The sequence below is a fragment of the Pseudomaricurvus alcaniphilus genome (genome assembly GCF_011440395.1).
GTDB lineage: Bacteria > Pseudomonadota > Gammaproteobacteria > Pseudomonadales > Cellvibrionaceae > Pseudomaricurvus > Pseudomaricurvus alcaniphilus.
This window is the reverse complement of record NZ_JAAOIX010000008.1, coordinates 228,658-286,328: the sequence shown is the minus strand read 5'-3', so window position 1 is coordinate 286,328 and position 57,671 is coordinate 228,658. Positions and strand designations below refer to the sequence as shown.

The following is a 57,671-nucleotide window of genomic DNA, read 5'->3' as shown; positions in this document are numbered from 1 at the left end:
CCACGCTCGGCGAAAACTGGTTGAGGCTCAAAAAGTTACCTCCGGAAAAACCGGCAAAGCCAACATGATCTTGTCCATGATTGCCAAACTCTACGCCATCGAGAAACGGGCAAGAGACCTGAACCCTGCTGATCGCTACTCTCTTCGCCAGCAAGAATCCGTGCCGCAACTCGACAAGATTCGAAAGTGGCTTGATAACACCTTGCACTCGACATTACCCAAAGGAGTGCTGGGTAAAGCATTGGCTTACCTGGACAAAAACTGGCGGAAGCTGACAGTCTATACAGAGGATGGCCGCCTGAACATAGACAACAATCCTGCAGAAAACGCGATACGGCCCTTCGTTCTTGGCCGCAAGAACTGGCTCTTTTCTGTCAGCGTAAATGGCGCCAAAGCCAGTGCCAACCTTTACTCTCTCATTGAAACTGCAAGGGCCAACAAGCTGGAGCCCTACAACTATCTACGATACGTTTTTAAAGAGCTTCCGCTCGCGCAAGGCGTTGAGAATATCGAGGCCTTACTGCCTTGGAATGTTTCTGCAGAGGCCCTAACAGTTTAAAGAGTTGCGCTCCAGATGGGCTTTGCTGAGCGCTTACAATCGATCAGAACAAGACATGAAGTCATATTTGAAGAAGCTGAGGATTTTGGCGAAACTAAATATTGCGACATAGCTAGACATGATGATGTGTAGAGGGGCATAGATTCTGCTCCTCTCGCTCACGGCGTGTATGAGATGAGATAAGAACTCGTGGTGCTCACTGGTTCTTTAGTGGCGCCTTGACACATCTAGCACGAAGACATCGATCAACCCTTTGAGCTCAGACGGAACATCTTTTTCGATGCTTGCTTTTAACTCGGTAGCAATGGAAATTCCGTGCATCTTCCGCCCGGCAACCTTTTCATCACTACCAAACCAGATGACGAGATATACCCCCTGCTGCTCTGCGTCCGGATGGATCGAGTAGCGCTCATGAAGCTGTGCAGAAGCGGCGGTGTAAAGCTCCTCATGCCATTGCCCTTTGACCTCTGTAACGAGCAACCGCCTACTGCCGCCAATCATCTTGGACACTGTGAAATCACTTCGGTTAGCGCTCTTCAACTGGTGTTCCGGTGTCACAGTTATACCTTGAGGCTCAAGCCGTATGCTCAGGCGCTCAGCGATAATTTCGGTAGAGCGAACTTCACCAAGTCGCGCCCCTTTTTCATAGAATCGGTCTGCAGAATTGAACTCACCACCATAGATGTCGCTCTGGAAATCATGTAGTTCTTGAACCACAAGCTGACGTAGGGCCTCAACAGTAACTACCTCATCACGGTCCAGTTGCTCAACAATCTCCTGAGGAGTAGGTGGTTCAAAATCCCTGAGAGCTTTCTTCCTAATCTGAGAAGTACGTATGGCCTTCAGGTCATTGTGTAGGTCGATGTATCGCGGGTCTGCAAGCAGCCTGTCGATGACCGGAAGCGCATGTTCAGGATCATCTGAGCGAATAAACCAGACAACTTCTGTTAGAAATCGGTAGGCAGTTTCTGCTACCGGGCTACCAGTACCCCAACGGCTTGGCAGTTCGACTTTTGGCCACAGGTTGATGAAGGCATCTAAAATGGCTTCCACCCTGTCTGAGGTAAGATCAGGCCAATAATCGTCCCTGTTAAACCGGCCTGATCGACCGTGTAGTACTAGCAGAGTATGTTTATCAGCCTTCAGCCAGTTCCAGCATGCTTTAGGTGGGTTTTGTAAAAAATACCACGCACGTGTGAACCAGAATGATCGCCTCTGCTCGATGTCTTCATTACCCGTTGTGGAGGGGCAGCAAGAAATAAACTCGACACAATGTTCCAGTATGAGCTTCTTTAGATCTTCACGGTCGCCAAATTGGGCAGCAACTTCAAAGAGGTTATCCAGCGCACCAATAGTCATCCTCGGGAAACATCTAAGCCACTCAATAGATAGCTTAGGTCTTAAGTGACTAAAAGCATCATCGCTCCTTAGCAACCAAACATCAGGGTGATTACATGCTGGTTCCGCGAGTTGGGGTTCAACGTACTGCCGAAGAAAGACTTCAGAACTCTTCTCATCGCCAAAAATCAGACGGTCAACCTCGGTCTTTAGCGCATCACTGTCTTCTTCGGTTACGGCTTGGTATCCCCCGTGAATATCAGCTCGCAGCGCCTGCAGAAGTCTGCGATCGATACTTTCCAAGCTTCCTTGGCTTCGCATCCGCTCCAGACAAGACGCATATAATATCCTTGTCGAAGGGTGACGCTTGGAATCGCACTTTAGTTCTGCAATCCCGGCTAAGCTGGGTACGTGTGGTGCAATGAAATCAATACAGTTTCTAAGGGCGTTCCTAACGAGAGCTTCATCGCCAAATTCTTGCTCGATCTTTTCAGGAGCCATAAGAACTAGATCAGCAAAGCGAATTAGCAAGCTCCAATGTTGGCCATTCTCGACAAACTCTCGGTTCTCATGAACGTAGTTGATATTAGCGGCTCGAATCTCGGCTTCTTTCTTCGTGCGACGCTTCATCACACGGTTGTGTCTAGCATGCCACCTTCTATCGTCGTGCTTTAACTGTTGCTTAGACGCACGGTTTTGTTTGGCCCACTCGCGCATAAACAAGGGATTCTCACACGCTTGCCCTCTCATATGGCGACGCAAGTCATCAGGTCCTCTATCACTCCTATTCCTATAAATCTGATGTCCAGCCATGAAACTGGCCCACAAAGCTATGTTGCCGTTCGCAAACGCCAAATCAACTATGAACCTGTAATCGTTGGCCTGAAAACAGAGGCCAGAGTGGGCGTGGCAATTGAACTTCTCAAATTTACACTCGAAAATCTGGTCACTGTCCGTCAGGTTTCCAAACGCACGAGCGATTATTCCCTGTCGTAAGCTATTGTCATGTTGAAGAACATGGACTGACCGGCTCTCGTCTGAAGATTTAAGCCCATGAAAATTTAGATTTCCAATCCATTGCCAAACTCGATCCGCATCGTACGGGGGCACTGCTAGCTCAAAGTATCGGTCAAGCATCGCACCTACGACCTTGCTTATACCATTTCTACAATCACACTCGTAGTATTTCTTGCCACATTTACATGCCAGTCCGTCGGTTAACTCGTCCAATAGCCGCTCGACAGACGCAAAGTCCAATACCTTAGTTAGGCGCTTCACGAAGTAGCGCCCACCGATAATGTTCTCGCTCCTATCTTTGTGGTTTGGGTAGAGGGTCGAACAAGCTCGGAAGAAGCCTGGTAGAGATGATCGCCCTAACGATTCTGGCCCTACTGACTTGATAATATCGGACGCGACTTTAAGTGACGTTTGACTTGCCTCTGAAATTAGGTCACCCAAATCAGATTCCCATTCGTAACTAGCCGTTTCTAGCAAGCACGAAGCTGCCAATGAACGAGTATTTTCATCCTCAGATGTCGCCAATAGGAGGTGACGCAGCTCATTTTCAAAATGACAGATAGCTGGAGAGCCCGCCAAAAGCTCAAAAACAAGGTCTCGTAAGTGCCCATTACTTCCAACCGTTAAAAGAGGCCTGACTACCTCTACCACTTCCGGGGTAAAAAAGCCTGCAACACTGAACCTGCGCCAGAAGTCTCCTCTTCGGAAATAAGGATCTTCAGACTCAATTTCCTTAAGCTGATCTATCAGTAGTCGCTTCGATGAATTCTCCAGCTGGGAAGGATCTCCGTTCGCGAGCACCGCATATGGATCGAGCCTTATTAACTTTTCCTCAATAGGCCTGTTTCCAAGCGCGGCCATCCAGCCCAGAAGTCCACGAAGCTCATCTCTAACTGTTGAGTTTGGAGCAATGATCGGCAAACATTTCTCTAGCGTAAGGGGATCTGCAGGTGCTGCTATCCGCTTAGTGAGGTAGTTCGCCGCACAATACTCAGCAACGATCTTGTGAACTGGGCGATGCTGGTCCGCATGGTTGTCCGGATTGAATAACCGAGTAGCCAAGATTCCATAGGCTGATACTTCCTTGCAGAACAAAGACGTCAGTAATGGATGCACTCTGCTTTCTGCAACTTCTGTTGCACTGATGCCCTCCGCTCCAGAGAGCAGTAGTTTGGCGAAAACTTCTGAAGAAAGATCGACTTTTTGATTCGTCGAAAGGGGCTCGACTCCTCTGGCAACTCCAGCGTTTACCTCTTTCGCTAACCGCTCGACTGCTTGTGAAAAAATAGATCTCTTATCGGAGAATTGCCTTCCGCTTTCGATGTAGGCGTCAGCGAAAAGCTTCAGGAACTGCGGGTTCGGCAGTAGAGCATCTAAATCAAAGCGTGCAACTTCAGCATGAAATTCGGAAAAGTCCTCACCGTGTGCATGATTCTCAAAGATTGCCCGTTGCTCCGATTCGTCAAACTCGCACAGCCTGACGATCACAGGTTCGACTCCTAGGAAGTCATTAAACGCATTTGTATCGCTATTACCCCACTCACTTGACCGGCTCGATATAATGACATACGTCGGTTTTGCCTTTCTGGCATTAGCAAGCAGCTTATGAATCCCTGTTTGATCGACCTTGGCCAACTCATCAAATGCGTCGATAACCAGCGGGACGTTCTCTTCGTCTGCGCCCACATGCCCGAACACGTTTGCGGAAACGACTGATGTGCCCAGCTCTTGAGCGAGGCTATGCAAGAGTTCAGTTTTACCGCCGCCAGGCTCTGCCAAAACGACAATGAAATTCGAGGTTCCCAATAGATCTGCTTCTGTGTACGTTTCGTCGTAACTAGACAGCGTGCGAGGGAGGTAAAAAGACGAACTCATAAGAGGCTGCAGTTCCTGTGGGCAGATTAAGCGGCGCCTAACGCCAATACTCAGGTATCGCCAAGTCGAATGACTTGGCCGCATATTCCAGCATGGCGGTGATCTCGTTGTGCCACTGCTGGTGGTACTCTTCGCCTGCCTGTTTCTTGGCAACAATCTCTTTGAGCTGATCTAGATTGAACACACCCAGCTTGTAGAAGTTGCTCCAGGTCGGCTCTCCGAAAAGGTTGTAGATCACTTGCGTTGAATCCCGCTCACTAGCAAGGCGCTTTGGGTCTGGGATTTTGAGCTCGGCCGCTTCGGCTGAAGATCTCGAACTGAACGCCAAACTTCTCCAGCAATTCGTCCTGCCACTGCTCGGTCAGCGAACCGGGAGAGACGATCAGGATGCGTCGGGCATCGGCGCGCATCAGCAGCTCGCGGATCAGCAGGCCCGCCATGATGGTCTTGCCAGCTCCGGGGTCGTCAGCCAGCACATAGCGCAGCGGCAGTTTGGGCAGCATATATTCGTAAACAGCGGGGATCTGATGCGGCAGAGGCTCAACGTTGGAGGTGTGTACCGCAATCATGGGATCGAACAGCGAGGCCTGACTGATGCGGTAGGCTTCGAGGTCGAGTTTGAAAACCTCGCCATCGGCATCGAATGCCCAAGGGCGGCCTCCTTGAGCCAACTCCAGCCGGGCTTCATCAGTGCGAAACAGCATCTGTTCGCCCAGCTTGCCTTGGCTATCTTTGTAATAGACGGTCAGTGCGTTATCGCCAATCGGCTCGATCTGAACGATACTCACAATCTTTTCAGGTACAACGCCTCGAACCTGAGCGTCCTTTTTGATCTCTTCGAGTTTTAGCATCCGATGCCTCTGCCTACGTTGCCCTGTGCGCTGGCGTCGAATCCAGGCGCGATAGTTAGGTTGTTCAACAAACTCTCGTTACCAGTGGCTAGTTCTTTCACATTACTGAGCCACAGAAGGTGTTCTGGTCCATCTAGCCGATGATCAGGCGTACAGTCGATATTCCAGCGCCGCAGCATATACTCAGCAAGTGCCGCTTGCTTTGAAATCTTTAGTTGTTGATCCTGCACCCATATTCACACCTATTGGTATCTATCATTTCACACCTTAAGCTCTATACAGTAGTACCGCCGGGATTACGCCTCAAAACGTGTCTTATAACCGCCATGGTTCTCTATCCTACGGAGTACCAATTTTACTCAGCAACCGAGATTTGAATTTACGCCACGAGCTTCTTTGTTTTCCTTTTAGCCATTTGGCAAGTCGTAGTTGAGTTTCGGCAGGAAGTTGCCTGATCACTTCATCGGCTCCCGCATGGGCATATCGACTGGGATAAAACGATGGTGAATAAAGATCATTTTCTGAAATGGCAATTAGGCACTCCGCCGGTGTCATCTTATCCAGTTCCTCCATGAGCAAGTATTGTTCCGGCGTACCTCGCGCTGCATGTGCCCGAGCACGCCGCGCCCGGCGAGCGCTACGCTCTTCTCCGGCTGTCACATCCTCCCGAACAAGGGTCGTAATGTTAGCAGAAATTCGAGCTCTACGGGTACTCTTAAGCTTGGTATAACCACTATAGGTCCTGGCACCCATGGTAACAGTAGTGCCAAAAGGTATGTATGGGTTCCACCTATGTTCCATGAGCCAACTCGTCACGCAGTCCAATCGATCTCTCGAATCACAGCGATCAACCAGGTGCTCATACACACATATGCCACTAGCGCCAGAACCACCGATCCAGTGAAAGAACGTCTCAACGTAAACGAGCCCTTTGACCAAACTGACAAGTTGGTCGACGGTGAGAGGTGCGCATATTTCATTCCAGAAATCCCTCCACCGGCGATTTATATCGTCATATCGTCTTATCGAAGCAAGTAATTCATCAGTGGGCTCAGCCCCATTTTCGATTGCATCACCAATCGCGAGTAATATGGCTATTTGCTCGGCTGTAGTCTTCAATCCGCCTCCTTGCATGTTGTGCTTATAGCGAGAAATCCTGAGGCTCTTCAAGCTCCACTCAACAGCCCTTTGGTGATCAAGAGCCTCGGCACGGCATCTGATTCCATCCACACGATGGCAGTCTGCTCAAACCTGACGGCAAGCACCATAGCTTGGTGACATTTGATACCCACCACCAGAAAGCTTGGTTCTGCGGGCCACTTGCCATTTGGATCTGCGCCTTCCCCCAGATAGAGCAGGGGTCCTAACTCCTCCAACTCTGCTTGCAATTGAGACTGGCGTTCTGAGTTTTGCTGTGCAGACACAGTCTCACTATAAGAATTACACGCTGTTAAGAAGCAGGCGCTCTTCACCGGCTGTTGCTCGAAAAGTGCAAGCAAATCTGGAGACTGCTCACCAATTCGTAAGACAAAAGGCTCTTCATTACCAAGTACTCTGTATTCCGTCGCCAGATAGGCTGATAACAGAGTGGCCGGTAAAGCTTCGGCCGCGAGCTCCAGTTCATTCAGGAATGTACTTATTGCTCCTGAAAGGATAGCTCCAACTACATGCTGAACCCGGCTTGGGTGTGGTGGCGTATCGAACCTGGAGAGATAGTCAGCCTGCACCGCCCTTATCGTCGGGTGCATAAAGACGTCGTTGCGCGTTGGGATATATATTGACTCCGGATTCGGACTGGCCGAATACTCCGATTGAAGTCTCAATTGTTCACGAATGTACTCTGCTGATAGATAGTAATCCCAGGAGTCTTTATAGTCTGGCACGCTCTTCCCCCTAATCAGCAAATATTAGGCCGATACTCAATCGCATTGGCCATTACCTTGAGTACAAGTCGTTATCAGGCACTTCCATCGCTTCCGCGTCCTCCCTGAAGTCTCTCATGGCCCTGGCAGATAAGCGGTTCCATTTTTTTCTAACTTGCCCAGATTTCGCTTGTCTTTGGGCAGAGATAGCCAGAACACTTGAAGGCATTCGCGAATCTTTTGGTCCACACCGGAAATTGCAGCCCATACGTCTTCTGGGTTTCTTGAGTTTGGTCGATGCATTTTTTAGTCTCCTGACTAATGTTTTGGTGAGTTGGTTATTTTTCTGTATATAACCAGTGGTATTTCCAGCGGTACATTCATTACTCCCTCCTGTAACCATCGGTCCAACGATTGGTATCCATCAACCAGCACGACCATCGACTTGCCAGACGATAACGCGAGACTGAGGTGTACCATCAGTTGCTCTCCCATTGCCTGAAACAAGTGGTTTACAGCAAGATTTCGATTGCCGGGGACATTTACCTCGATCGTCAATCGCTGCTGGAACAATTTCAACGAAAGATAACGTACCGCCAATGGCCGAATTCGGGAAAACTTCCCTTTTCCTAATTTCGGGCGCATCAAGGCGGATAGATAATAGGATGCTGCTTCCAGATTAATCAGCGGTAAGGGTGGTGCTTTAAAAGGATTAATGACCGCAGCTACGGGAGACAACTCAGCTATGTATTCAGGGTTATCAGTAAAGAAAACCCCCGGAGGCAATGGTTTAGACGGTCTATTCCCGTCAATTGATACGTTTTGGGTCGGATGTTTCAAATGTGCTCTCCTTGTGAGTACAGGGAGCGAGGGCAGGATCCTGATTAGTTGCCAGATCGGCCTCATCTTCGCCAGAATATCCTCTCTGACGAATGCCACCTTGCTCAGGGAAGCAGGTTGGCGGAGCTCTCGCTCTCTCTAGATGACGTTTGCATGATCTGGCAACAATCTTACGCTGTCAACGATCTTGTATTTTTACTGCTATTACCCCCAACCCCAACCAGCTCAAGATTGTTGTTATTTACTCCAAAGCCAATAATTGCCGGCACAATAACGACTGTATTCCATGGTTCCTTTGGGAGGAGCGCGCTTTACCAGAAGAAAACCGAGCGGCATTAACCCACACAAGAGACAGTTCATGAACGCAAAGTTGATTATTTCAGAGCGAGTTACTGGAATCGCGTGGCTTTTCCAAAGACTCATCAGGTAGGCCAGTAAAGTACTTAGCGTGAGATAGCCGACATACGCCAGAAAGTTGTGGACCATTTCCATGTAAGCCACCTTTGGAAACCACCAAAACATTCAAAATGTAGAATATATTCCGTGGAGTGTCAATCACGTCTGCTGGATGCTAGCCGGCATGCCCCAGCCAAGCCTTCTAGAGACTCAACGAATTCTTGCTCTCCGCCTAAAAGAGACAAGAAAACGCGTTGGGCTGTCTCAAGAAGCTCTGGCTGATGCTGCAGAAATTGACCGCACCTATGTCTCGCAACTGGAGAGAGGGAAAGTCAATCCCTCTCTAGCAGTACTGGTTCGAGTGGCGATCGCTCTGAACAGCAGCGTCAGAGAATTATTAAATTCAGAGCAATAACTCATTATCGACCTCTCAGACCCACCGGCTTGACGATTGCCACTTTCACAGATACCGCTCTCTCCGTAAAATATTGATATCTACCTGCAGTTGGTTTTTGTGATAAACAGGTAAAAACAGCAGAAGCGGTTACCAATTCGGTTACCAGATTATATTTTCGCGACCTAATGCATCTTAACTTACTGTTTTACATGGATTTATTGTTTTTGATGCGCGAGCAGATCCAGAACATCGAATAGATTATCGATAACCAGGGGTGGTTTAAATCCCGAAAATACAGCTGCAATTTTCGGGGCCCCCGCCCAATCAGGCGCAGGCAGCCCTGATCCAGGCCGCCAATCCTTGCGTAAAACTCATAGTCTGCAGCAGCGATAATCCGCCATGGATACCTTAACCACCGCCAAACGCCTGGGCTACGCCGGACTCATACCCTTTGTCACCATAGCGCTGTGGTTCCTGGTGAGCCTGCTGGTTGCCCCGCTGCCAACCGCTGTAACCGTGTACCTCACCACCGCATTTCTCACCTACAGCGCTATCATTCTCAGCTTCATGGCTGGCGCCCTCTGGGGCCAGGTGCTGACTTCGGACAGCAGCGCCCGCGCGCCCGGGGGCTCACAACTGGTAGTCAGCAACCTGTTTGCCCTCACCGCCTGGGCCAGCATGCTGACTGACTATTTCCTGCTCTCACTCCTGGCCCTGCTGCTGGGTTACCTGTTGCTCTGGCTGGCCGAAACACGCGCTGCGGCGCGGCTGCAAGGGCCCACAGCCATAGCCGGGGTCGGGCGTGACTACCGGCGCCTGCGCACTGTCCTGACCCTTGTGGTCATCGCCTGCCACCTGGTGGTTGCCCTGTGTATCCGCGGCTTCCACCAGGAGGAGCGCGCTCCGGTCATCTTGTCACCCACAAGCTACGTCCAGGTTGCGGCGCCAGAACACTCTCCCGGCACAGTATTCCTGCCGGGCTAAACCGGAATCCGGGCTCGCCAAATACAGCGCTGCTTCCGCTGCAAGGGGCGCTGGGCAGCTCTGCAGCCGAGCACACCGGCGTCAATTCGACTACAATCGCTGCTACAACTTCCATCTTGCAAACGTCCATTACCGGCGTTTATCCAGCAACCAGGTAATTTTTTCATGAGTAGCGGTATTTTATACACGGTTTCCGCCCCTTCCGGCGCTGGCAAAACCAGTCTCGTAAAGGCCTTGATAGAGACCACCGACAAGGTCAAGGTATCGGTGTCCCACACCACTCGGGCCCGGCGACCAGGGGAGATAGAGGGGGTCAACTACCACTTTACCGAGCGCGAGCGCTTCGTGCAGATGATCGGCGACAACGCCTTTCTGGAGCACGCCGAGGTATTCGGCAATCTCTACGGCACCTCAACCCAGTGGGTAAAAGACACCCTCGCCAGCGGCACCGACGTTATTCTGGAGATCGACTGGCAGGGCGCCCAGCAGGTCCGGCGCCTGCTGCCGGAAACAGTGGGTATTTTTATCCTGCCGCCGTCGCGGGCCGAACTGCAGCGGCGCCTCACCGGCCGCGGCCAGGACGACAGCACCGTGATCGAGGCGCGCATGCAGGAGGCCATCAGTGAAATGTCGCACTACGTGGAGAGCCAGTTTATCGTCATCAATGATGACTTTGACCGGGCCCTGCGGGATTTCCAGTCGATACTGCTCTGCCAGCGCCTGACCCTCACCACCCAACAGGCCAGGCACGAGCAACTGCTGGCCGAACTGCTGTCCTGACTGATCACTGGCTATTGTCGTCGCTGTCTATTTTGCGTACACTAACGGGCTTTTCCGCGTTTGTTTCACGCGCGTCAGGCAATGGTTGTTGTTGGCTGGAATGCAGTTAGCTGTAATGTATTTGTGACCAACACCAGCAAATATTTATGCGTAATTTTTTATCCGTACTTTTTCCCGTAACAGGTAGGCAAATTAAATGGCTCGTATTACTGTAGAAGACTGTCTCAATCACGTTGACAACCGCTTTGAACTGGTTCTGGTGGGCAGCAAGCGTGCGCGCCAGCTGGCCGTAGGTGGCAAAGACCCCATGGTCAGTGAAGAGAACGACAAGCCCACCGTTATCGCCCTGCGGGAGATTGAAGAGGGCCTGATCGATGCCAGCATCCTGACCCAGAAAGATGAACCAGAGGAATTCGATGAGCTGGTTATCGATGATTCAGCCCTGCAGCTCTAGTCAGGCAGCCCTTCAGCTCCAGGCCGGCACAGCTTTTCAGCTCTACACAGCAGCTGGCAGCGCTGGCCTGCGGCCACTGAGGGGGTAACCCCAATACCCCGCTATGCAGACTCTGGACTCCCTCAGTCACCGGCTTTCATCTTACCTTGACCCTCAGCAAATCAATCGCGTCAAGCGCGCCTATTATTACGCCGAACAGGCTCACACCGGGCAGAAACGGCGCAGCGGCGAACCCTACGTAACTCACCCGCTGGAAGTTGCCAGCATCCTCGCCAGCATGCATATGGACCATCAAAGCCTGATGGCTGCCATGCTGCACGACGTTATCGAAGACACCACCATCTCCAAGCAGGCCCTCAGCGAGCAGTTTGGCGAGGCGGTGGCGGAATTGGTGGACGGGGTCAGCAAACTGACCCAGTTCGAGTTTGAAACCCAGGCCCAAAAGCAGGCGGAGAACTTCCAGAAGATGGCCCTGGCCATGGCCAAGGATATCCGCGTGATCCTGGTCAAGCTGGCTGACCGACTCCACAATATGCGCACCCTGGGGGCCCTGAAGGCCGAGAAAAAGCGCCGTATCGCCAAGGAGACGCTGGAAATCTACGCCCCCATAGCCCAGCGCCTGGGCATGAACAACGTGCGCCTGGAGCTGGAAAACCGCGGTTTTGCCGCCATGTACCCGCTGCGCAGTGAGCGCTTGCAGATCGCCCTGCGGGCGGCGCGGGGCAATCGCAAGGAGCTGGTCGAGAAGATCCAGAATGCCATCGAGTACCGGCTCGAGCGAGAGGGCATCAACGCCCTGGTGATCGGTCGGGAGAAGCATCTCTACAGCATCTACCAAAAGATGAAAACCAAGAAGAAGTCGTTCAAGGAGATCATGGATGTCTACGCCTTCCGCATCATCGTCGAAAACGTCGACACCTGCTATCGGGTGCTGGGCGCGGTACACAACCTCTACAAGCCGGTCATCAGCGAGTTTAACGACTATATAGCGATTCCCAAGTCCAACGGCTACCAATCCCTGCATACGGTGCTGGTGGGGATGCACGGGGTGCCCATCGAGGTCCAGATCCGCACCAAGGAAATGGACGAAATGGCCAACTCCGGCATCGCCGCCCACTGGCTGTACAAATCCGATGGCAGTGAAGACGTTGCGCCGGGCAGTCACGCCCGCGCCCGCCAATGGATCCAGGGCCTGTTGGAAATGCAGCAACGGGCCGGCGACTCCATGGAATTTATCGAGAACGTCAAGATCGACCTGTTCCCGGATGAGGTCTACGTCTTTACCCCCAAGGGCAGGATTGTCGAATTGCCCGGCGGCGCCACGCCGGTGGACTTCGCCTACGCGGTGCATACCGATATCGGCCACCACTGTGTCGCCTGCCGCATCAACGAGCGCCTGGCGCCGCTGTCACAGCCGCTGCAGAGTGGCCAGAAAGTGCACATCATCACCTCACCGGGCGCCCAACCCAACCCCAATTGGCTCAACTTTGTGGCCTCCGGCCGGGCCCGCAGCAGCATTCGCCATTTTCTTAAACACCAGCTCCACCACGAGTCGGTGCAGCTGGGCGAGCGCCTTTTGAGCCGTGCACTGCAGGATGGCGGTATCGATTTCGGTCAGCTCACTGAAGAACAGCAGCAACTGTTACTCAGCGCCAGCAATATGCCCAATATGGAAACCCTGCTGGAAAACATCGGTCTCGGCAACCGCGTTGCCCACGCCGTCGCCAAGACACTGCTGGACGCCAGTCTACCCGCCAACACCGCGGCCGAGATCTACCCGCCGCTGGTCATCGATTCCGCCGACAGCCTGATGATCAGCTTCGCTCGCTGCTGCCGCCCCATTCCCGGCGACCATATCGTCGCCCATATCAGCGCCGGTAAAGGCCTGGTTGTGCATCGCGAAGCCTGCGGTAATATCAGCGAGTATCGCCACAACCCGGAAAAGATCAGCAGTATCAGCTGGGCCGCCAATGTCAGCGGCGAGTTTTTAGCGGACATTCGGGTTGAAGTAGAGTCTGAACGGGGCATTATTGCCAGCCTCGCGACCCGCATTGCCGAACTGGGCGGAAATATAGAAAACGTCAATGTGGATGAGCGCGATGCCCACAATTCGGTCATCATGTTCACCATCGGTGTGAACAACCGGGTCCACCTGGCCACTATTATCCGGCGCCTGAAGTCCATCAGTGCCGTAATCAAAATCACCCGCAGTAAAAGCTAATTGTTACACTCAATAAATTACAGTCAGTAGAAGTTAAACGGATTCCCGCTATGACCAACAAAGCCATCATCAATACCGCCAAGGCACCCGCTGCCATTGGCACTTACTCCCAGGCGGTAAAAGTCAACACCACCACCTATTTGTCCGGACAGATTCCGCTGGACCCGACAACCATGCAGCTGGTCGAGGGCGGCTTTGTGGAGCAGGCCCACCAGATGTTCAAGAACCTGCGCGCAGTATGCGAGGCGGCGGGCGGCTCCCTGCAGGACATCGTCAAATTGAATCTGTTTCTGGAAGACCTCGGCAATTTCCCGCTCATCAACGAGGTCATGGCTGAGTACTTTGCCGAGCCCTACCCGGCCCGCGCCGCTGTCGGAGTCAAGCAATTGCCCAAAGGGGCCATGGTGGAAGCCGACGGGATTATGGTTCTGTAGTTGTGGACTGAGTTGTCGACTGAGTTGCCGGCAGGATTTTCCGGATCGGAAAAATACAGGTAAAAGTACTGCCTTTGCCCAACCGGCTCTTGATATTGAGGCGCCCGCTGTGGCGCAGCATGACGTGTTTCACGATCGCCAGGCCCAGCCCGGTGCCGCCGGTGCTGGAATTGCGGCTGCTGTTAACCCGGTAGAAACGCTCGGTCAGGCGCGGCAGGTGGATGCTGTCGATACCCGGCCCCTTGTCCTTGACCGCCACCAGCAGGCCGAGGGGATGGTTGCGCACCGTTATGGTAATGTCGGTGCCGGCGGGCGAGTACTTAACCGCGTTAAACACCAGGTTGGAAAAGGCACTCTGCAATTCCTTCTCACTGCCGAGCAGCTGAATGCCGTCCGGGCACTTGAGTTTGACCTGGTGTTTGCTGTCAGCGGAGAGAGCGAGGGCATCGCTCTGCACGGTCTGCAATAGCAGCTTTATATCCACCGGCCGGTGGGTCGACAGGTTTTCGTTGGTTTCCAGCTGCGACAGCTCGATCAGGTCCTGGATCAGGGCGGACATGCGCACCGACTGCTGCTCCATCTGCTGCAGTGGCTTTTGCCATTTTGGCGGCAGCTCCTCGCTCATGCCGAGGGTCTCCACATACCCGCGCAACACCGTCAGCGGAGTGCGCAATTCGTGGGAGACATTGGCGACAAAATCCTTGCGCATCTGTTCCAGCTTGTACAAGCGGGTGACATCGCGCACCACCACCAGGCAATCGCCCAGGCCAAAGCGCGTCAACTGGTACTGCAGGCGCATGGCGTCATTTTGCGGCGATGGCAGATCCAGCGGCTCGCTAAAGTCGCTCTTGTTCATATACTGGACAAACCTGGGGTGGCGCACAAAATTGAACAGTGACTGGCCCTGATCCTGGTTGCGCAAGCCCACCAACTGGGTGGCGGCGGAGTTGAACCACTCGATTTCAGCATCACTATTGAGCAGGATGATACCGTCGCGAATCGCCCTGGTGGTTTCCTGGCCGCGCTTGATCACCGTCTGCAACATGGCCCGCTCGCGCCGGTGCTGGCGCTGGGACTGGACGATACTATCCGCTATTTCACCCCAGATACCGTGCAGATCCGGGGGTAACTGCCTGGAATTATTGCTCAGCCAGCGGCTGAGGTGACTGATATTCCACAGGGTCCAGCCCAGGTAACCGAGCAGGCCCAAAACCATAGTGATAAAGGGGTAGCCATTGACCGCTCCGAACACGGCGCACACCAGCAGCAGCAACCCTAATATGCGGACTTCACCGGCAATGCCTCTGTTCAATTACGGTACTCGCTTTTGTGGTTGGCACAATTCGGCCATGGCCGGAGCAGCTAGGCTTCGCTCGCCGCGATCTTCAGGGAAAATCGATAACCGGCGCCGCGCACAGTTTGCACAAAGCGGTCGTGGCCATCAAGCTGCAATGCCTTGCGCAGGCGGCGAATGTGCACATCTACGGTGCGCTCCTCGACGTAGACATTGCCGCCCCAGACGTGATCCAGCAGCTGGCTGCGGGTATAGACCCGCTCCTGGTGGGTCAGGAAAAACTCCAGCAGGCGGTACTCGGTCGGGCCCATTTGCACCGGTTGGTCGTTGATGGTGATCCGGTGGCTGGCAGGGTCGAGGGTTAAACCCTCAACGGTGATGGGGCCGTTGTCGCTGAAATTATCGGTACGCCGCAGTACCGCCTTCAACCGCGCCACCAGTTCCCGGGGTGAGAAGGGCTTGGTAATATAGTCATCGGCCCCCACTTCCAGGCCCTGCACCTTGTTGTCTTCCTCACCTTTGGCGGTCAGCATGATCACCGGGATCTGGCTGGTCACTTCCTCGCGCTTCAGGCGCCGGGCCAGCTCAATACCACTGGTACCTGGTAACATCCAGTCGAGTAAAATCAAATCCGGTTTGCGGTCAACAATCAGGCTGTGGGCGGACTGGGCATCGGCGGCTTCCAGGCAGTGATAATCTGCCATCTCCAGGGCAACCCGCAGCATATCGCGAATGGGAGTCTCGTCATCTACGATCAAAATTGTTTTCTGTGGCATCTTCCCTGCTCTTGAACGCTTGTCAGAAGTGCTCATTAAATTACCTTCAGGTTACAATTTTGTTACAAGCCAGGCCCCGAGTTTACTCTGGCTGCGGGTCAGCCGTCATCTCAACAGTGCCAGGTCCAGCGCGATACCGAGAAAAACCGCAAACCCAACCCAGTTATTGTTCAGGAAGGCCTTGAAGCACTGGTCTCGATCGCGCCCACTGATAAGGAACTGCTGGTAGACAAACAGAGCCATCACCGCCACCAGGCTCAAATCATAGATCCAGCCCAGTCCAAACCGCTGCCCCGTGAGCACCAGTGCCAGCACCACTATCGCCTGCAGTGTTGCGGTTATGACTCGATCCATATCACCGAACAGAATAGCCGTCGATTTCACCCCGATGCGCAGGTCGTCGTCCCGATCGACCATGGCATAGAAGGTGTCGTAGGCCACAGTCCAGACCACCGCAAGAGTAAAGACCAGCCAGGCCTCGGGCCGCACAGTGCCGCTCTGGGCGGCAAATGCCATGGGGATACCCCAGGAGAACGCCACCCCCAGCACCAACTGCGGCAGATGGGTGTAGCGCTTCATAAAGGGGTAGCAAAAGGCCACCGCCACCGCTACCAGCGACAGCAAGATCGTGAGCCGGTTGGTGAACAAGACCAGCCCGAAGGAGGCCAGGCAGAGGCCGGCAAACAGCCACAGCGCCGCCCGCGAACTCACTTTACCCGTCACCAGCGGGCGCTGGCGAGTGCGCTTGACACTGCCATCCACCTTGCGATCGGCAAAGTCATTGATAACACATCCGGCGGCGCGCATCAGCGCCACCCCCAGCACGAAAATCACCAGTAAATGGGGTTTTGGAAAGCCGTCCGCCGCTAACCACAGCGCCCACAGGGTGGGCCACAGCAGCAGCAAGATACCGATGGGGCGATCAAACCGCATCAGTTGCCAATAGTGGGGAAACTCGCGCCGAACGCGAGGCCAGTTAAGATCCAGCGCGCGCCTGATTTTTATATTGCCTGGCATATTGCACTCGCCAACTGCATGCTTGAACTCGATTCGGTCGTGGGCATCCCGGCTGCACAAAAGTCTATCGCAGGCGGCCCGACCGAGCGCGGCCCGACCGAACGCGGCCCGACCGTACGCGGCCCGACCGAACGCGACCCGACCGAACGCGGCCCGACCGAACGCGGCCCGACCGAGCTTCCATCCGCGGCATGCAATTTGCCCATAAAATCCGGTAAAAACACTTCGCCCACCAGAATTGGTTTTTGCTCAACATAAAACACCGAGCGCCGGCCCAGCAGCGGCGACTGAGCGTGAGCCAGGTCCACCTCTGAACCCAGCACCGCCAGGCGCTGGTCGCCGACACAATAGCGGGATATTTGCAGCGGTCCGCGGCGCAGGGTAGGCTGTTTAAACAGCCAGCTGCCCAGGGGCTTGGCATCCAGCCGGGACAATTGCTGTAACGAGCCGGTCAGCGAACTGCGCGGCAGTATACTGCGGGCGTACACCCAGGGCTGGCCACAGCCCTCGAGGATAACCTCGCGCACCAGTACCCGGGCCCGCGGCGCAATACCCAGCAGGCGACTCTCCGAAGCGGCCGCCACCCCCCAGTACTGGGCCAGCACTCGAACCTGAAAGCGTCCCTGGCTGAATTGCACCAGTCGCGCGGTAAGCGAGCCGGGCTCCAGCAGCCAGTCGCCCAGCAGGGGCTGGCCCGCCAGTATAATACGGGCGGGAAACCACTGGCGCCGCAGGCTGGCTCTCGCAGCGGGGGTATATACAGGAGTAACGGATTCCATAGATTATTCAGTCTAGCACTCGCGCTGGCGCGGCGACCTGGGCCTCGGCGACCGGTTAATGCTTTACCCGGGTAAAGCCACTTGCTTTAATGCGCGACGATCATAACAAATTAATGGTTCAATTTAGGAGTTTATAATGCGGAAAAATGATTTGGTCACCCTGGTAGCTGAGCGCACTGACCTGGACAAAAATAGTGCCGGCGCGGCGGTCGATGCCATCCTCGAAGAAATTACCAACGCCCTCAGTCGCGAGGACACTGTCAGCCTGCCCGGATTTGGCGCCTTTAGCCGTCGCCAGCGAGCAGCCCGCAGCGGCCGCAACCCGCAAACCGGCGCCAGCATAGAGATTGCAGCCAGTAACAGTGTTGGCTTTAAAGCCGGCAAGGCACTCAAGGAAGCTGTCAATTGAAGCACTCACTTGGCTGGGCCTGCGCGATCGACACTCACTAACGGTTAATCACAGAACGGACGGTACCCTATGAGCCTGACATCCAAGATACTGCTCGCCATGGTTGCCGGGCTGGCGGTGGGTACGCTGCTGAATTTCGCCAATAACAGCCAGATGCTCGGTGCCACCGCCAACCACTGGCTCGATCAGTTTATTGTTTACGGGCTGTTCGACGTGGTGGGGCGTATCTTTGTGGCCTCGCTAAAGTTACTGGTCGTACCACTGGTGTTTGTGTCGCTGGTGTGCGGCGCCAGCAACCTCGGTAGCAATGCCCGCATGGGCGCGATGGCGGCCAAGACCCTGGCCTTGTATATGCTCACCACCGCCATCGCCATCTCCATCGCCCTGTTTCTCGGCGGTATCTTGCGCCCCGGTGACGGTTTCGGCCTCGGCGAGGCCAGCACCTTTGTCGCCAGCGAGCGCCCCTCCCTCAAGGAAGTCATCGTCAATATTGTCCCCAGCAATCCCATCCAGGCCATGGCCGAGGGCAATATGCTGCAGGTTATCGTCTTTTCCCTGCTTATGGGCGTCGCCATCTCGCGCTGCGGTGTGGCCGGTCAGCGGGTCAGCAGCTGGTTTGAAGACTTCGACAAAGTGATTATGAAAATGGTGGGCATCCTGATGGAATTGGCACCCTACGGCGTGTTCTGCCTGCTGGCAAAACTGTTTGCCGACCTGGGTGCCGAGGCGATTCTGGATCTGGGTTTGTACTTTTTTACCGTAGTTCTGGCCCTGTTGCTGCACGCCTTCGGTGTCTACACACTGCTGCTGCGCACTCTGGCACGGGTCAATCCGATTACCTTTTTCCGCCACATACGGCCGGTGCTGGCGTTCGGCTTCAGCACCGCCTCCAGCAATGCCACCCTGCCGGTCACCCTGCGCATAGCAGAAGAAAAGCTGGGCATCGACAACCGGGTGGCGGCCTTTACTGTGCCGCTGGGGGCCACCATCAATATGGACGGCACCGCGATAATGCAGGGTGTGGCCACCGCCTTTATTGCCCAGGCCTACCAAATTGACATCGGTATCAGCGGTTACCTGATGGTGATACTCACCGCCACCCTGGCCTCGGTGGGTACCGCAGGAGTGCCCGGGGTAGGATTGATTACCCTGGCCATGGTACTGCAACAGGTGGGCCTGCCGGTGGAAGGCATCGCCCTGATTATCGGTGTCGATCGACTGCTGGATATGATTCGCACCGCCGTCAACCTGACCGGGGATTCCATGGTCTCACTGGTGGTGGCGCGCTCCGAGAATGCCTGGGACCAGAAACTGTTCGACAGTAACGAGACCGCCGAGCAGCCAGCAACTGAGGGTGCGGGACGGTAGTAGTAATTGCGTGAGTAACCGTTGCGTAACCAACCACTGCCTCAGCGGACAATTACGCGCCTGACAGCTGGGCGCGAAACAGCTTGCCCAGCAGCAGCAGGTTGTCGGCGCCGGCGTAGTTGAGCCGCGATATCAGTGCCAGCCGGCGGTGCGGCCCGGGTTCCGTCAATTGCGCCAGGCGATATTCCTGACTGCCACCGGTGAGCTGGGCTACCGCCATTTCCGGCACAAAGGTAGAGCCCAGCCCGCCGGCCACCATCTGCAGCAGGGTATAGAGGCTGGTGCCGGAGACACTGCGGGTGACTTCAGCCGGCTGAAACTTGCACGCCGCCAGGGCGTGATCTTTCAGGCAGTGGCCATCCTGCAGCAACAGCAGGGGCTCGTCGCGCAACATCTCACTGCTGACCTGCTTGTGCGCCGCCAGGTGACTGCCCGGGTAGGTCACCAGGTAAAAATCTTCCTGCCAGAATTCAAAGGCGTGCAAACCGGCCAGATCGTAGGGCAGGGCTAGCACTGCGGTATCCAGCTCGCCACTGCGCACTTTCTCCACCAGCACATGACTCTGGTCCTCCTGGATGCGCAGCTGGAGGTCGGGGTATTGACGTCGCACCGCCGGCAACACCCGGGGCAGCAAGTAGGGCCCAATGGTGGGGATCACCCCCAACCCCAGGGGGGAGGACAGCGGCGCCCGCTCAGCGGCGGAAAACCGGTACAGGTCGTCCAGCAGGATTTTAATCTCCCGGGCCCGGGCCAGGAATTGTTCTCCCACCGGAGTCACCAGCACCCGCTTGTTGTCGCGCTCGAATAACTGCAGCCCCACCTGGCTCTCCAGCTCGGTTATGGCCGTGCTCAACGCCGATTGGGAGATGGCGCACTCCGCCGCGGCCTGTTTGAAATGGCGGGTTTTTTCCACCGCTAGTGCGTAACTCAACTGTTTAAAGGTAATCATCGTCGCAAACTCGGGAAATAGATTTCATCCAGTGATTCTATTAAATAGAACATCATAATCATTTTTATTCAATTTAACAGAACAATCAAGCTCGCTATTATCCTTCCAGTGCAGATGCAGTAATGCCTGTGCAGACACCCGAACTTTTAATGGAGATCCAACTCATGGCGAAAATCAACACCCGCATTCCTGAATTTACGGCCCAGGCCTTCCACAACGGTGACTTCATCACCGTGACCGACCAGGACGTACTCGGCAAGTGGGCGATCTTTTTGTTCTACCCGGCCGACTTTACCTTCGTCTGCCCCACCGAGCTGGAAGATATGGCCAAGCACTACGACGAGCTGCAGAAGTTGGGCGTAGAAGTCTACTCCGTCTCCACTGACACACACTTCGTGCACAAGGCCTGGCACGACACCAGCGAATCCATTGGCAAGATCAACTACCCCATGATCGGCGACCCCACCGGCAAAATCACCCGTGGTTTTGACGTCATGATCGAAGAAGAAGCCCTGGCCCTGCGCGGCACCTTCCTGGTCAACCCGGACGGCATCATCAAGGTAGCTGAAATCCACGACCTCGGTATCGGTCGCTCTGCCAAGGATATGGTCCGCAAGGTCAAGGCCGCCCAGTACGTTGCCACCCACGACGGCGAAGTCTGCCCCGCTGCCTGGGAAGAAGGCCAGGCGACCCTGACTCCAAGCCTGGACCTGGTCGGCAAGATCTAAACCGACGTCATTACCCTGGCGCACCCGCCAACCCTGAATACCGGGGCAGTGATCCTGCCCCGTTTTTCCCCAGTGAGGTAACACTATGCTATCCCAGGACATACTTAAGGCTCTGCAAGGCTACACCGCCGGCATGCAAAACAACGTCAGTCTGGTGATCCAAACTGGTGAACACCCGAAGCGGGCAGAACTGCTGGAATTTTTACAGTCGATCGCGTCAGTCAGCGATCACCTTGACGTGGTGGAACGCGATACGGCAGGCCAACTGCGCAGCCCCATCAGTTTTCTGCTGGAGGCCGAGGGCCACCCCAATGGCATCGTCTTTTCCGGTATCCCCTCGGGACACGAATTCAATTCCCTGGTGCTGGCCATCCTGCAGTCCTCCGGCACCCCCCTGAAGCTCGACGGCGCCATCCAGGCCAGCATCGGCAAAGTGAGCGATAGCCTCAAATTTGAGGTGTACGTCAGTCTCAGCTGCCACAACTGCCCGGACGTGGTGCAGGCGTTGAACCAATTTGCCCAGCTCAACCCCAATATCGCCGTGGAAATGATCGACGGCGGCCTCTACCCGGACCTGGTCGAAGCCAACAATATCCAGGGCGTACCGGCCGTCTTCCTCAACGGCGAGCCATTTGCCAACGGCAAAATCGACACCGCCCAGCTGCTCGACAAGCTTACCAGCCGCTATCCGGCTATGAGCGCCGACAGCGCCGACAGCGCCGGGGCAGAGACATTACCCACCCAGGACGTCACCGTGATTGGTGCCGGCCCGGCCGGTGTAGCTGCCGCCATCTACGCCGCTCGCAAAGGCCTCAAGGTGACCGTGGTCGCCGATCGCTTTGGCGGCCAGGTGAAAGACACCATGGGCATCGAAAACCTGATTTCGGTGCCGTCCACCACCGGACCCAAACTGACCGGCCAGCTGGTTGCCCATATGGACGAATACGACATCACTCGCAAGGAGCACCTGCGCGTTACCGCCATCGAGCCCGGTGACATTAAGAGCGTCAGCCTCAGCTCCGGCGAGCGCATCGACACCCGGGCACTGATTATTGCCACCGGCGCCAAGTGGCGCGAGCTGGGGGTCCCCGGTGAGAAAGAAAATATCGGCAACGGCGTGGCCTACTGCCCGCACTGTGATGGTCCCTTTTTCAAGGGCAAGGACGTGGCGGTAGTCGGCGGTGGCAACTCCGGTGTCGAAGCGGCAATCGATCTCGCCGGTATCGTCAATTCGGTGACCTTGTACGAATTCCTGCCGCAGCTAAAAGCCGACCAGGTACTGGTCGAACAGGCGCGCAAGCGCGCCAATATCACCATCAAGACCAATGTCGCGGTGCGGGAAATTATCGCCGATAACGGCAAAGTAGCGGCCCTCGCCTACGAGGATCGGGACAGCGGTGAACTGCAGCGGGACCCATTGCATGGCGTGTTTGTGCAGATTGGCTTGCTGCCCAACAGCGATTTTCTCCAGGGTGTGGTAGAGACCACCCGCTTCGGTGAGGTCGTGATCAACGAGCGCTGCGAAACCAGCACCGCGGGCATCTTCGCCTGTGGCGACGTGACCACAGTGCCCTACAAGCAGATTGTTATCGCTATGGGTGAAGGGGCAAAAGCTTCCCTCAGCGCCTTTGATTACCTGATGCGCCAGGGCTGATTGCCGTTTCCTACAACACTGCAGCGGAGCGCACTGGCTCCGGCTGCAGTGCTTGCTTTTTTACTGATCGACTCAGCCGGTCAGCTGGCTGGCAATGCTGTCTAGGTTATCCACTGACTCCATCACCGCGTCCAGGGCCTGCCGCGCCTTGTCCGGATCCAGGTGCAATTCGGCGTAGATATGGTCGGGTACCGCCAGTTGCGGCCCCTGGCCGATGCCCCGCTGTTGCAGCAGTCGCTGGGCCACCAGCAGGAGTTTGGCGTACTCGCCGTGCTCCCTGTCACCGACATTTTCCATGTTCTGGTAGCGCAGGGCGACAACCACTTCGTCAGGCATATTCCAGAAGTGCAGTAGCCAGCTGGCCAGCTGATCGCGACTGACGCCCAGCAAATTGAGTTCGGCCAGGTGCGGCGATGCGTGGCTATTCGCCTCTATGCAACGATTGATGGCGGTGAAGTGCGGCGGAAACACCTCCGCCAATACCAGCCAGCCAAAGTTGTGTAACAGGCCTGATAGATAGGCCATACCAAAACCCGGCCGGTGCTCCCGCGGAATGGCGGTCACCAATCCTTCCACCGTGGCCGCGGTATAGACTGCCTGGCGCCAGAACGGGGTCGCGCCCATTGGCCCCGCGTCGGGGATGCCCAGGGTCCTGCCCAGGGCCAACCCCAGCGCCAGGTTGAGCACCATGTCGAAACCCAGCACCCGGACAATGGCGTCGTGGATGGATTTGATCTTGCCCGGCGCCGAGTAATAGGGCGAGGCTGCCCAGCTCACCACCTGGGCGGCGAGACTCGGGTCGATCTCGACGATTTCGGCCAGGTCGTTGATGTCGGCAGCCGGGTCCACCCGCAGCTTGATGATGCGCTGTGCGGTCTCGGGCAGGGGTGGCAGGTCCAGTGTTTCTTCCAACCGTTGCTTGATGCGCAGGCTGGTAAAACTGCGCACCGCCGTGAAGATGTCCGCCTCGTCATTTTGCACCGCCTGGTAGCGGGCCTCCAGCTGCTGCAGCGGTACCGCCACATCGCAAATCACCGAATCCGCCGCCAGCGCCGCAAAACCTTTGCGCGATACCTGCAGGATATCGCCGCTGCCGGAATCCAGTAACACCAGTTCCTGACCCAACAGGCGCTGGTCCACCAGGGTTTTTATCCCGCCCAGGCGCGGCAGGGCGGGCACCGCATCCAGCTTGTGCTTACCGTAAAAGACCCGCAACTCGGGCTCAGCGAGGGCGCGCAGTGATCGTTCCAGCAGGTGGTTGACCGCGCTTATATCCAGCAGGCAATCGGCGGGAAAGACCACCTGCAGCCACCCCGCGCTGTCACTGAGGATGACCGAACGGGCAACCCCGCCGCCACGTACACGCTGCTGCTCCAGGTTGGTAGTACTGCTGCCAACGGCACTTTCTATCGAGACCGTGTAGGCCACGTTCTGCTGCTCCAGCAACTGTTTGACACTGGCCGGGACTGCCAAGGTTATTCTCCTTACTTACTCCATTAAATAGCACACGCGCAGGTAAAACGGGATAGCGCTTAAAACAGTCTAGTCAATAAATATGCAAAAGCGCAAAGCCGCAGGCCATTAGGGCTGACATATTTACCATTTATTTACGATTGGTAGGCCCCTGCACCACTGCAGCCCCTGAATCCGGCGGCAGCCAACGCTGAAATCGTGTCACGCATTGGCGTAATGCTGGTTGTGCCCCAGCCAGCGGCTGACCAATTGCTCGACGCTGGCTGGGTCTTCCTGCAGCAGTCGGGTTGCCAGCTGTTTTACCGCCGGCAGCAGGTGCCCGTCGCGATTGAGATCGGCGAGGCGAAACTGTACCGCCCCGGTTTGGCGGGTGCCCAACACCTCCCCCGGACCGCGCAACTCCAGATCCCGCTCGGCGATCAGAAAACCGTCATTGGTCTCCCGCATCGCGTCCAGGCGCTGGCGACCGTAGCGGGACAAGGGCGTCCCGTAGAGCAGGACGCAGTGACTTTCAGCGCTACCGCGACCGACCCGGCCGCGCAATTGGTGCAACTGTGCCAAACCCAGGCGCTCGGGGTTTTCAATTATCATCAGGCTGGCATTGGCCACGTCGACCCCCACTTCAATCACCGTGGTCGCCACCAGCAACTGGGTGGTACCGGCCTTGAATGCGGCCATTTGTTGTTCTTTTTCCGCCGGCTTCAAGCGTCCGTGCACCAGGCCCACGCGCACATCCGGCAGTGCCGCAGCCAGCAGTTCCGCGGTCGCTTCCGCCGCCTGCGCCTCCAGTGCCTCCGACTCTTCGATCAGGGTGCAGACCCAATAGGCCTGGCGGCCCTCCAGGCAGGCGGCGCGCACTCGCTCGATAACCTGGGGTCGACGCTGGTTGCCGATCACCACCGTTTGCACCGGGGTGCGCCCGGGCGGCAGTTGATCGATCACCGAGCAGTCCAGGTCAGCATAGGCGCTCATGGCCAGGGTGCGGGGAATGGGTGTGGCGGTCATAATTAATTGATGGGAGTGGCTGCGGGCGCCAGATTTTTCCCGCAACGCCAGGCGCTGATGGACACCAAACCGGTGTTGCTCATCGATAATGGTCAGGCCCAGGTCGGCAAACACGACGTCTTGCTGGAACAGGGCGTGGGTACCGATAACCAGTTGCGCTGCGCCGCTGGCAATGGCCGCCAATTGCTGTTTGCGCTCTGACTGTTTTTGGCGACCGCTGAGCCAACCGACCTGGATTCCCAGCGGCTCCAGCCACTGGCTAAAGCTCTGGCGATGCTGTTCTGCCAGTATTTCCGTGGGCGCCATCACTGCCGCCTGGCGGCCGTTGCCCACTGCCTGCAGCGCCGCTAGCGCCGCCACCACGGTCTTGCCTGAACCCACGTCGCCCTGCACCAGGCGCAACATGGGCACCGGCTGTGCCAGGTCCACAGAAATCTCGGCCGCCACCCGCTGCTGGGCGGCGGTCAGGTTGAAACCCAGCTGCTGGCGGAACTCCTGCAACAAGCGCTCGGGCGGCGGCAGCGGCACTGCTCCCGCGGCGCGCAATTGCTGTCGCACTTGCAGCATGCTCAGGTGGTGGGCCAACAGTTCCTCAAACGCCAGCCGCTGCTGGTAGGGGTGGGTGCCATCCAGCAGCTCTTGCAGGCTGGCATCTGCCGGCGGATGGTGCAGGTAGGCGATGGCCTGCTGCAGTGAACCCGCCCAACCTGTACCGGCGTTCAAGCCCGGCTGCGGCGGCAGTAATTCACGCAGGCTATGGCGGCTCATCAAGGTCAGCGCTTGCTGGCAGAGACTGCGCAGCCGCGCCTGGGTAATACCCTCTGTGGCGGGGTAAACCGGGGTCAAGCGGGACTCCAGTGGCGCCGCCACCGCCGCGTCGCAAAACTCGTATTCCGGGTGGTACAGCTCCAGTCCGGAAGCACCGCGCCGGCTCTCACCAAAACAGCGCAGGCGGGCGCCGACGCTAAATTGCTTTTGCTGGGCGGCAGAAAAGTGAAAGAAGCGCAGCGTCACTGTGCCAGTGTCATCCTGCAGGCGGCAGACCAGGCTGCGGCGGCGGCCATAGACCACATCACAGCCCCGAATCACCCCTTCGATAACCACATTGACCATCGGTTGCATCGCACCGATGGGTGTCACCCGGGTTCGGTCCAGGTAGCGCATTGGCAAGTGAAACAGCAAATCCTGGAGGTTGTGGATATTCAGCTTGGCCAGTTTATCGGCCAACTGGGCACCCACACCTTTCAGGGCAGTGACACTGACCTGCTCCAGCCCCGGGACCTGATCGGCGCTGGCGGCTGCATTACTGGAGTCGGGTGACGAGCGCTTCATAGTCAATTAAAAACGGTCACTTAAACACGCTCAGTCAGACATAGTCGATTAAACATGGTCAGTTAGAGACGGCCGATTATTGCGGAAACCGGCACTGGTTGACGGCCTCGCGTAAGACATCGATGGCCTTGTGCCGCGGGAAGCTCGCCCGCCACGCCAGCGCCACGGTGCGATGGGGTGCCGGTTCCGCAAACGGCCGGCTGACCAGCACCTCGGGGCCGTAGTAGGAAACCGTCGCCGCCGACATAGGCAGGATAGTCACCCCCAGGCCCGAGGCCACCATGTGTCGCAGCGTATCCAGTGAGCTGCCCTCGGCGGCAGTGCGGGCCGCGTTGTGTTTTTCCAGCCCGGGCAGCAGGTTGGGACAGGCCTCCAGCACCTGGTCGCGAAAACAGTGACCTTCGCCCAACAGCAACACCTCGTGGCCGTTAAAATCCTCCGGCGCAATGCTCTGCAATTTGGCCAGCGGGTGATCCCGATGCATCAATACCACGAAGGGTTCGTCATAAAGTGGTTGGGTCACCACGTCCGGTTCAGTGAACGGCAGGGCGACGATAATGACGTCCAACTCCCCCTTGCGCAGGCGCTGGCGCAGGGTTGCGGTAAACCCCTCTTCAACATAGAGCGGCATATGCGGTGCCAGCGCCTGCAATTGGGGAATAAAATGCGGAAACAGGAAAGGACCGATGGTATAGATGGCCCCGACCCTGAGCGGGCTGCTGAGCTGGTCCTTGCCGAAGGTGGCAATTTGGCGGATAACATCGGCCTGTTCCAGTACCAGCTGCGCCTGGGTCACGACCTTCTCCCCCAGCGGGGTTGCCAGTACCTGGCTTTTGGAGCGCTCAAACAGGGCCACCCCCAACTCGTCCTCGAGCTTCTTGACCGCGATACTGAGGGTCGGCTGGGAAACGAAACAGCGTTCTGCCGCACGGCCAAAATGCTGTTCCTGGGCCAGGGTGACTATGTATCGCAATTCAGTCAGTGTCATACTCATGTCCTGCCGTGAAGGGGTAGACCCGGGCCGCGGAGCAACAGCCACAACCGGATTCGACCCGATCATTTTGGCACAATCAGTGAATAGACGAAAACTATTGGCCAGGAAGTTTTTATTACGGTTTAAAATCCCTCTACGCCGGTGGCTCGTAACCTTGTACGGGGGCTACTGCAGGTATTAACCAACCGCTACTCACCATTAGCCCACAAACAGCTATCACAGGAGAGCAACGCCTTGACCCACTCGCGCCAAATAGTCACTGTGATCGGCTGCGGCGATATTGGTCGACGGCTGGCCCAGCGGCTGCCGCAAGCGCAATACCAGGTCATGGGTATTCGCCGGCGCCCGCCGGAAGACAGCGCCAACATCCGCTACCGGGCGGCCGACGTGCAGGACAGTGCCAGCCTCGCTGCCGCGCTCAGCCACCACAGCGATGTGGTGGTCATCACCCTCACCCCGGCGGCCTACACCGACAGCGGCTACCGGGAGACTTATGTGCAAGGAACCGGCAATCTGCTGGCGCAACTGCGGCGCCAGGCGCGGCCGCCGCGGCTGGTGGTGTATGTCTCCAGCACCAGTGTCAACGGCCAGGCCCAGGGTGAATGGGTGAATGAAGATTCAGCCACGCAACCCGCAAGTTTCAACGGTCAACGCCTGCTGGAGGCGGAGCGCCTGCTGCAAGACTCGGAACTCAACGCTGTGGTGATCCGCTTCGCCGGTATCTACGGCCCCGGTAGAGACCGCCTGCTGCAGCGGGTCTGGCGCGAGCGCGGCGTCCTCAGCGGGGCCGACCACTACACCAATCGCATCCACGCCGACGACTGTGGCGCCGCCATCGCCCACCTGATCGAACAGCAGCGATTGGGCACAGCCCTGCAGCCACTCTACCTGGGCAGTGATAGCCTGCCGGTGCGCGCCAGTGAGGTGCAGCACTGGTTGGCCCGGCAAATGGATCTCCTGGCCGAACCTGTCGGCGAACCCACAGGCGATCCAGCCAATACGCCAGAGAGCGAACCGGGTGCCGCTGCCGGCGGCAAGCGCTGTTGCAATCAACGCCTGCTCGACAGCGGCTTCAGCTTGCAATACCCCGATTACCGGGTCGGCTACGGGGAGTTGCTGCGCGCCTTCCTGCAGCGCCGCGCCGCGAGCGGAGAGTGCGGAGAATGAGCGACATCAAATTGCTGGGTTCAATCCACGACATCGAGCCGCAGAGTTGGGACAAGCTGTGGGCCAGCGACTATCCGTTTATCCGCCACGCCTTCCTGGCCGCGCTGGAAGACAGCGGCTGCACCAACTCCGAGAGCGGCTGGATACCCAGCCACCTGCTGTGGCAGGAGGGCGAAAACCCTGTGGCAGCTATGCCCCTGTACCTGAAAACCCACTCCTATGGCGAGTATGTATTCGACTGGGCCTGGGCCGACGCCTACCGCCGCCACGGCCTCGACTACTACCCCAAATTGCTCAATGCCATTCCTTTCACCCCCTCCTGCGGACCGCGCCTGGCGGTGCAAGCGGGTCGCGATCGGGCTGCGGTTATGGAGGACATCAGCCGCTATCTGGCCGACTATTGCCAGCAGCAGCAACTGAGCAGCTGGCACAGCCTGTTTCACGACCACAGCGACAACCAGCTCTGGCAACCACAGCTGCTGTCCCGCCTGGGTTGCCAGTTTCACTGGTACAACCGCGGTTACCGGGATTTTCAGGATTTTCTCGACCAGTTCAATTCCCGCAAGCGCAAAGCGGTGCGCAAGGAGCGCAAACAAATTGTCGACGCCGGAATCCGGTTGACGCGATTGGTAGGCACGGAGATCAGCAGCGCCGACTGGGACCAGTTCTACCACTTTTATCACTACACCTACCTCAAGCGCAGCGGCAACAGCGGCTACTTGAACCGGGACTTTTTCGCGCTTATCGGCGAAAGTGTGGGGGAGCAAATACTTATGGTGCGCGCCGAGCGCCATGGCGAGACTCTGGGCGCAGCACTGTGTTTCTTTAGCCAAACCCATTTGTTCGGTCGCTATTGGGGCTGTATCGAAGAAGTGCCAGGGCTGCACTTTGAAACCTGCTACTACCAGGGTATCGAGTTCGCCATTGAACGCGGCCTGCAGGTTTTCGATCCCGGGGCCCAGGGTGAACACAAGATTCAACGGGGCTTTGAGCCCACCCTCACCTGCTCCAGTCACTGGATTGCCGAGCCCCGCTTTCGCGCCGCTATCGCCGATTTCCTGCAGCGGGAGCGCCCCGGTATCGAGGCCTACCAGCAGGACTGCGCCACTTATCTGCCCTTTCGGCAGCAGCAAGCGCCGGAATAATCCACAGTTCTAACCCCGCTGGAACACCAGGCAGCGGTTGTTGGCGGGCATGGTATTGTCTTCCATAAACACCAGACCACGCACTGCCGCTGCCTCACAGAGAGCTTCAAAGTCGCGAATACCCTGGTGGGGCTGCTGTTGCTGCAGCCAGTCGTTAAAATCGGCGTTGCTCTCACTGGTGAACTGGCCGTGGTAGTTGAAAGGCCCGTAAATGACCAGTTTGGCACCGGGCTTGAGACAGCGGCGGAGCCCGTCGAGCATCGCCAACACCTGCGGCCAGGCCATAATATGGACGGTGTTGGCCGTAAACGCGCCATCAAATGGTTCATGCGGCCAGCTCTCACCCGTTACATCCAGCGCCAGTGGCGGCAGCAGGTTTTCCCCCTGATAGGTGGACATCCAGGCCTCTATGGCGCTGTGATTGGGCAGCAGGTCGCTGGTTTGCCACTGAATGTGAGGCAATTGCTCAGCGAAAAACACCGCGTGCTGACCGGTGCCGCTGCCGATTTCCAGCACCCGGCCCGGGCTGGTAAAATGACGCCGCAGTACTGCAAGTATGGGCCGCTTGTTGTTTTCACAGGCCTGGGAAAAGGGTTTTTCGAACATCGCGTACTCCGGTCGTTATCAGTGCTCGGTATAATTTGCCTCGCCGGCACGGGTTACTGCTACTGGCGCCGGGTAAATACCCACTCTTTGGTCGATGACAAGTCTTCGTTGTAGGCGTAACCATCGCGGTCAAAAGCTTGCAGCTGCTCGGCCGCCGTCAGGCGGTTTTTAATGGCGTAGGCGCACATCAGGCCGCGCGCCTTCTTGGCAAAGAAGCTGATGATTTTATACTGCCCGTTCTTCCAGTCCTTGAAAACCGGGGTGATAATTTCAGCTTGCAGCAATTTCGGCTGCACTGACTTGAAGTACTCGTTGGACGCGAGATTGACCAACACGTCAGTTTGCAGGGCCTGCAGCTGCCGATTCAGCGCCTCGGTAATGGTCGCCCCCCAAAAGCCGTACAGGTTTTTACCCCGGGCATTGGCGAACCGAGTGCCCATTTCCAACCGATAGGGCTGCATCAGGTCAAGTGGCCGCAACAGGCCGTACAACCCGGACAGGATACGCAGGTGCTGTTGGGCAAACTCGAAGTCCTCGCTGCTGAAACTGCGGGCATCCAGGCCACTGTAGACATCACCATTGAAAGCCAGCGCCGCCGGTCTGGCGTTTGCCGGGGTAAAGGGTGTGTGCCACTGTTGAAAGCGGTCAAAATTAAGCACGCCCAGCTTGTCACTGATACCCATCAACTGGGACAGGTCGTGGGGAGCCAGATGCCGCAGCTCGTCCACCAGGGCGCCGGCATGCTGCAGGAACTCCGGCTCGGTGTGCTCCCGAGTCGGGAGCGGGGTGTCGTAATCGAGGTTTTTCGCGGGTGATATCACCAGTAACATCAGGTATTCCAATACTTAGGGGGTTTAAAACTCAGGTGCACCAGCCTGTTGCCGGTTTCAGCGTCAAGCGGACAACAGTGCGGTGAATAGAGCGCTGTCGCTACTCGGGCTGCAAAATTTCCTGCCACCAGTTGAGCGGAGTCTCGCCATCCTCGGGATCGTAGACATTACCGTACACCCAGGCCACATCATCGCTGACAACGCTGTTGAGCAGCTTTTCAATTTGCTGGAAGCCGCAGCTGACATGGATACTGTAGACCAGCATACGCGGTGTTTCGATATCCAGGTCACCGCCCAGCTTTTCCAGCGCCGGCGTCAATTCATCCACCAGCTCACTGCTGTCGTCGCGGCAGAATACCCGAATCGATAAATTGCCACTGCGTTTGAGCAGGGTGAACTGCTGGCTGCCCGGCTCCAGTTTGATCAGGTCGCCGCGCGCCACGCCTTTGACAAAGGCCGGTGATTGCACCAGTTCGCAACTGTTGTCCTCGTGAACGATGACTCGCAGTCGTTCCGCCACCGGTTTGCCGTCGGGACCGGTGCCGGCGAAAAGTTCAATAACTTGTAATGCTGTGTTCATAGAATAGGAGTTTTCTGTGCGACCGCTGGCCAGCTGACAAACCGGGCAATGAGAAAATAATTACCGCGGTTGTTAATACTTGCGATGGCCACTGTTAATATTGAGTTAAGAGTTCAACGGGTATTATACGGATAATACCCAGCATATGGAGAATTGCATGACGCTTCGCTACCGCCTGGCCGGCATTTTACTGACCTTGTCAGCCCTGGCCGGCTGCACCACCAACCCGGTTACCGGGGAATCCCAGTTCACTATTATCTCACCCCAGCAGGAAGTGGCCATGGGGGCGCAACAGTACGGCCCCAGCCAGCAGAGCCAGGGCGGCCTGTATATGGTGGATCCGGAGTTGAGTGTGTATGTGAACCAGGTGGGGCAGAAACTGGCCGCCAAAAGCGGTCGCCCGGATTTACCCTACGAGTTTGTCGTGCTGAACAATGACAGCCCCAATGCCTGGGCGCTGCCGGGCGGCAAGATCGCCATCAACCGCGGCTTACTGGTGCACCTGCAGGATGAAGCACAACTGGCGGCCGTACTCGGCCATGAGGTGGTGCACGCCGCCGCCCGCCACGGCGCCCAGCAAATGACCCAGAGTGTAATCCTCGGTGTTGGCACCCAAATAGCGGTTGCCGCCGGCGGCCGCACCGAGTACGGCCAGCTGATAGGCACTGGCGCACAGCTGGGTTCAGCCATGTACCAGGCCAGGTACGGCCGCGAACAGGAACTGGAAGCAGATCGCTACGGTATGCTCTATATGGCTCGGGCCGGTTACGACCCCGACGCTGCGGTAGAGTTGCAAGAGACCTTTTTGCGCCTGGCGGAAGGTCGGCAGAGCAACTGGCTCGAGGGCCTGTTTGCCAGCCACCCGCCCTCCGCCCAGCGGGTTGAAGCGAATCGCGAACACGCCGCCAAACTGACTGGTAGCAACCGCAACCAAGCCGCCTATCAGCGCGCCATCGCCCAGATCAACCGCGACAAGGCCGCCTATGCCAAACACCAGGAGGCTATTGCCGCCGCCAACAGCGGTGATTTTGATAAAGCCCGCAGCCTCGTCAACCAGGCCATGAAACTGCAGCCGCGGGAGGCGTTGTTCCCGGCCACCATGGGCCAATTGCAACTGCAAGCCAAGAACTTCAAGCAGGCCATCAGTTACTTTGAGCAGTCGCACAAACTCTACCCGGAATACTACTTGCCACTGCTGGGCAGTGGTATCGCCGCCCGGCAACTGAAGTCCTACCAGCGCGCCGAGCAGGACCTGGTTGCCAGCAGCAAGTTGCTGCCAACCCAGGCGGCGGCGTTTTACCTGGGTGAGGTAAAGCTGGCCCAGGGCGACAAGCAGCAGGCGATCACCTATTTCCAGCATGCGGCCCAGGCCGGCGGCGAGCTGGGGGAAAAATCCCAGGCCTATTTGCAGGAACTGGTACCGACACCTCCCGCGGCGAGCTGAGAAGGTAAGCTAAAGGGCGACCTAATTACCACTTTCACCAAGCCGCCAAATGCTGTATAAATAAACAGTACAATCTGTACTAATTATCACTAAAGTTAAGCTTCGTCCAACTGGCTCTATGGTAGGTCTGGCTCCAGGGGCTTGCGTTCAAGACCCTCGACAGCATGGATGCTGTCGTGGAGCCCCCAGGGATGGGTATTCGGCGAGTCTTGAACGCAAGCCCCTGGAGCCAGGCCGGGAGAAAAGCTGATGTCCCAAGGTTTACGAGGTATATGTCTACTATCTCCGAGAGCTGGCTTATTCATAGGGGTAATCAGGAAGGGCGATGCCACCTGAAGGACTACTGTTCTGGCGGTGGCTTGGTGGAAATAAAGGAGGAGGGGTGGGCGATCAATTCACCCGGCAAATAAAACTGCCCAGCTCTGCCTTGCGCCGCTCGCACTCCTTGCGCAGGTTTTCACACACCTGGGCTTGTCCGGGAGCGGTGGGTTTGCGGTCCAGGCATTCGCCGTAGCGCTGGGACAAGTCATAGTCGGGCATTTTCCTGAACTTCGAATCCCTTTCGCAGCCCACCAGGAAAACAGCAACCACCAGGACAAACCTCAAAACCATCTCAAACTCCCAATTCCAGAATATGTATCAAAGTATAGATGATAAGAGTTATACCGGCAGATACCAACCGTAATTGTCGTTAATTGGAGCCCGCTGAAGGTGCAGCCCTGGCTAATCGTCTTCCTGGCCTAACTTGCGCTGCATCTCCTTGACGCTGACGTGCCGCACATCCAGCCCCTTGACCAGGAAGATGACGTGTTCGGCAATATTGCGGGAGTGGTCGCCGATTCGCTCCAGCGAGCGAATAGCCCAGACGATATTCAGGACCCTGGATATGGAGCGTGGATCTTCCATCATATAAGTGGCCAGTTCACGCATGGCCGACTTGTATTCCTGGTCGACGCGACCATCTTCCTTGGCGACGTTTAAGGCCAGGTTGACGTCAAAGCGGGCAAAGCAATCCAGGGTATTGATCACCATTTGATGCACCAGCGAACCGATATGGCGCAACTCTACGTAGCCTCGAGGTGCCTCGCCCTCTTCATTGAGCTCCAGCGCCATCTTGGCAATCTTCTGCGCTTCATCACCCATGCGCTCCAGATCGCGAATTATTTTAGCCACCGCCAGCACCATACGCAGATCGCCCGCCGCCGGCTGGCGCCGAGCCAAAACCAGGGTGCACTGCTCGTCCAGCTTCACCTCAAAGTTATCGACTTCTTCTTCCCTGGTAATTACCTGCTCTGCCAGTTCACTGTCGGCGGATGTAATTGCCTTGACCGCACTGATTACCTGCTCTTCAACGAGCCCGCCCATTTCCAGCAATTCGGTTTTTAACGCTTCCAGATCGGCATTAAACTGCCCGGATATATGTTGGCCTATGCTCAGTTTATCCATGCTCCACTCCTGTCAACGGAAGTATAGATGTATTGTTTCCATTACGGCGACAGCTGTAACGGCGTTGATGCCGATGGTGTTAACCAAACCTGCCAGTAATATAAGCTTCGGTAAGCTCATGATCCGGGTTCGTAAATACCTTCTCGGTTTCATTGACCTCGATTAATTTACCGAGATGAAAATAAGCGGTGCGATCAGACACCCGTGCCGCTTGCTGCATCGAGTGGGTAACAATGGCGATGGTGAAGTTGGCGCTCAACTCTGCAATCAGCTCCTCGATCTTGGCCGTTGCAATGGGATCCAGCGCGGAGCAGGGCTCATCCATCAATATCACTTCCGGGCTCACGGCGATGGTGCGGGCAATACAGAGACGCTGCTGCTGGCCCCCGGACAAGCCTGTGCCGGGTGACAGCAGACGGTCTTTGACTTCCTCCCACAAACCCGCGCGGCGCAGGCTGGTTTCTACGATTTCATCCAGCTCCGATTTGCGACTGACGAGACCGTGAATACGCGGTCCGTAAGCCACGTTGTCGTAGATCGACTTGGGGAACGGGTTGGGTTTCTGAAACACCATACCAACCCGGGCCCGCAGCGGTACGACATCCAGCTTGGGATCGTAGATATCCAGCTCCTCCAGCTTCAAGCTGCCTTCGACCCGGCAGATATCGATGGTGTCGTTCATGCGATTCAGGCAGCGCAAAAAAGTGGACTTGCCACAGCCAGAGGGGCCAATCATTGCCACCACTTCATTCTTGCCAATATCAAGGCCTACGTCAAAAATTGCCTGCTTGTCACCGTAGTAAACCTGCACATCCCGCATCGACATTTTCGGATGTTCGACAAACGGTATGCCGACGGTTTTACCAGCAGCTTGTTCTTTATAATTCGCAGTTGCTTTGCTCACCGGGGCCTCACTGTTTAATTTACCAATAGTATTTGCGCTTCCGACAGTGGCTTCCATAACTTGCACCTATCTATCCGATTCCGATTATTAAGTCTACCAGCGACGCTCAAGGCGCCGACGCAGCAGGACTGCCAGGGTGTTCATAACGATCAAAAAGCCCAGTAGCACCATAATCGCCGCGGAAGTGCGCTCTACAAATGCCCGCTCCGGACTATCAGACCACAGGAAGATCTGCACTGGCAATACCGTTGACGGATCGGTAATGCCACCAGGTACATCGACGATAAAGGCCACCATGCCGATCAACAGCAGGGGGGCAGTTTCACCGAGGGCCTGGGCCATGCCGATAATGGCACCGGTCAGCATCCCGGGCATGGCCAACGGCAGGACGTGGTGCAGGATAACCTGCATCTTGGAAGCGCCAATGCCCAGCGCCGCTTCACGGATCGACGGTGGCACCGCCTTGATCGCGGCACGACTGGAAATAATGATGGTCGGCAATGTCATCAGGGTGAGCACGATACCACCCACCAATGGAATGGAGCGCGGCATGGAAAAGAAGTTGATGAAAATAGCCAGACCGAGCAAACCGAAAATAATCGATGGCACAGCGGCCAGGTTATTGATATTAACCTCGATAAAGTCGGTAAATCGATTTTTGTGGGCGTACTCTTCCAGGTACACCGCCGCCGCCACGCCGATAGGAAATGACAGCACAAAAGTGACAATCAGGGTGTACAGCGAGCCCATCATGGCACCGCGAATACCGGCTTGCTCCGGTTCGCGGGAATCGCCGGCCTGGAAAAACGTCCGGTTAAAGCGCTTTTCCACCACACCGTCGGCAATCAGGGCTTCGATCCAGCCTATCTGGGTCTCGGAAAAGCGGCCGGTGTAGGCCTCGCTGCCATCGCTGCTGCGACTCTTGTAATAGGTGTCGTAGTCGTCATCGGCCAGCACCCAGATATCGACCCGGGTATTGATCAGCTGCGGGTTTTGCTCCAGTAAATCGCGCAGCTGGTAACCGGCGCCGTTACTGATTATGCCGTACAGATTACGCTTCTCTCGGCGTTTATTCACTTCCGGAAAGCGCTCCCGGAGGGCGTTTCTCAGCACCCCGTCATAATTGGCGCGCACAAACTGGGACGGATCGTTGATATCGCTGATACCCAGCGCTTCAGCACTAAGTTCAACATTCAAACGCACGTAGGTTTGCAGGAACGCCGAGTGTCCCTTGCCAATGATGTCGGCAAACAATATCACCAGGCACAACAGCCCAAACATAATGGACGCAATACCGTAGGCGCGAAAGCGCTTCTCCCGACGATAGCGGCGGGCGAGGTTCTTGTTGACCAGGTCGATGGTGCTGAGTTTTTCAGACATAGTCGTATCCTGTGGATTACTCATATTGTTCCCGGTACTTCTTCACCACGTGCAGGGCCAGGTAGTTCAGCGCCAGAGTCACTATAAACAGCATCAAGCCCAGGGCAAAAGCGGCCAGGGTTTTGGGGCTGTCAAACTCCTGGTCACCCACCAGCAGGGTGACGATTTGCACGGTGACTGTGGTTACCGATTCCAGCGGGTTGGCGGTCAGGTTGGCCGCCAGGCCGGCAGCCATAACCACGATCATGGTTTCACCGATGGCGCGCGACGCCGCCAGCAACACACTGCCGACAATACCCGGTAACGCCGCCGGCAGGACCACCTGCTTGATGGTTTCCGAGCGCGTCGCACCGAGGCCGAAGGAACCATCACGCAGCGCCTGGGGTACGGCATTGATCACATCGTCGGACAGGGATGAGACAAAGGGGATAATCATAACCCCCATCACCAGGCCTGCGGCGAGGGCACTCTCGGAAGAGATGGCCATTTGCAAGCCGAGAAACTCAAACGTCCAGGCGCCGCCGTCGCGAATCAGCGGCGCAATCGTCAGGGCGGCGAAGAAGCCATAGACCACGGTCGGGATGCCCGCCAACACTTCCAGCAGCGGCTTTACAATCGAGCGCACTGTGGAGCTGGCATACTCCGACAGATATATCGCGGTCATCAGTCCGGTGGGCACCGCGACAATCAGGGCGATGGCGGAAATCAGCAGGGTGCCGGTAAACAGCGGAATAATACCAAACGCCCCCGAGCTGCCCACCTGGTCGGCCCGAATGGCCATCTGCGGGCTCCAGTGGGTGCCAAAAATAAATTCGGTAAACGGCACTGCCTGGAAAAAGCGCAGCGACTCAAAGATCACCGAAAACACAATGCCAACCGTGGTGAGGATGGCGATACTGGCACAGCTGAGGAGGATAAATTTAAAGACTTTTTCTACCTGCAAGCGGGCTTTCTGCTGCGGCTGGATGCGAAACCAGGAGAATACCGCCAGTGACATGCCCAGTGTCAAGCCGAGCACCGCCATGGCCATCTGGCTGATAGCGGTTATACGATTGAGACTGTCGGCAGCAGCTACTACGTAGGGTTCCGGGTCGCCGGCGGTCATATTTTCAGCCGCCAGGTTCTTGATGCTGTTCAGCACCAGGCCCAGTTCCCCATCCGGCAGCGCGCGCACAGGCTCGGGTAGCTGGGCGAGAATCAGGCTATCGATAATGGTGTTGTCAAAGACTAACCACAGGGCCACTACCAGCAGTGCCGGTATACCACACCACAGCGCGGTCAGGGTGCCGTAATAGAAGGGCAGGGAGTTGAGGTTGCGATAGCCACCCTGGGAGGTATCTGCCAGGGAGACCGAGCGCCGGCGACCGAAAAAGTAGGCCACGGCAATCAAAACAACAATGGTGAGCAGCAGGCTGGATGTATTCATAAAGTGTCCAAACAAGAACCTCAATGAGGCTTCAAATGGCTGGGAAAAGCAGGCCGGTCCGGCTTTTCGCAAACATCTGCTGGTAAGTTAAAAAATAGCCCGGGCGACTTTTGGCCCAGGCTATTAGCACTGCAGTATAAACTGCCTTTAGTACGAGTCTTAAAGCTTACATCGACATGCTCTGCAGGGTCTTCACAGCGTTGGCCACCTTGGCTCGCTCGGCGTCACCCAGTGGAATCATGCCTTTCTCGCTCAGGTAACCTTCCTCGCCAAAAGCTGCTTCACTGGTGAACTCAGCCAGGTACTCCTGCATACCCGGAATGGTGCCAATATGGTCTTTTTTGACATAGAAGTACAGCGGCCGGGAGACCGGGTAAGAGCCGTCAGCGATGGTCTCGAATTCCGGCGGGTTACCGCCGATCAGGGAACCCTGGATCTTGTCGCTGTTTTGGTCGAGGAAACTGAAACCGAAGATGCCCAGGGCTCTCTTGTTGGCGTTGAGCTTCTGTACGATCAGGTTATCGTTTTCACCGGCTTCGATAAACGGGCCATCTTCACGCACGGTACGACAAACCTTCTTGTGCAGGTCTTTGTCGCTGTCCTTCAGGGCCTTGATCCAGGCAATGGAGTCGCAACCGCCTTCCAGCGCCAATTCCTGGAATGCATCCCGGGTACCGGACGTGGGCGGTGGGCCGAGCACCTCAATCTTGTAGTTGGGCAGAGTCGGGTTGATGTCTTTCCAGGTCTTGTAGGGGTTTTTCACCAGGGTTTCCGAGCCGTCCGGATTGGGTACTTCCGCCGCCAGGGCCAGGAACAGCTCCTTGAGGGTGAGATCCAACTGGGGTGATTCAACCGAGTTGCCAATCACGATACCGTCGTAGCCTATCAGCACTTCAATAATATCGCGGACGCCGTTTTTCTGGCACATTTCAAATTCGGAGCTCTTGATGCGACGCGAAGCATTGGTGATATCCGGGTTGGCAACACCCACCCCCTGGCAGAATAGCTTCATGCCACCACCAGTACCTGTGGACTCGATTTTTGGGGTTTTGTAATTGGTACTTTTGCCGAAACGTTCAGCCACAACGGTGGAAAAGGGATACACAGTAGAAGATCCAACGACGCTGATGTAATCACGAGCGGCAGTGGCGAATTGCGCACCCAGGGCAGTAGCCGCTAGGGTTGCGATCATAAGGGTTTTTTTCACAGTTTCCTCCTGGGACAGATGTCTGGCTTAAGTAGTATCGAATAAGCCCGGTTATTTACTCTGGCGTAGATGCTAGTTCTCAGAGGTGACAATACTATGAAGCAAACATGACACTAATGTGACAGGCGCGAAATATAACATGGCTGGAATGGCCGGTGCCAGTCTGGCGGCCTGCAGCAGTGGTCTGTTTTCCATGATCTTTCCGCTATACTGCTCCCAAATTTCAATAACATTGCCACGGAGTGCGACATTTATGTCCTCCTCTATGCCCAGCGCCGCCGGCCGAGTGGTTGCCTGCATTGACTCCTTCGCTCGCCTGACGGGCCGCATAGTTGCCTGGTTAACCCTGTTGATGATGCTGCTCACCTGCCTGATCGTTATTTTGCGCTACGGCTTTTCGGTGGGTTATATCGCTATGCAGGAGTCCATCAGCTACCTGCACGCCGTCGTATTTCTGCTCGGCGCCGCCTTTACCCTCGAGCGCGACGGCCATGTGCGGGTCGATATTTTCTACCGCAACTACACTGAACGGCAAAAGGCCTGGGTCAATGGTATTGGCAGCCTGGTATTCCTGTTGCCGATCTGCGGGTTTGTCCTGTTTAGCAGCTGGGACTATACCGTCAATGCCTGGCGTATTGCCGAGGGTTCGCCCAACGCCGACGGGATACCGGCTGTATTCCTGCTCAAGACCCTGATTCCGCTGTTTGCGGCATTGCTGGCGCTGCAGGGGGTGGCCGAAGTATTGCGATCGCTGCTGACTCTCACCGAGCGAGATAACTGATCATGGCAGAACTGGTACCACTGCTGATGTTCCTGTGTGTCTGCCTGGCCCTGATGTTCGGCTACCCGGTGGCCTTTACCCTGGCGGGTACAGCATTGAGCTGCGCCGGCCTGGGTATCCTCAGTGGCCATTTTGACGCCAACTTGCTGCGCGCTTTCCCGGATAGAATATTCGGCACCATGAACAACTACACCCTGATCGCAGTGCCTCTGTTTGTGCTCATGGGCGTGGTATTCGAGCGCTCCAAACTGGCTGAGCAACTGCTGGACAGCATGGCCCGCCTCTGCGGTCGCCTGCCTGCGGGGATGGCCATCTCGGTGGTTATTGTGGGTATGTTCCTGGCCGCCTGTACCGGCATTGTCGGTGCCACTGTTATCACCATGGGCCTGATGTCACTGCCCGCCATGCTGAAACGGGGGTACAGCGCCGAATTGGCCACCGGTACCATCTGCGCCACTGGCACCCTGGGGCAAATCATACCGCCGTCCATCGCCCTGGTGCTGCTGGGCGATATTCTCTCCAGCGCCTACCAGCAAGCGCAATTGCAGCAGGGGATCTTCAACCCGCAGCCGGTGTCGGTAGGGGACCTGTTTATCGGGGCCATAGTGCCCGGCTTTTTGCTGGTAAGCATCTACATCGCTTACCTGATTATCACCTCGTTGCGCAGGCCTGATTTGGCTCCGGTCGGCCAGGACAGCAGTGACCTGGAGCGTCCCTCCCTGTTCGAGCTGCTGCGCAGCCTGCTGCCACCGGGGATATTGATCGTACTGGTGCTGGGCTCAATCATCAGCGGGGCGGCCACCCCAACCGAAGCAGCTGGCGTTGGCGCCATGGGCGCAGTATTGCTGGCCTGGCAGCGGGGCGCCCTGGATATCGCCAGGCTCGGGGATATTGTTCGCTCAACCACGGAAATTACCGTGATGGTGTTTACCATCCTGTTGGGCGCCTCGCTGTTCTCGCTGGTGTTTCGCGGATTTGGCGGCGAGCATGTCATCACCGAGTTTTTCAACGGCCTGCCCGGAGGGGTGATAACCGCAACCCTGATCGTCATGCTGGTGATCTTTCTGCTCGGCTTTATTCTTGACTTTATTGAAATAACCTTCGTGGTAGTGCCCATTGTCGGCCCGGTACTGCTGGCCATGGGCCTGGATCCGATCTGGCTGGGTATTATGATCGCCCTCAATCTGCAAACCTCTTTCCTGACGCCCCCGTTTGGTTTCGCCCTGTTTTACCTGCGCGGGGTCGCCCCCGCCAGTGTCAGCACCATGGCGATTTATCGTGGTGTTCTCCCTTTTATTGTGCTCCAATTAGCGCTTATGTTGGCGCTGGCCCTTTGGCCGCAACTGGTTACCTGGTTGCCGGCGCAATTGCACTGAGATTATGAGGTAGAACAAACGGTGAGTAACGACTATCGCGACCTGGACGAGGATCCGGTACCCACAGGCGAATTAATGACCCGCACCCTGGTCATGCCATCCGACGTCAACCCCTATGGGGATGTGTATGGTGGCTGGCTGATGTCGCAGATGGATTTGGCCGGTTCGATCAAGGCGTCCAATATTGCCCGCGGCCGGGTCACCACCGTGGCGGTTGACACCATGGCCTTCTTGCGACCGGTACCACTGGGCTCAACTGTTTGCTGCTACGCTGAAATAGAAGAGGTTGGACGCTCGTCAGTACGGGTTCTGGTCGATGTCTGGCTGCGCCCACCGGAATCCCAGGAGCGAGTAAAACTCACTGAGAGTACCTTTGTCTACGTCGCCATTGACGACAACGGCCGCACTCGCTCCATCGTTAAAGAGCCCACTTAGGTTAAGACAGCCCAACAAGAGCGAGCCGCAGGGGAGTTCCAGTGGTCTATTCTCGCATCTCGTAATAGGGCTGTTCCGATACCCGGTGGTAGGCACTGACCGACTTCTGAAAGGCTTTATAAGACTGCAAAACCCGTTTGAAATCCGGATTGCGCTCGGCCTCTTCAAGATACACCTGATCGGCGATCTTTTTTAACCCGAGCAGTACGGATTTCGGTAGAGGCCGCACATCGACACCGTGCTTTTCAATCAATTCCTGCAGCGCGGCGTTATTGCGACCCGTATATTCATCCAGCATTTCCTGATTTGCCGCCCGCGCCGCCACTTCGACAATCTTTTGCAGGTCTTGCGGCAAGCGCTGGTAGGCGTCCTTATTGACGATCAGTTCCAGGGTAGGGCCGGGTTCGTGCCAGCCAGGGTAGTAGTAGTACTTTGCCACCTGGTAAAAGCCAAACGCCAGGTCATTGTAGGGCCCAACCCACTCAGTAGCGTCGATCACTCCGGTTTGCAGGGAGGTATAGAGTTCACCGCCGGGGATATTGATAGACGAACCACCGGCCCGATTCCAGACTATGGCACCGAGACCCGGAATGCGCATTTTCAGGCCCTTGATGTCTGCCATGGAATTGATTTCGCGGTTAAACCAACCGGCCATTTGCACACCGGTATTGCCGGCGGCGAACGGTATTAGGTTGAAGGGTGCGTAGATCTCGCGCCACAATTCCATGCCCCCACCGTAATAGAGCCAACCATTCATTTCCTGAGCATTTAAACCGAAAGGTATCGAGGTGAAAAATGGTGTCGCTGTATTTTTACCCTTCCAGTAATAGGCGGCGCCGTGGCCCGCTTCGGCGCCGCCGGATGAAACCGCGTCGAATACGCCCAGCGCCGGCACCAGCTCTCCGGCACCATAGACACTGATGGTCAAGCGTCCGCCACTCATTTGTTCTACATAGCGAGCAAAGTTCTCCGGCGCCGCCCCGAGCCCCGGAAAATTCTTGGGCCAGGTGGTCACCAGTTTCCAGTGAAATCGATCTGTCTCGGTAGCACTACCGCCCTGCCCGGCTGTTCCAGCGCCGGATTGCCCCAGCTTGCTGGCCACCAGCAACCAAAACAGCAACACGCTAAGCGCGACCAGCGCCATTATGATTATCGATTGATTCTTATTTTTTTTCGCCGACTGCATGATTACTCACTTGAGATAGTTCTCTGCCAGAAAAACTCCGGCCAAACGCTCATTTAAAATGTGCCACTTACGGGCACTTTACTGTTTACACCAAGGTAGTGCTTCAATCAAATGGCTTCCAGCTTCGCCAGTCGCAAGATCAGTTCCTTGGTGCCCGCCTCGGCAAAATTCACCCGCACCGTGGCGTTCTGGTGATTGCCCTCGAAATGCAAAATCACCCCCTCGCCAAACACCTTGTGTTGCACCCTCTGGCCCAGGTAAAAGCCGGTGTTTTCACCCTCGTCACTCAGCGACGCTGCCTGCTTGCGCTGAAAGCTGATGGGTCGACTGACCGTATTATTGACCCTGACTTCTTCAATCAGCTGGGCCGGAATCTCCCGTATAAACCGCGATACGGCATTGTAATTGTCCTGGCCATGCAAGCGCCGGCTTTCGGCATAGGTAATTACCAGTTTTTCCATAGCCCTGGTGATGCCCACATAGCAGAGGCGTCGCTCCTCTTCCAGGCGAGCCGGATCTTCTGCCGACATGCGGTGGGGAAACAGATTTTCCTCTGCGCCAGCCAGGAATACCACTGGAAATTCCAGGCCTTTGGCGGAGTGCAGGGTCATCAGTTGCACTGCATCTTCAAATTCATCGGCCTGGGCGTCGCCGGCATCCAGCGCCGCAGTATCCAAAAACTGGTTCAGGAGCGGGGTTTCCATATCGTCACTGTTAAAGGCGCCACAGGCATTCACCAGTTCTTCCAGGTTTTCAATGCGCGCCTGACCCTTTTCACCTTTTTCATTTTTGTGGAATTCGTAGAGCCCGGATTTGTGGATCACGTCTTCGACCAGGCCCGGCAGCGGTTTGTCGGCGCTCGCCTCCTGCAACCCATCCACTAGAATCATAAAGGAGCCCAGGGCATTGAGCGCGCGCCCGGCCAGGCCTTTGCTGGCAACGATATGCGCCGCTGCCTGCCACAGGGATGAGCCTTGCTCGCGGGCCAGCAGGCGAATTTTTTCCACCGTTTTTTCACCGATCCCGCGGGTCGGTGTATTGATGACGCGCTCAAACGCCGCATCGTCGTCGCGGCTGGAAATCAGGCGCAAATAGGCCAGAGCATTGCGTATCTCGAGGCGCTCGTAAAAGCGCTGGCCACCGTAAATTCGATAGGGCATGCCCTCCCGCAAAAAGGCCTCTTCGAGCACGCGGGATTGAGCGTTGGAGCGATACAATATGGCGCAATCGTCACGCCGGTTACCGCCGGCAACCCGCTGCTGAATTCGCTCGACAATATAGCGCGCTTCATCCTGCTCATTGAACGCGGCATACAGATCGATCGGCTCTCCTTTTTCGCCCTCGGTGCGCAGGGTTTTTCCCAGCCGACCATGATTGTGTTCAATAACCGCGTTGGCGGCATCGAGAATCGTCGCCGTGGAGCGATAGTTTTGCTCCAGCCGCACCAGCTCTACGCCGCTAAAGTCCTGCTCGAAACGCTGTATATTTTCAATTTTGGCACCCCGCCAACCGTAAATTGACTGGTCGTCGTCACCGACGGCAGTCACCCGGCACTGGTTCCCAGCCAACACTCTCAACCAGGCGTACTGGACGGTATTGGTATCCTGGAATTCATCCACCAGAATAAAGGGAAAGCGCGCCTGGTAATGAGCCAACAGGCTGGGTGAGTTGAGCCACAGCTCGTGAGAGCGCAGTAGCAACTCACCAAAATCCACCATGCCGCCGCGGGCGCAAGCGGCTTCGTATTCCCGGTACAATTTAATCATGGTGGTGATATAGGGGTCACCGCTGGGCTGGATATAGTCGGGTCGTTCGCCCTCATCCTTGCGGCCATTGATATACCACTGGGTCTGGCGCGGCGGCCACTGCTTTTCATCCAGCCCCAGTTGCTGGGTCACACGCTTGATAATACGCAGCTGGTCATCACTATCGAGAATCTGGAAATTTTGCGGCAGGCCCGCTTCCTGCCAGTGCGCCTTAAGCAGGCGGTGGGCAATGCCGTGAAATGTACCGACCCACATTCCGCGCACGTTGTGGCCCAGCAGTTCATCGATTCGGCCGCGAACTTCCCGCGCCGCCTTGTTGGTAAAGGTGACCGAGAGAATGGAGTAGGGCGACACCTGCTCGACCCGGATCAGCCAGGCAATGCGATGCACCAGCACCCGGGTCTTGCCACTGCCAGCACCCGCCAGGATTAACTGATTGGTGGCAGGGGCCGTAACGGCCTGGTGCTGTGGCTCATTCAGGTTGGCGACAATATTGGAAACATCCATGACAAAACTCTTTCAAAAATAACCCGGTTCAACCCGAGCGCGCACAGGGGGCAGGGCCCAATGCACAAACCAATTCGTAAATGCGGTGCTTTTGTAAAGAAACTACAAAAATATCGTGCGTTTACAACATAATTTTTTATACTATCAGAACTTCGTTAAATTAGATTCCGCCCGAGCCCCGATGAATACAGGAATGCCGTGTGAAGCCCGCTGAATTGACCATGCGCATCAGCGAGGCGCTGACCACCATGCGCAAATCAGAGCGCAAGGTGGCCGACTACGTCTTGCGCCAACCTGCTGATATCATTCACATGCGCATTGTCGACCTGGCCCGCCAGGCTGAAGTCAGCGAACCCACCGTGGTACGCTTTTGTCGCGCCATTGGCTGCGAAGGGTTCCAGGATTTCAAGCTCAACCTCGCCCAACAACTGGCATCCAGCCCCAGTTTTGGTCAAATTGCTGTGACCGACCAGGATTCTATCGCAGACTTCAGTCACAAGGTATTTGACTCTACCATCGACACCCTGCTGCAAGTGCGCGACAAGCTCGACCCAGGCATTCTGGACGCCGCGGTCAGTGCAATCTGCAACGCCAACCGGGTGGAATTTTACGGCTTTGGCGCTTCCGGTGCCGTCGCCGCCGACGCCCAGCACAAGTTTTTCCGCCTGCAACTGGCCACCGCGGCTCACTCCGACCCGCACATTCAAAATATGTCGGCGATGTCCATGCAACCCGGTGATGTAATCGTTGCCATTTCCCAGAGCGGCCGCACCAAGGCGTTGTTGCACTCGATGGATATGGTGAAACAGGCCGGCGGAGTCGTTATCGCCATTGCACCGAGCAATACACCCGTCATTCACAACGCCAGTATTCCGATTGTGGTCGATGTGGAGGAGGATATAGAAATCTATACGCCCCTGTCTTCGCGCATCGCCCACCTGGTAGTGATCGATGTGCTCGCCATCGGCGTCGCCCAGCGCAAGGGTTCCGAATTGCAGGACCACCTTTTCAAATTGAAACAGGGGCTGCGCTCCCTGCGGGTGCAACCGGAAGACAAGCGCTGACAGCAACAACCAGCAAACCCAAGACTGTATATAAGTACAGTATAAGTGGGTTTGCCGGCTATGTGAAGGGTGACATTTATTCCACAGTGACGGATTTGGCCAGGTTGCGAGGCTGGTCTACATCGGTGCCTTTCAATACCGCAACGTGGTAGGCGAGTAGCTGCAACGGCAGGGTGTAGAGTATCGGGGCAATACTCAACGGCGCATGGGGCAGGTTAAATACCGTTGTATTGCCGTCATTCATAAAGCCGGCACTTTCATCGGCAAACACAAACAGCTTGCCCCCCCGCGCCTGCACTTCTTCCAGGTTGGATTTCAACTTTTCCAGCAGTTCGTTGTTAGGTGCCACTGCCACCACCGGCATGTCGTCATCCACCAGCGCCAGCGGCCCATGTTTCAATTCGCCCGCGGGATAGGCCTCGGCGTGAATATAGGATATTTCCTTGAGTTTCAAGGCACCTTCCATGGCAATGGGGTAATCCACCCCGCGGCCCAGGAAGAGGGCATTCTTCTTTTCGGTAAAGGCTTCGCTGATGCGCACAATCTGGCTGTCCAGCGCCAGTACCTGTTCGCACAAACCCGGTAACTGGTGCAGGGCAGCAACCAGTTCCGCCTCGGTTTCCCGGCTCATGGCCGCCCGTTTGCCAAGCGCGATCACCAGTAATTGCAGTGCCACCAACTGGCTGGTAAAGGCCTTGGTTGAGGCCACACCGATTTCCGGCCCCGCCAGGGTCATCAGGCTCAGGTCTGATTCCCGTACCAGCGAGCTATTGGCGACATTGCACACCGTAAGACTGGCGAGATAGCCGCTCTCACGGCTGCCGCGCAGGGCCGCCAGGGTATCTGCGGTTTCACCGGACTGGGAAATGCTGACAAACAAGGTGTTCGGCCTGACCACTGATTTGCGGTAGCGATACTCACTGGCCACTTCCACTGCACAGGGGATACCGGCCCAATCCTCAAACCAGTAGCGGGCGATCATTCCGGCGTGATAGCTGGTACCGCAGGCCAGGATCTGCACGGCTTCGACCTGGTCAAAAATAGTCTGGGCATCAGTACCAAAACAACCGTCCAGCACCGCAGTCTTACTGACTCGCCCCTGCAACGTATTGCGCAATACCCGGGTTTGCTCATGAATTTCCTTGAGCATAAAGTGGCGATATTGCCCTTTGTCGCTGGCCTCATCAGTTTCGGTGATGCGATCCACCGGGCGAGTAACCGGCTTGCCTGACTGTTCAAATATTTCGATATTAGCCGCCGTTACTACCGCCAGGTCCCCTTCCTCAAGATAGATAAAGCGATCGGTAACCTGGCGCAGCGCCAGCGGATCGGAAGCAATAAAATTCTCTTCGAAACCCACGCCCACTACCAGTGGGCTGCCACTGCGGGCGCACACCAGAGTATCCGGCTCGCGGGTAGAGATAACTCCCAGCGCGTAGGCGCCGTCAAACTCGGCGATGGCCAGCCGCAGTGCCTCACGCAGTGAGCCGGCCTGGTCGTAAAGGCTGTGCAGCAAATGGGAAATAACTTCGGTATCGGTTTCCGAAACAAACTCATAGCCCTGGTTGCGCAGGCGCTGACGCAATTGGGCGTGGTTTTCAATGATGCCGTTATGAACCACCGCGATATGATCAGAGCTGTGCGGGTGGGCGTTCAATTCGCTGGGTTTACCGTGAGTGGCCCAGCGCGTGTGGGCAATTCCGACCACGCCTTTGACCGGGTTGGCAATACACTTCTCTTCCAGGCCCGCGACTTTGCCCAGCGCCTTGCGCAGGGTCAACTGCTGATCGCAAATAACAGCGAGTCCGGCCGAGTCATAGCCGCGGTATTCCAGGCGCTTGAGGCCTTCAACCAATATTTTCGTCACATTGCGCTGTGCAGCAGCGCCCACGATTCCACACATAGTTCAACTTCCATTCAATTCCAGACAAGCGAGCAGCAGGGAAAAGCCGCGCTATTGTTTTTCCGGCTTTTTCCATTTGCCGATGTTGCGCTGCTTGCCTCTGGCAACGCCCAGCTGATGGTCAGGCACCGCATTGGTAATAGTAGACCCCGCGCCCACGGTAGCGCCAGCGCCGATGGCAACTGGCGCGACCAAACTGCTGTTGGAGCCGATAAAAGCACCGTCACCAATCGTCGTCTGCCATTTATTGACACCGTCATAGTTGCAGGTAATGGTACCAGCCCCGACATTGACGCCAGCACCGAGGTCGGCGTCGCCAATATAGGTGAGGTGATTGACCTTACTGCCAGCACCAATATTGGCTTTCTTGGTCTCAACAAAATTGCCCAGCTTCGCCCCCTGCGCCATCACCGTGCCCGGCCTGGCCCGGGCAAAAGGACCCAGTTCGCAGTCTGCACCGATAGTCGCCTCTTCGAGGATGGTGTTGGCCTTGATAACGCAGTTGTCCGCCACACTGCTGTTGATCAACACACAGTTGGGGCCAATCCGCACATTATTGCCAATGTTTACCTCACCTTCAAAAACACAGTTAATGTCGATAATGACATCGCTGCCTACCACCAGCTTACCGCGGCAGTCGAAGCGCTCGGGGTCGAGTAAGGTTACGCCCTCGGTCATTAATTGGCTGGCGATCTGCTGTTGATAAAAGCGCTCCAATTGAGCCTGTTGCTGGCGATTATTAACCCCCAGCACTTCATTTTCACTGTCCGGTTGTTCAGTGACTATGCTCAATCCTTCGGCCCGAGCCATAGCGATAATGTCGGTCAGGTAGTATTCTCCCTGGGCGTTATCGCAGTGCAGTTGCGGCAACCAGCGCTGCAAATCAGCTACCCGCACGGCCATCAAGCCGGTATTCACCTCGGCAATCTGCAACTGTTCAGCGCTGGCGTCTTTTTGTTCGACGATGGCGCTCACCGCCCCATTTTCATCCCGCAGAATACGGCCATAACCCTGGGGATTGACCAGGTTTACAGTCAATAATCCCATTGTATTCTCGCTCACACGCTCCAGCAGGCGCTGCAGGGTAGCGGCTTTGATCAGCGGTACATCACCGTAGAGAACCAGGGCAATACTGTCGTCTTGCATATCCGGCAGCGCCTGCAATACCGCGTGGCCGGTGCCCAATTGCTGTTCCTGTAAGACCAGGTTTACATCGACCGCCCCGTAGTTGGCGGCCACCAATTCACTGCCGTGCCCCATCACCAGGTGCAAACGGAGTGGATTCAAAGCACGGGCACTGCCCAGTACATGGGACAGCATCGGTTTGCCGGCTATGGGGTGTAATACCTTGGGCCGATTGGATTTCATGCGGGTGCCTTTGCCCGCTGCTAATACAATAACTTCCAGCATACGATCAGTCTCTTTCATGCAGGGTTCGATTACTTTAAAGGTAGCGTATAGGCGCGCAACAAACAAAAAAAGGGTAGCCTTTTGGCTACCCTTTTCAGGTTCGCTACTAACTGGCAATTCCCGGTATCAACCGTGGTGCTTTTTCCGGATCGCCTGGATAGTACGCAATTGCGCTGCTGCTTCCGCCAATTGAATGGCCGCTCGGGAGTAGTCAAGCTCGCTGCTTTGGTTAGCCAGAGCCTGCTCTGCAGCCCGCTTGGCTTCCAGCGCAGCGGCTTCATCCATATCGTTCGCCCGCAGGGCGGTATCCGCCAAAACAGACACCAGATAAGGCTGAACCTCTAAATACCCGCCAGAAACATAGAAAACTTCTTCCTCGCCACCGGCTTTTATAATGCGGATGGGTCCTGGCTGGAGAGCTGTCAATAACGGCGCGTGGCCGTAGGAAATACCTACGTCACCCTCAGTACCTGCCGCTATTATCATCTCCACCAGGCCGGAAAAGATTTCCTCTTCAGCGCTAACGATGTCACAGTGGACAGTCATAGCCATGCTTTTCGCCTCTTTCGACAGGGCCGCTCGATTGGCCCGCGTGTGTCTCGATGTCGTTGCTCGCACCAGCCGGACCTGCCGGCTGGCTCAACTCGGCCAATCTACTTCTTCAGCTTTTTGGCTTTTTCGATTGCTTCATCTATGCTGCCAACCATGTAGAACGCCTGCTCCGGCAGATCATCATAGTTGCCGTCAAGAATGCCTTTAAAACCAGCCAGTGTGTCCTTGAGGGAAACGTACTTGCCGGGTGAACCGGTAAATACTTCCGCCACGTGGAACGGCTGCGACAGGAAGCGCTCAATTTTTCGAGCACGAGAAACAGTCAGCTTGTCTTCTTCTGACAATTCGTCCATGCCGAGAATGGCAATGATGTCCTTCAGTTCCTTGTAGCGCTGCAAGACCGACTGCACACCGCGAGCCACTGCGTAGTGATCCTCACCGATAATCAGCGGATCGAGCTGACGCGAGGTGGAATCCAGTGGGTCGATAGCGGGGTAGATACCCTTGGCCGCAATATCACGACTCAGTACAACGGTGGAGTCCAGGTGAGCAAAGGTGGTGGCAGGGGACGGGTCAGTCAAGTCATCCGCGGGTACGTATACAGCCTGGACCGAGGTAATTGAACCGGTCTTGGTGGAGGTAATACGCTCCTGCAACACACCCATTTCTTCCGCCAGGGTTGGCTGATAACCTACCGCTGATGGCATACGCCCCAACAGGGCTGATACCTCGGTACCGGCCAGGGTGTAACGGTAGATGTTATCGACGAACAGCAGAACGTCCTTGCCTTCATCACGGAATTTTTCCGCCATGGTCAAACCGGTCAGGGCCACGCGCAAACGGTTGCCTGGAGGCTCGTTCATCTGGCCGTAAACCATGGCAACTTTATCCAGTACCTTGGATTCTTCCATCTCGTAGTAGAAGTCGTTACCTTCACGAGTACGCTCACCTACACCGGCAAACACAGACAAACCACTGTGTTCCTTGGCGATGTTGTTGATCAGCTCCATCATGTTTACGGTCTTGCCCACACCGGCACCACCAAACAGGCCAACCTTACCACCCTTGGCGAACGGACAAACCAGGTCGATAACCTTGATGCCGGTTTCCAGCAACTCTTCGGAAGCCGCCAGTTCGTCATAGGCAGGTGCCTTGCGGTGAATGGCCGCACGGTCTTTTTCACCGATCGGGCCAGCCTCATCGATGGGGTTGCCCAATACGTCCATAATGCGGCCCAGGGTTTCAACGCCCACAGGCACAGAGATTGGGGCTTTGGTGTTTTCAACGCTCAGGCCTCGACTGATGCCCTCGGAAGAACCCATCGCAATAGTGCGCACCATGCCATCACCCAGCTGCTGCTGAACTTCAAGGGTCAACCCCTTTTCAGACACCAGCAAAGCGTCGTAGACTTTCGGTACGGAGTCACGAGGGAATTCCACATCGATAACGGCACCAATAATTTGTACGATACGTCCGCTACTCATTTCCGGATCCTCAATTACAAAGTTTAAAAATAAATTTTATGACAGCGCTGAGAGCCTGGCGTATTGCAGTCATCAACCAGGACTAGCTTCTTAGACCGCCGCTGCACCACTCACAATTTCTGACAGTTCCTGGGTAATTGCTGCCTGTCTGGCCTTGTTGTAGACCAGCTGCAAGCTATCAATCAAATCACCCGCATTGTCAGTGGCGTTTTTCATCGCCAGCATCCGCGCGGCCATTTCACAGGCACTGTTTTCCATCACCGCCTGGTACACCTGGGATTCGATGTAACGAATCAGCAAACCTTCCAGCAATTCTTTTGCTTCCGGCTCATACAGGTAATCCCAGGGGTGTTGTAACTTCTTGTCATCTTCGGCTAACAACGGCAGCAACTGCTGCACATAAGGAGTTTGTGTCATGGTATTGACGAACTCGTTGCCGACCAAAAACAGCTGGTCAATTTTTCCAGCTGCGTAGTTGTCGAGCATAATTTTCACGCTGCCGATCAGCTTAGCGATGCCGGGGTCTTCACCCAGGTCACGTACAGCCGCTACTACATTACCACCGTAGCTTTTGAAAAAGGCCGATGCCTTGGCGCCAATCAGGCACAGATCAATCTGCACTTGCTGGTCATTCAGCTCTTTCATGGAGCGAATGGCCGCCTTGAACATGTTGACGTTCAAGCCACCGCAGAGACCGCGGTCAGTGGAAACCAGAATAAACCCGGCGCGCTTAACTTCACGCTGCTGCATAAAGAGGTGCTTGTATTCCGGATTGGCATTGGCAATATGGCCGACCACTGAACGGATACGCTGCGCGTAGGGCTTGCCCAACTGCATACGTTCCTGTGCTCTGCGCATCTTGCTCGCCGCCACCATTTCCATGGCGCTGGTGATTTTCTGCGTGCTTTTAATACTCGTTATCTGAGTACGTATTTCCTTTCCGCTTGCCATTAGCGGCTCCCCTAAAATCTAGTGTCAGTGACTACCAGGTGTCGTGTTTACGACACCTGGCGATGCCGCTTACCAAGTCTGAGTCGACTTGAATTTCGCCAGGGCCGCTTTAAAGCCAGACTCGATTTCGTCGTTGTAGTCGCCGCTAGCGTTGACCTTGTCCATCAGATCAGCGTGCTCGCTGTTCATATAGGACAGCAGGGAAGACTCAAAAGCACCGAGCTTCTCGATGGCCACATCTTTCAAGTGACCTTCGTTGGCGGCGTAAAGGATCACGCCCATTTCGGCGATGCTTAACGGTGAGTATTGCTTCTGCTTCATCAACTCGGTAACGCGAGCACCGTGATCCAGCTGGGACTTGGTCGCCTCGTCAAGATCGGAAGCAAACTGGGAGAAAGCTGCCAGTTCGCGATACTGGGCCAACGCGGTACGAATACCACCGGAGAGCTTCTTGATAACTTTGGTCTGGGCCGCACCACCAACTCGAGATACCGAAATACCTGCGTTCATCGCCGGACGGATACCGGAGTTAAAGAGGTCGGTTTCGAGGAAGATCTGGCCATCGGTAATGGAGATCACGTTGGTCGGTACGAAGGCGGAAACGTCACCAGCCTGGGTTTCAATAATTGGCAGTGCGGTCAGGGAACCGGTCTTGCCTTTTACTGCGCCCTTGGTGAATTTTTCCACGTAATCGGCATTGACCCGTGAAGCACGCTCCAACAGGCGCGAGTGCAAGTAGAAAACGTCACCAGGATAAGCTTCACGGCCAGGAGGACGACGCAACAGCAGGGAAATCTGACGATAAGCCCAGGCTTGCTTGGTCAAGTCATCGTGCACGATCAGGGCATCTTCACCGCGGTCGCGGAAGTATTCGCCCATAGTGGTGCCGGCGAAAGGCGCCAGAAACTGCATAGCGGCAGGGTCGGATGCGGTGGCAGCGATAACAATGGTATGGTCCATTGCACCGTGCTCTTCCAGTTTGCGCACCACTGCGGCAACCGAGGATGCTTTTTGGCCGACCGCAACATAGACACACTTAATGCCAGTGCCTTTCTGGTTGATAATCGCATCCACCGCGATGGCTGTTTTACCAGTCTGGCGGTCACCAATAATCAGCTCACGCTGACCGCGACCTACTGGCACCATCGCATCCACGGATTTCAAACCGAACTGCACTGGCTGGTCAACGGATTTACGCTCAATTACACCGGGTGCAATTTTTTCAATTGCGTCGGTCAAGCTGTTGCCGATTGGGCCCTTGCCATCGATGGGGTTACCGAGGGCGTCAACGACGCGACCCAGCAATTCTTCACCCACCGGTACTTCAAGGATTCGGCCGGTACATTTACAGGTCTGGCCTTCCGCCACACCCTGGTAGTCACCCAGGACTACCGCACCGACGCTGTCGCGCTCGAGGTTAAGTGCCATACCATAGACACCACCTTCAAACTCAATCATTTCACCGTACATCACGTCTTCCAGACCGTGAATACGAATAATACCATCCGTTACAGAAACGACTGTGCCCTCATTTTGGGCTTTGGCAGAAACATCGAGACCTTCGATGCGCTGCTTGATAATGTCACTGATTTCAGAAGGATTCAGTTGCTGCATGCTCTGTTCCTCAATTCCTTTCCGGCCGACCGGACTAGGAGTTCATCGCTTCGGCGAGCTTGGCCAATCGACCACGCACCGAACCGTCAATTACTGTGTCACCCGCTCTTACCAGGGCCCCACCCAATAGGGTTTTATCTACCGAAGCAGATAAAGTTACTTCACGGTTCAGCTTGGCACTGAGTGCCTTCGCCAACTTATTTTGCAATTCGCCTGACAACTCGAACGCCGTGGTTACCTCGACATCGACGGAGCGCTCTCGCTGGGCTTTGTGCACTTCGAACAACTGCTGAATTTGTGGCAGCAGGGTCAAGCGCTTGTTTTCACCCAGTGTAGTGATCATGTTGATGGCCTGTTCGTCCAGCTCATCACCACACACATCCACAAAAGCTTTCGACTTTTGTTCTGCAGTGAGTGCTGGCGAAGACAATACCTTGATCATTCCGTCGTGCTGCGCAACCGCAGCAGCGAGAACCAACATTTGCGACCACTTTTGCAAATCACCGCTTTTATCGGCGATTTCAAAAGCGGCCTTGGCGTAAGGTCTGGCTAGGGTCGTAAGCTCGGCCATTGTCTACCTCACTTACAAGTCAGCAGCTAGCTGGTTTACCAGATCGCTGTTTGCGGCTTCGTCGATAGTAGCGCCAAGAATTTTTTCAGCACCCGCCAGAGCCAGCTTGGCAACCTTACCGCGCAACTCTTCTTTCGCGCGGTTAACGTCCTGCTCGATCTGCGCTGCAGCCGCTGCTTTCAGGCGCTTGCCTTCGGCAACAGCTTGTTCTTTGGCTTCTTCAACAATCTGGCTAGCACGCTTGTTGGCCTGCTCGATGATTGCCGCTGCTTCTTCTTTAGCCTGTCGCATTTGTTGAGTAGCTTTTTTCTGCGCTAACTCAAGATCCTTGTCTGCCCGATCAGCAGCTTCCAGACCATCGGCGATTTTCTTTTCACGCTCTGCCATTACGGCCATGAGCGCTGGCCAAACAAACTTCATGCAGAACCACACGAAGAAAAAGAACGAAATCGTTTGACCAATCAAAGTCAAATTAATGTTCACACCGACACCTCATTGTTCTTTAAGGAAAGTTTATTAAAGACAGAGGTAATTAGCCCGCCAGACCAGGTGCAACAACAAAGATCAGGTACATGCCGATACCAACACCGATCATTGGTACCGCATCCAGCAGACCTGCCATCAGGAACATTTTACCCTGCAGGGCAGGACCCTGTTCCGGCTGACGTGCAGAACCTTCCAGCAGCTTGCCACCCAAGGTACCAAAGCCGATTGCAGTACCCAGTGCGCCCAAACCGATCAGCAGTGCGCTAGCTACGTATACCAAACCAATTGCTTCCATTGTTTTCTCCAGTTTTAAGTGTTTAAAAGTTTAAAGGTTGAAAGTTAAAGTTGAAAAAGCTTAAAAATCAGTGACTCTCGTCGACATCGTGGGCCATTGCCATATACACAGTGGTCAACACCATAAAGACAAAAGCCTGCAAGGTAATTACCAGGATGTGGAAAATCGCCCAGCCCAACTGCAGTACGCCGCCGCCAATGCCGGCAATCAAACCAGCCGAGTAGAGCAGGGCAATCAGGATGAATATCATCTCACCTGCGTACAGGTTACCGAACAATCGGAGCCCCAGAGATATGGGCTTGGCGATAAGACCAACCAGCTCGAGGAACAGGTTGAAGGGAATCATCAGAGGGTGGTTAAACGGATGCAGAGCCAACTCTTTTACAAACCCGCCAATTCCCTTGTTCTTGATGCTGAAGAATATCATCAGCAGGAATACGCCAATGGCCATGCCCAAAGTGGCATTGGGGTCTGTGGTGGGGACTACTTTGAAAAACAGGTGGGGATCACCAGAGATGACCTGGGCGCCCAGCGGCAGCCAGTCAATAGGCACCAAATCCATCAGGTTCATCATAAAAACCCACATGAAAATCGTCAGGCCCATAGGTGCAACCAGTTTGTTGCTGTGGTGAAAGGTGTCTTTCACAACCCCGTCGACAAACTCCACCACCAGCTCAACAAAGCTTTGCAGACCGGAGGGTACACCACTGGTAGCTCTTTTGGCCGCCCGGGTAAAGAGGAAGCAAAACAGCGCGCCTAGAGCGATCGACCAGCCCAGGGTGTCCAGGTGGACAGCCCAAAAACCCATGTCGGCCGCCTCCTGGGAAGTATGCGCCAGCGTCCATGTCGCTTGCTCCAGCACATGTTGATGTCCTTCGGCATCTACCCGCACATAACCGGCCGGCAGTTTGCCGTACGCCATATTTTGCAGGTGATGTTGAATATAACCTGTTTGTGTCAGCCCTTCGCTTGCCATCGTTTCTCAAGCACCCTAAATAGTTTAAAAAGTTGCAAAAGACCGCTGCCCTGCAGTGGGCTTTTACAACTTTTCAATTAATACGTTTTGCAATCACTATTCGCCAATTTGCTGCTTGGCGCTTTCTTGTTCAAGCTTGCAAAGCTTGCGCGGTCAACCAGACCTGCAGTAACCACATGCCGATAAATCCGGCAAAAACCGCCCCTGCCTGTAGCTGGGGTAAAAACCCGAACACACAAGCGAAACCCAGCAGGGTTAGTACAAATTTACCGGCCTCGCCGCGATTGAATGATCGCGTAACCTGCGCGGCAGCCGCTGCTCCCTGAAAGCGGAAAGCGGAAACGGTGAAGTAGAAATGAGGAATGATCGCTATTAATCCGCCACTCACCACAG

General features: G+C 55.8%; 55 protein-coding genes and 1 riboswitch (2 of these 56 only partly in view). Of the genes, 18 read left to right on the top strand and 37 right to left on the bottom strand.

What is annotated here, in order from left to right:
* Window positions 1-559, top strand: partial view of an IS66 family transposase gene (tnpC, locus tag G8764_RS16370; protein ID WP_166165738.1) — the 3' portion only. 1,001 nt of this gene lie to the left of the window's left edge; the window shows 559 of its 1,560 coding nt (coding positions 1,002-1,560); the start codon falls outside the window, past its left edge; it ends in the stop codon at window positions 557-559.
* A gap of 207 nt (window positions 560-766) precedes the next feature.
* Here the strand turns inward: tnpC and G8764_RS16365 are convergent, their stop codons facing one another.
* The 7 genes from G8764_RS16365 to G8764_RS16340 form a co-directional block, all read right to left on the bottom strand.
* Window positions 767-4,789: an NACHT domain-containing protein gene (locus tag G8764_RS16365; protein ID WP_166165737.1), complete on the bottom strand. Its 4,023-nt coding sequence runs from the start codon at window positions 4,787-4,789 to the stop codon at window positions 767-769.
* Window positions 4,790-4,826: 37 nt separating this feature from the next.
* Entirely contained in the window at window positions 4,827-5,027 is a 201-nt protein-coding gene (locus tag G8764_RS16360; RefSeq protein WP_243748841.1) for a hypothetical protein, read from the bottom strand.
* Between the two features lie 19 nt (window positions 5,028-5,046).
* Window positions 5,047-5,640, bottom strand: coding sequence for an SNF2-related protein (locus G8764_RS16355; protein WP_207951924.1), 594 nt, complete (start codon window positions 5,638-5,640; stop codon window positions 5,047-5,049).
* A complete protein-coding gene (locus tag G8764_RS23140; protein WP_481859752.1) occupies window positions 5,634-5,870 on the bottom strand; it encodes a BrxR family transcriptional regulator in 237 nt (78 codons plus the stop codon). The genes G8764_RS16355 and G8764_RS23140 overlap by 7 nt, the downstream gene beginning before the upstream one ends.
* Window positions 5,871-5,979: 109 nt before the next feature.
* Window positions 5,980-6,213: a hypothetical protein gene (locus G8764_RS16350; protein ID WP_166165735.1), complete on the bottom strand. Its 234-nt coding sequence runs from the start codon at window positions 6,211-6,213 to the stop codon at window positions 5,980-5,982.
* Window positions 6,214-6,806: 593 nt separating this feature from the next.
* The gene (locus tag G8764_RS16345) at window positions 6,807-7,523 is read right to left on the bottom strand and encodes a DUF3293 domain-containing protein (protein WP_166165734.1); all 717 of its coding nucleotides are present in this window, start codon (window positions 7,521-7,523) and stop codon (window positions 6,807-6,809) included.
* A 297-nt stretch (window positions 7,524-7,820) separates the two neighbouring features.
* The gene (locus G8764_RS16340) at window positions 7,821-8,342 is read right to left on the bottom strand and encodes a hypothetical protein (protein ID WP_166165733.1); all 522 of its coding nucleotides are present in this window, start codon (window positions 8,340-8,342) and stop codon (window positions 7,821-7,823) included.
* Window positions 8,343-8,376: 34 nt separating this feature from the next.
* Window positions 8,377-8,493: riboswitch (SAM-I-IV-variant riboswitch) on the bottom strand.
* Between the two features lie 417 nt (window positions 8,494-8,910).
* On the opposite strand from G8764_RS16340, the gene G8764_RS23075 reads away from it, so the two are divergent.
* The 6 genes from G8764_RS23075 to G8764_RS16310 all read left to right on the top strand — a co-directional run bounded on the left by G8764_RS23075 (window position 8,911) and on the right by G8764_RS16310 (window position 14,008).
* Entirely contained in the window at window positions 8,911-9,153 is a 243-nt protein-coding gene (locus G8764_RS23075) for a helix-turn-helix domain-containing protein (protein ID WP_166165732.1), read from the top strand.
* 381 nt (window positions 9,154-9,534) lie between these two features.
* Window positions 9,535-10,119: a DUF3429 domain-containing protein gene (locus G8764_RS16330; protein ID WP_166165731.1), complete on the top strand. Its 585-nt coding sequence runs from the start codon at window positions 9,535-9,537 to the stop codon at window positions 10,117-10,119.
* A 165-nt stretch (window positions 10,120-10,284) separates the two neighbouring features.
* A complete protein-coding gene (gene gmk, locus G8764_RS16325; protein WP_166165730.1) occupies window positions 10,285-10,899 on the top strand; it encodes a guanylate kinase in 615 nt (204 codons plus the stop codon).
* A 196-nt stretch (window positions 10,900-11,095) separates the two neighbouring features.
* Window positions 11,096-11,353 carry a DNA-directed RNA polymerase subunit omega gene (gene rpoZ, locus G8764_RS16320; protein WP_166165729.1) on the top strand — a complete coding sequence of 86 codons (258 nt, stop codon included), beginning with the start codon at window positions 11,096-11,098 and terminating at the stop codon, window positions 11,351-11,353.
* Between the two features lie 103 nt (window positions 11,354-11,456).
* Window positions 11,457-13,574, top strand: a complete 2,118-nt coding sequence (gene spoT / locus G8764_RS16315; protein WP_166165728.1) for a bifunctional GTP diphosphokinase/guanosine-3',5'-bis pyrophosphate 3'-pyrophosphohydrolase — start codon at window positions 11,457-11,459, stop codon at window positions 13,572-13,574.
* 50 nt (window positions 13,575-13,624) lie between these two features.
* Window positions 13,625-14,008, top strand: a complete 384-nt coding sequence (locus G8764_RS16310) for a RidA family protein (RefSeq protein ID WP_166165727.1) — start codon at window positions 13,625-13,627, stop codon at window positions 14,006-14,008.
* Here the strand turns inward: G8764_RS16310 and phoR are convergent.
* The 4 genes from phoR to G8764_RS16290 form a co-directional block, all read right to left on the bottom strand.
* Window positions 13,995-15,320 carry a phosphate regulon sensor histidine kinase PhoR gene (gene phoR, locus G8764_RS16305; protein ID WP_166165726.1) on the bottom strand — a complete coding sequence of 442 codons (1,326 nt, stop codon included), beginning with the start codon at window positions 15,318-15,320 and terminating at the stop codon, window positions 13,995-13,997. The genes G8764_RS16310 and phoR overlap by 14 nt on opposite strands.
* 50 nt (window positions 15,321-15,370) lie before the next feature.
* A complete protein-coding gene (phoB, locus tag G8764_RS16300; protein ID WP_166165725.1) occupies window positions 15,371-16,078 on the bottom strand; it encodes a phosphate regulon transcriptional regulator PhoB in 708 nt (235 codons plus the stop codon).
* A 105-nt stretch (window positions 16,079-16,183) separates the two neighbouring features.
* Window positions 16,184-17,095, bottom strand: a complete 912-nt coding sequence (gene ubiA / locus G8764_RS16295; RefSeq protein ID WP_166165724.1) for a 4-hydroxybenzoate octaprenyltransferase — start codon at window positions 17,093-17,095, stop codon at window positions 16,184-16,186.
* Window positions 17,080-17,874, bottom strand: coding sequence for a chorismate--pyruvate lyase family protein (locus G8764_RS16290; protein WP_166165723.1), 795 nt, complete (start codon window positions 17,872-17,874; stop codon window positions 17,080-17,082). The genes ubiA and G8764_RS16290 overlap by 16 nt, the downstream gene beginning before the upstream one ends.
* 136 nt (window positions 17,875-18,010) lie before the next feature.
* Between G8764_RS16290 and G8764_RS16285 the strand changes: the two genes are divergently transcribed.
* On the top strand, window positions 18,011-18,283 hold the full coding sequence (locus G8764_RS16285) for an HU family DNA-binding protein (protein ID WP_166165722.1): 273 nt from the start codon (window positions 18,011-18,013) through the stop codon (window positions 18,281-18,283).
* Window positions 18,284-18,352: 69 nt separating this feature from the next.
* Window positions 18,353-19,651 (top strand): dicarboxylate/amino acid:cation symporter, encoded by a 1,299-nt coding sequence (locus G8764_RS16280; RefSeq protein WP_166165721.1) that lies wholly within the window; start codon window positions 18,353-18,355, stop codon window positions 19,649-19,651.
* A gap of 52 nt (window positions 19,652-19,703) precedes the next feature.
* On the opposite strand, the gene G8764_RS16275 is transcribed toward G8764_RS16280, so the two are convergent.
* A complete protein-coding gene (locus G8764_RS16275) occupies window positions 19,704-20,600 on the bottom strand; it encodes a hydrogen peroxide-inducible genes activator (protein WP_166165720.1) in 897 nt (298 codons plus the stop codon).
* A 164-nt stretch (window positions 20,601-20,764) separates the two neighbouring features.
* Here G8764_RS16275 and ahpC point away from each other — a divergent pair, with 164 nt between their 5' ends.
* Window positions 20,765-21,328 carry an alkyl hydroperoxide reductase subunit C gene (gene ahpC, locus G8764_RS16270; protein ID WP_166165719.1) on the top strand — a complete coding sequence of 188 codons (564 nt, stop codon included), beginning with the start codon at window positions 20,765-20,767 and terminating at the stop codon, window positions 21,326-21,328.
* 85 nt (window positions 21,329-21,413) lie between these two features.
* On the top strand, window positions 21,414-22,982 hold the full coding sequence (ahpF, locus tag G8764_RS16265) for an alkyl hydroperoxide reductase subunit F (protein WP_166165718.1): 1,569 nt from the start codon (window positions 21,414-21,416) through the stop codon (window positions 22,980-22,982).
* A 72-nt stretch (window positions 22,983-23,054) separates the two neighbouring features.
* Here the strand turns inward: ahpF and G8764_RS16260 are convergent, their stop codons facing one another.
* The 3 genes from G8764_RS16260 to G8764_RS16250 all read right to left on the bottom strand — a co-directional run bounded on the left by G8764_RS16260 (window position 23,055) and on the right by G8764_RS16250 (window position 27,780).
* Complete coding sequence (locus G8764_RS16260) at window positions 23,055-24,455, bottom strand: aminoacyl-tRNA deacylase and HDOD domain-containing protein (RefSeq protein ID WP_166165717.1); 1,401 nt, start codon at window positions 24,453-24,455, stop codon at window positions 23,055-23,057.
* Window positions 24,456-24,656: 201 nt separating this feature from the next.
* Complete coding sequence (recG, locus tag G8764_RS16255; protein WP_166165716.1) at window positions 24,657-26,792, bottom strand: ATP-dependent DNA helicase RecG; 2,136 nt, start codon at window positions 26,790-26,792, stop codon at window positions 24,657-24,659.
* A gap of 76 nt (window positions 26,793-26,868) precedes the next feature.
* On the bottom strand, window positions 26,869-27,780 hold the full coding sequence (locus G8764_RS16250) for a hydrogen peroxide-inducible genes activator (protein ID WP_166165715.1): 912 nt from the start codon (window positions 27,778-27,780) through the stop codon (window positions 26,869-26,871).
* A gap of 147 nt (window positions 27,781-27,927) precedes the next feature.
* On the opposite strand from G8764_RS16250, the gene G8764_RS16245 reads away from it, so the two are divergent.
* Window positions 27,928-28,953: an NAD-dependent epimerase/dehydratase family protein gene (locus G8764_RS16245; protein WP_341806405.1), complete on the top strand. Its 1,026-nt coding sequence runs from the start codon at window positions 27,928-27,930 to the stop codon at window positions 28,951-28,953.
* Window positions 28,950-30,098 (top strand): GNAT family N-acetyltransferase, encoded by a 1,149-nt coding sequence (locus G8764_RS16240; RefSeq protein WP_166165713.1) that lies wholly within the window; start codon window positions 28,950-28,952, stop codon window positions 30,096-30,098. The genes G8764_RS16245 and G8764_RS16240 overlap by 4 nt, the downstream gene beginning before the upstream one ends.
* 9 nt (window positions 30,099-30,107) lie before the next feature.
* Here G8764_RS16240 and G8764_RS16235 read toward each other — a convergent pair whose 3' ends face one another.
* The 3 genes from G8764_RS16235 to G8764_RS16225 form a co-directional block, all read right to left on the bottom strand.
* Window positions 30,108-30,704, bottom strand: coding sequence for a DUF938 domain-containing protein (locus tag G8764_RS16235; RefSeq protein ID WP_166165712.1), 597 nt, complete (start codon window positions 30,702-30,704; stop codon window positions 30,108-30,110).
* 59 nt (window positions 30,705-30,763) lie between these two features.
* Window positions 30,764-31,534 carry a peroxide stress protein YaaA gene (yaaA, locus tag G8764_RS16230; RefSeq protein ID WP_166165711.1) on the bottom strand — a complete coding sequence of 257 codons (771 nt, stop codon included), beginning with the start codon at window positions 31,532-31,534 and terminating at the stop codon, window positions 30,764-30,766.
* Between the two features lie 100 nt (window positions 31,535-31,634).
* Window positions 31,635-32,114 carry a DUF4265 domain-containing protein gene (locus G8764_RS16225; protein ID WP_166165710.1) on the bottom strand — a complete coding sequence of 160 codons (480 nt, stop codon included), beginning with the start codon at window positions 32,112-32,114 and terminating at the stop codon, window positions 31,635-31,637.
* Window positions 32,115-32,271: 157 nt separating this feature from the next.
* Here G8764_RS16225 and G8764_RS16220 point away from each other — a divergent pair, with 157 nt between their 5' ends.
* Window positions 32,272-33,558: a M48 family metalloprotease gene (locus tag G8764_RS16220; RefSeq protein ID WP_166165709.1), complete on the top strand. Its 1,287-nt coding sequence runs from the start codon at window positions 32,272-32,274 to the stop codon at window positions 33,556-33,558.
* 390 nt (window positions 33,559-33,948) lie between these two features.
* On the opposite strand, the gene G8764_RS16215 is transcribed toward G8764_RS16220, so the two are convergent.
* The 6 genes from G8764_RS16215 to G8764_RS16190 form a co-directional block, all read right to left on the bottom strand.
* On the bottom strand, window positions 33,949-34,170 hold the full coding sequence (locus tag G8764_RS16215) for a hypothetical protein (RefSeq protein ID WP_166165708.1): 222 nt from the start codon (window positions 34,168-34,170) through the stop codon (window positions 33,949-33,951).
* A 111-nt stretch (window positions 34,171-34,281) separates the two neighbouring features.
* Window positions 34,282-35,004 carry a phosphate signaling complex protein PhoU gene (gene phoU, locus G8764_RS16210; protein ID WP_207951922.1) on the bottom strand — a complete coding sequence of 241 codons (723 nt, stop codon included), beginning with the start codon at window positions 35,002-35,004 and terminating at the stop codon, window positions 34,282-34,284.
* A 79-nt stretch (window positions 35,005-35,083) separates the two neighbouring features.
* Window positions 35,084-35,830 carry a phosphate ABC transporter ATP-binding protein PstB gene (gene pstB / locus G8764_RS16205; RefSeq protein ID WP_243748853.1) on the bottom strand — a complete coding sequence of 249 codons (747 nt, stop codon included), beginning with the start codon at window positions 35,828-35,830 and terminating at the stop codon, window positions 35,084-35,086.
* Window positions 35,831-36,001: 171 nt separating this feature from the next.
* Window positions 36,002-37,288: a phosphate ABC transporter permease PstA gene (gene pstA, locus G8764_RS16200; protein WP_243748840.1), complete on the bottom strand. Its 1,287-nt coding sequence runs from the start codon at window positions 37,286-37,288 to the stop codon at window positions 36,002-36,004.
* Between the two features lie 16 nt (window positions 37,289-37,304).
* The gene (gene pstC / locus G8764_RS16195) at window positions 37,305-38,714 is read right to left on the bottom strand and encodes a phosphate ABC transporter permease subunit PstC (protein WP_166165705.1); all 1,410 of its coding nucleotides are present in this window, start codon (window positions 38,712-38,714) and stop codon (window positions 37,305-37,307) included.
* 166 nt (window positions 38,715-38,880) lie between these two features.
* The gene (locus G8764_RS16190) at window positions 38,881-39,921 is read right to left on the bottom strand and encodes a PstS family phosphate ABC transporter substrate-binding protein (protein WP_425049214.1); all 1,041 of its coding nucleotides are present in this window, start codon (window positions 39,919-39,921) and stop codon (window positions 38,881-38,883) included.
* 253 nt (window positions 39,922-40,174) lie between these two features.
* Between G8764_RS16190 and G8764_RS16185 the strand changes: the two genes are divergently transcribed.
* From G8764_RS16185 to G8764_RS16175, 3 genes are all read left to right on the top strand, one after another.
* Window positions 40,175-40,702, top strand: coding sequence for a TRAP transporter small permease subunit (locus tag G8764_RS16185; protein ID WP_243748839.1), 528 nt, complete (start codon window positions 40,175-40,177; stop codon window positions 40,700-40,702).
* Window positions 40,703-40,704: 2 nt separating this feature from the next.
* Window positions 40,705-42,078: a TRAP transporter large permease gene (locus tag G8764_RS16180; RefSeq protein ID WP_166165704.1), complete on the top strand. Its 1,374-nt coding sequence runs from the start codon at window positions 40,705-40,707 to the stop codon at window positions 42,076-42,078.
* Between the two features lie 75 nt (window positions 42,079-42,153).
* Window positions 42,154-42,513, top strand: a complete 360-nt coding sequence (locus G8764_RS16175; protein ID WP_166165754.1) for an acyl-CoA thioesterase — start codon at window positions 42,154-42,156, stop codon at window positions 42,511-42,513.
* 46 nt (window positions 42,514-42,559) lie between these two features.
* On the opposite strand, the gene G8764_RS16170 is transcribed toward G8764_RS16175, so the two are convergent.
* Window positions 42,560-43,699: a TRAP transporter substrate-binding protein gene (locus tag G8764_RS16170; protein ID WP_166165703.1), complete on the bottom strand. Its 1,140-nt coding sequence runs from the start codon at window positions 43,697-43,699 to the stop codon at window positions 42,560-42,562.
* A gap of 107 nt (window positions 43,700-43,806) precedes the next feature.
* Entirely contained in the window at window positions 43,807-45,972 is a 2,166-nt protein-coding gene (gene uvrD, locus G8764_RS16165; protein WP_166165702.1) for a DNA helicase II, read from the bottom strand.
* A 200-nt stretch (window positions 45,973-46,172) separates the two neighbouring features.
* Between uvrD and hexR the strand changes: the two genes are divergently transcribed.
* On the top strand, window positions 46,173-47,036 hold the full coding sequence (gene hexR, locus G8764_RS16160; RefSeq protein WP_481859751.1) for a transcriptional regulator HexR: 864 nt from the start codon (window positions 46,173-46,175) through the stop codon (window positions 47,034-47,036).
* 76 nt (window positions 47,037-47,112) lie between these two features.
* On the opposite strand, the gene glmS is transcribed toward hexR, so the two are convergent.
* From glmS to G8764_RS16105, 11 genes are all read right to left on the bottom strand, one after another.
* Window positions 47,113-48,939, bottom strand: a complete 1,827-nt coding sequence (gene glmS / locus G8764_RS16155; RefSeq protein ID WP_166165701.1) for a glutamine--fructose-6-phosphate transaminase (isomerizing) — start codon at window positions 48,937-48,939, stop codon at window positions 47,113-47,115.
* A 51-nt stretch (window positions 48,940-48,990) separates the two neighbouring features.
* On the bottom strand, window positions 48,991-50,349 hold the full coding sequence (gene glmU / locus G8764_RS16150; protein ID WP_166165752.1) for a bifunctional UDP-N-acetylglucosamine diphosphorylase/glucosamine-1-phosphate N-acetyltransferase GlmU: 1,359 nt from the start codon (window positions 50,347-50,349) through the stop codon (window positions 48,991-48,993).
* Between the two features lie 126 nt (window positions 50,350-50,475).
* Window positions 50,476-50,901 (bottom strand): F0F1 ATP synthase subunit epsilon, encoded by a 426-nt coding sequence (locus G8764_RS16145; RefSeq protein WP_166165700.1) that lies wholly within the window; start codon window positions 50,899-50,901, stop codon window positions 50,476-50,478.
* Between the two features lie 101 nt (window positions 50,902-51,002).
* Window positions 51,003-52,385: a F0F1 ATP synthase subunit beta gene (gene atpD / locus G8764_RS16140; protein WP_166165699.1), complete on the bottom strand. Its 1,383-nt coding sequence runs from the start codon at window positions 52,383-52,385 to the stop codon at window positions 51,003-51,005.
* Between the two features lie 90 nt (window positions 52,386-52,475).
* A complete protein-coding gene (gene atpG, locus G8764_RS16135; RefSeq protein WP_166165698.1) occupies window positions 52,476-53,336 on the bottom strand; it encodes a F0F1 ATP synthase subunit gamma in 861 nt (286 codons plus the stop codon).
* A 69-nt stretch (window positions 53,337-53,405) separates the two neighbouring features.
* Window positions 53,406-54,950, bottom strand: a complete 1,545-nt coding sequence (gene atpA / locus G8764_RS16130) for a F0F1 ATP synthase subunit alpha (protein ID WP_166165697.1) — start codon at window positions 54,948-54,950, stop codon at window positions 53,406-53,408.
* Window positions 54,951-54,984: 34 nt separating this feature from the next.
* Complete coding sequence (locus G8764_RS16125) at window positions 54,985-55,521, bottom strand: F0F1 ATP synthase subunit delta (RefSeq protein WP_166165696.1); 537 nt, start codon at window positions 55,519-55,521, stop codon at window positions 54,985-54,987.
* Window positions 55,522-55,533: 12 nt separating this feature from the next.
* Entirely contained in the window at window positions 55,534-56,004 is a 471-nt protein-coding gene (locus tag G8764_RS16120) for a F0F1 ATP synthase subunit B (RefSeq protein WP_166165695.1), read from the bottom strand.
* A 49-nt stretch (window positions 56,005-56,053) separates the two neighbouring features.
* Window positions 56,054-56,302: a F0F1 ATP synthase subunit C gene (atpE, locus tag G8764_RS16115; RefSeq protein ID WP_166165694.1), complete on the bottom strand. Its 249-nt coding sequence runs from the start codon at window positions 56,300-56,302 to the stop codon at window positions 56,054-56,056.
* Between the two features lie 67 nt (window positions 56,303-56,369).
* The gene (gene atpB, locus G8764_RS16110; protein ID WP_166165693.1) at window positions 56,370-57,278 is read right to left on the bottom strand and encodes a F0F1 ATP synthase subunit A; all 909 of its coding nucleotides are present in this window, start codon (window positions 57,276-57,278) and stop codon (window positions 56,370-56,372) included.
* A gap of 130 nt (window positions 57,279-57,408) precedes the next feature.
* A protein-coding gene (locus G8764_RS16105) for an ATP synthase subunit I (RefSeq protein ID WP_166165692.1) crosses the window boundary here: on the bottom strand, window positions 57,409-57,671 show its 3' portion. Its footprint extends 106 nt past the window's final position; only the last 263 of its 369 coding nucleotides appear in the window; its start codon lies beyond the right edge, outside the window; the stop codon is at window positions 57,409-57,411.

Bases quoted from the DNA above. Each gene is read 5' to 3' on its own strand.
- G8764_RS16365 (WP_166165737.1), bottom strand. From the start codon at position 4,789: ATGAGTTCGTCTTTTTACCTCCCTCGCACGCTGTCTAGTTACGACGAA.
- G8764_RS16355 (WP_207951924.1), bottom strand. From the start codon at position 5,640: ATGCTAAAACTCGAAGAGATCAAAAAGGACGCTCAGGTTCGAGGCGTT.
- G8764_RS16350 (WP_166165735.1), bottom strand. From the start codon at position 6,213: ATGGAGGAACTGGATAAGATGACACCGGCGGAGTGCCTAATTGCCATT.
- G8764_RS23075 (WP_166165732.1), top strand. From the start codon at position 8,911: ATGCTAGCCGGCATGCCCCAGCCAAGCCTTCTAGAGACTCAACGAATT.
- G8764_RS16330 (WP_166165731.1), top strand. From the start codon at position 9,535: ATGGATACCTTAACCACCGCCAAACGCCTGGGCTACGCCGGACTCATA.
- gmk (WP_166165730.1), top strand. From the start codon at position 10,285: ATGAGTAGCGGTATTTTATACACGGTTTCCGCCCCTTCCGGCGCTGGC.
- rpoZ (WP_166165729.1), top strand. From the start codon at position 11,096: ATGGCTCGTATTACTGTAGAAGACTGTCTCAATCACGTTGACAACCGC.
- spoT (WP_166165728.1), top strand. From the start codon at position 11,457: ATGCAGACTCTGGACTCCCTCAGTCACCGGCTTTCATCTTACCTTGAC.
- G8764_RS16310 (WP_166165727.1), top strand. From the start codon at position 13,625: ATGACCAACAAAGCCATCATCAATACCGCCAAGGCACCCGCTGCCATT.
- phoB (WP_166165725.1), bottom strand. From the start codon at position 16,078: ATGCCACAGAAAACAATTTTGATCGTAGATGACGAGACTCCCATTCGC.
- ubiA (WP_166165724.1), bottom strand. From the start codon at position 17,095: ATGCCAGGCAATATAAAAATCAGGCGCGCGCTGGATCTTAACTGGCCT.
- G8764_RS16290 (WP_166165723.1), bottom strand. From the start codon at position 17,874: ATGGAATCCGTTACTCCTGTATATACCCCCGCTGCGAGAGCCAGCCTG.
- G8764_RS16285 (WP_166165722.1), top strand. From the start codon at position 18,011: ATGCGGAAAAATGATTTGGTCACCCTGGTAGCTGAGCGCACTGACCTG.
- G8764_RS16280 (WP_166165721.1), top strand. From the start codon at position 18,353: ATGAGCCTGACATCCAAGATACTGCTCGCCATGGTTGCCGGGCTGGCG.
- G8764_RS16275 (WP_166165720.1), bottom strand. From the start codon at position 20,600: ATGATTACCTTTAAACAGTTGAGTTACGCACTAGCGGTGGAAAAAACC.
- ahpC (WP_166165719.1), top strand. From the start codon at position 20,765: ATGGCGAAAATCAACACCCGCATTCCTGAATTTACGGCCCAGGCCTTC.
- ahpF (WP_166165718.1), top strand. From the start codon at position 21,414: ATGCTATCCCAGGACATACTTAAGGCTCTGCAAGGCTACACCGCCGGC.
- recG (WP_166165716.1), bottom strand. From the start codon at position 26,792: ATGAAGCGCTCGTCACCCGACTCCAGTAATGCAGCCGCCAGCGCCGAT.
- G8764_RS16250 (WP_166165715.1), bottom strand. From the start codon at position 27,780: ATGACACTGACTGAATTGCGATACATAGTCACCCTGGCCCAGGAACAG.
- G8764_RS16240 (WP_166165713.1), top strand. From the start codon at position 28,950: ATGAGCGACATCAAATTGCTGGGTTCAATCCACGACATCGAGCCGCAG.
- G8764_RS16235 (WP_166165712.1), bottom strand. From the start codon at position 30,704: ATGTTCGAAAAACCCTTTTCCCAGGCCTGTGAAAACAACAAGCGGCCC.
- yaaA (WP_166165711.1), bottom strand. From the start codon at position 31,534: ATGTTACTGGTGATATCACCCGCGAAAAACCTCGATTACGACACCCCG.
- G8764_RS16225 (WP_166165710.1), bottom strand. From the start codon at position 32,114: ATGAACACAGCATTACAAGTTATTGAACTTTTCGCCGGCACCGGTCCC.
- G8764_RS16220 (WP_166165709.1), top strand. From the start codon at position 32,272: ATGACGCTTCGCTACCGCCTGGCCGGCATTTTACTGACCTTGTCAGCC.
- G8764_RS16215 (WP_166165708.1), bottom strand. From the start codon at position 34,170: ATGGTTTTGAGGTTTGTCCTGGTGGTTGCTGTTTTCCTGGTGGGCTGC.
- phoU (WP_207951922.1), bottom strand. From the start codon at position 35,004: ATGGATAAACTGAGCATAGGCCAACATATATCCGGGCAGTTTAATGCC.
- pstB (WP_243748853.1), bottom strand. From the start codon at position 35,830: ATGTCGATGCGGGATGTGCAGGTTTACTACGGTGACAAGCAGGCAATT.
- pstA (WP_243748840.1), bottom strand. From the start codon at position 37,288: ATGTCTGAAAAACTCAGCACCATCGACCTGGTCAACAAGAACCTCGCC.
- pstC (WP_166165705.1), bottom strand. From the start codon at position 38,714: ATGAATACATCCAGCCTGCTGCTCACCATTGTTGTTTTGATTGCCGTG.
- G8764_RS16185 (WP_243748839.1), top strand. From the start codon at position 40,175: ATGTCCTCCTCTATGCCCAGCGCCGCCGGCCGAGTGGTTGCCTGCATT.
- G8764_RS16180 (WP_166165704.1), top strand. From the start codon at position 40,705: ATGGCAGAACTGGTACCACTGCTGATGTTCCTGTGTGTCTGCCTGGCC.
- G8764_RS16175 (WP_166165754.1), top strand. From the start codon at position 42,154: ATGACCCGCACCCTGGTCATGCCATCCGACGTCAACCCCTATGGGGAT.
- G8764_RS16170 (WP_166165703.1), bottom strand. From the start codon at position 43,699: ATGCAGTCGGCGAAAAAAAATAAGAATCAATCGATAATCATAATGGCG.
- uvrD (WP_166165702.1), bottom strand. From the start codon at position 45,972: ATGGATGTTTCCAATATTGTCGCCAACCTGAATGAGCCACAGCACCAG.
- glmS (WP_166165701.1), bottom strand. From the start codon at position 48,939: ATGTGTGGAATCGTGGGCGCTGCTGCACAGCGCAATGTGACGAAAATA.
- glmU (WP_166165752.1), bottom strand. From the start codon at position 50,349: ATGCTGGAAGTTATTGTATTAGCAGCGGGCAAAGGCACCCGCATGAAA.
- G8764_RS16145 (WP_166165700.1), bottom strand. From the start codon at position 50,901: ATGGCTATGACTGTCCACTGTGACATCGTTAGCGCTGAAGAGGAAATC.
- atpD (WP_166165699.1), bottom strand. From the start codon at position 52,385: ATGAGTAGCGGACGTATCGTACAAATTATTGGTGCCGTTATCGATGTG.
- atpG (WP_166165698.1), bottom strand. From the start codon at position 53,336: ATGGCAAGCGGAAAGGAAATACGTACTCAGATAACGAGTATTAAAAGC.
- atpA (WP_166165697.1), bottom strand. From the start codon at position 54,950: ATGCAGCAACTGAATCCTTCTGAAATCAGTGACATTATCAAGCAGCGC.
- G8764_RS16125 (WP_166165696.1), bottom strand. From the start codon at position 55,521: ATGGCCGAGCTTACGACCCTAGCCAGACCTTACGCCAAGGCCGCTTTT.
- atpE (WP_166165694.1), bottom strand. From the start codon at position 56,302: ATGGAAGCAATTGGTTTGGTATACGTAGCTAGCGCACTGCTGATCGGT.
- atpB (WP_166165693.1), bottom strand. From the start codon at position 57,278: ATGGCAAGCGAAGGGCTGACACAAACAGGTTATATTCAACATCACCTG.